We start from the raw sequence: 57,671 nt of genomic DNA on the forward strand, positions 1-57,671 counted from the left end.
TCGACACTCTTTATCCGCCCCCGGTCTTCACTTTTAAATGGTTCAGGTCAGGCGACAACTATTCTGACACCGGGGGCTCCCTCGACCCTTATATAGTACCGCTCTCGGTGCTGGTGCTGACCCTGCTGTTCGCCATCCAGAAGCACGGCACCGCCACCGTGGGCAAGCTGTTCGCCCCCATCATGCTCACCTGGTTCATCACCCTGGCGGTGCTGGGTCTGAACAGCATCTTCCAGCATCCCGAGGTGCTGGGGGCGCTCAACCCCGTCTGGGCGCTGCGCTTTTTTGCCAAGTACCAGACCGCCTCCTTCTTTGCCCTCGGCGCCGTGGTGCTGGCCATCACAGGGGTAGAGGCGCTCTACGCCGACATGGGCCATTTTGGCAAGAGCCCGATCCGACGCGCCTGGTTTATGGTGGTGTTGCCCTCTCTGGTGCTCAACTACTTCGGCCAGGGGGCGCTGCTGCTGGCCCATCCCGAGGCCATCACCAACCCCTTCTTCCTGCTCGCACCGAAATGGGCGCTGCTGCCGCTGCTGCTGCTGGCGACCCTGGCCACGGTGATCGCCTCGCAGGCCGTGATCTCCGGGGTCTTCTCGCTCACTCGGCAGGCGGTGCGCCTCGGTTATCTCTCACCCATCCGCATCGTGCACACCTCCGAACAGGAGTCCGGCCAGATCTATATTCCGGTCATCAACTGGATGCTCTATATCTCGGTGGTGATCGTCATCATGAGCTTCGAGCACTCCAGCAACCTGGCGGCGGCCTACGGCATCGCCGTCACCGGCACCATGGTGCTCACCTCCATCCTCTCCTGCTCAGTGGCCCGCCACAGCTGGCACTGGAACAAGTACCTCGTGGCCGCCCTGTTTGTCGCGCTGCTGGCCATCGACGTGCCGCTGTTTGCCGCCAACCTCGCCAAGATCTTCTCCGGCGGCTGGCTGCCGCTCACCCTGGGCGCGGTGATGTTCACCGTGATGACCAGCTGGAAGAGCGAGCGCTTTCAGCTTATTCGCCGCCTCAACGAGCACGGCAACTCGCTGGAGCCGATGATCGCCTCGCTGGAAAAATCCCCGCCGACCCGGGTGGCCGGCACGGCTGTCTATATGTCGCGGGTGGTCAACGTGATCCCCCATGCGCTCTTGCACAACCTCAAGCACAACAAGGTACTGCACGAGCGGATCATCCTGCTCACCCTGCGGGTGGAAGAGGTGCCCTACGTCCACAACGTGCGCCGGGTCTGCATCGAGCAGCTCTCCCCCACCTTCTGGCGGGTGGTGGCGAGCTATGGCTGGCGCGAGACCCCCAACGTGGAGGAGATCTTCCACCGCTGCAACGCCGAGGGGCTGAGCTGCCGGATGATGGAGACCTCCTTCTTCATGGCCCACGAGTCGCTGATCATGAAGGAGCGCCCCTGGTATCTCTATCTGCGCGGCAAGCTCTTTATGCTGCTGCAGCGCAACGCCCTGCGCGCACCGGATCAGTTCGAGATCCCGCCCAACCGGGTCATCGAGCTGGGATCCCAGGTGGATATCTGATGGCGTGAGTTGCGCTAAAGAGAGAGGGAGGCATTGGCCTCCCTCTTTTTTTGACATTAACCCCGATGGCCGCCCCCTCATCCCCAGCCCTTCTCCCACAAGGGGAGAAGGGAGCAAAACCACGGCGACCCCCACAGACATCCCACCGTAGGGTGCAACAAGCGCAGCGCCGTGCACCGCGAACATATTTGATAGCGGTGCAATTCACTTCGTTCTTTGCACCCTACTCATGCTGCGTTTTCCAAGGTGACGAACCCTCCCAGCGGCTTCGTCACAAGTGACGAACGTCACAGTTCGACAGCCATACCAGCCCTTTCATCCAACCATATCAAGATTTTTATTCATTTAAAAACAGCTACTTAAAACCAATTTCGCTGCAAAAACCAATCTGGCCCGTATCTTGCCAACCTGCCCCTACTTTCTCCGTTCGCGACACGACAAGGTAGGCTATGAACCGCTTCGTTATCGCTGACCCCAAGCTTTGTATCGGCTGTGGCACCTGTATGGCGGCCTGCAGCGAGGTACACAAGGCGCAAGGTTTGCAGCAAGCCCCCCGTTTAACCGTTATGCGACACGAGCAGGCGACCATGCCGGTTCAGTGCCGTCACTGTGACGATGCCCCCTGCAGCAAGGTGTGCCCGGTCGAGGCAATTCGCCAGACCGGCGATTGCGTGCAACTCAACGAGTCGCTCTGCATCGGCTGCAACCTCTGCGCCGTGGCCTGTCCCTTTGGCGCCATCCAGAGCGGCGGCAGCCGTCCGGTGGCCATGGCCACCAGTTACGACACCTATATTCCCAGCTCCATCCGCTCCAGCAACCCCTCCACCTCCGCCGGCCTGCGCTGCTTTGGCGAGGATCTGCTGAGCTGGGAGCCGGGCGTGCGCAGCATCGCGGTCAAATGCGACCTGTGCGAGTTTCGTGCCGAAGGGCCGGCCTGTGTCGATGCCTGCCCCTCCCAGGCATTGAAACTGGTCAATGACGGCGACACCGAACGCGCTGCGCGTATCCGTCGCCAGCAAGCTGCCGACACCAACCCGCAGGGGGCCTCTGCCTTCTCGGCGCCTGCCACGGCGCTCCCTGCATCCGATTTATCCACCACAGAGGGAGTTCGCTGATGTTGTCCCCCCTTGTTATGGCCACGCCCTTGCTCTTTTTGCTGGGCGCTGCCGCCGGTTTGCTGCTGCAAAAGCTGCCCGCACTGGCCAACCGCCTCAATAGCGGCTTTGCCCTGCTGGGCTCGCTCGCGGGTCTGGTCGCCGCCATCCAGATCTTTGCCCAGGGCGCCCCCGTCGACGGCCAGCTCTGGCTGCTGGGCTCGGTGCACCTCGATATGCTGGCCGCACTGATGCTGCTGGTGATTAGCACCGTCGGGGTTGCCGTCGCCCTCTACTCCTTTGCCTATATCCGCGAATATCAGGGCAAGGGCGATGTGGCCATCGGTGCGCTGATGAACCTCTTCCTGTTCGCCATGGTGGGCATGGTACTGGCCGACAACGCACTCGGTTTCTTGCTCTGCTACGAGCTGGTGACCCTCACCACCTACTGGCTGGTCAAGACCAACCCGGAGGCCGCCAAACAGAGCCGTCTCTACTTGGTGATGAACCATATCGGCATGGCGCTGGTGCTGATCGCCTTCTGGCTGCTCTGCCGCGAAAGCGGCTCGCTGGAGTTCGCCGTATTGCGCGAGCACCATCTGGCGGGCACATTGGCATCCCTGGTGTTTCTGCTCAGTTTCTGCGGTTTTGGCCTGCGCGCCGGTTTCGTGCCGCTGCACGGCTGGCTGCCGGTGGCCGAGCCAGTTGCGCCGTCCCATATCTCGGCGCTGATGTCCGGCGTCATGGTGAAGCTGGGTCTCTTTGGCATCTTGCGGGTCAGCATCGATTTTCTCGGCGCCAGCCAGCTCTGGTGGGGCTATATGGTGCTGATCTTTGGTGCCTGCTCGGCAGTGCTCGGGGTGCTGTTTGCGCTGGCCGAGCACGATCTCAAGCGGCTGCTCGCCTACCACACGGTGGAGAACATCGGCATCATCCTGATGGGGATGGGCATCGGCATGATCGGCATCGCCAACCAGCAACCGGCGCTGGTGGTGCTGGGGCTGCTCGGCGCCCTCTATCACCTGCTCAACCACGCCATCTTCAAGAGCCTGCTCTTTATGGGTACCGGCTCTGTGATGTTCCGCCTGCACACTCGTGACATGGACAAGATGGGGGGCCTGGCCAAGCTGATGCCCTGGACCGCGCTGGCGTTCCTCATCGGCGCCATGGCCATCTCGGCGCTACCGCCGCTCAACGGCTTTGTCAGCGAGTGGTTTATCTACCAGTCGCTGCTCTCCATGACCAAACTCGGCACATCTGTCGTTGCGCCGCTCGCGGTTGTGATGCTGGCGGTGACCGGTGCCATGGCGGTGATGTGTTTCGTCAAGGTGTACGGCATCTGCTTCTGCGGCGCACCGCGCAGCGAGAAAGCGAGCCACGCCCGCGAAGTGCCGGGCGCCATGGTGGCAGGCACCCTGCTGCTGGCCGCCGTCTGTCTGGTGCTGGGCCTGGGCGCCCCCTGGATTGCCCCCCATATCGCCAGCTATGGTCAGGCACTCGTTGCCAGCCAGATGAGTGTCGCCACCGGCGCCACCCTGCTGCCACTCGATAGCAGCCAGGCGATCCTCTCCCCGCCCGTTATCGCCATCACCTTGCTGGGGCTGTTCCTCATCCCGTTGCTGGTACTGGCCATCTTCAAGGGCCCCAAGCTGGGTCGTCGTCACGCCGGCACCCCGTGGGCTTGTGGTTACGCCTATGAGGAGCGCATGAGCCTCACCTCTGGCGGTGTCACCCACACCTTGCGCCAACTCTGCGCGCCGCTCTATCGCAAGCAGCCGCAGCTCGATCTGGCCAGTGCCCTGCACGGGGTGAGCGATACCAGCGGGACGACCGGCTGGCCGCTGCTCTCTTTAATAAATGGCCTTGTGCTGGCGCTCTTTATCCTGATGGCTGTAGGAGTCTGATATGCCTGTTCTTGAAATGCCGAGCTGGGGCATGGTTGCCCTCGCCCTGACCCAGGCCATCGCCATGCTGGCGCTGGCGCCGCTCGCCACCGGTTTCAACCGGGTGCTGCGGGCCAAGATGCACTCCCGTCAGGGGCCGGGTCTGCTGCAGGATTACCGTGATATCGCCAAGCTCCTGCGCCGTCAGGAGGTAACCCCCGAGCCTGCCGGCATCATCTTCAACCTGATGCCTGCGCTGCTCATCGCCGCCCTCTTGCTGGTGGGGATGGCGCTGCCGACCCTGACTCACGAGTCCCCCTTCCCCATCGCCGGGGATCTCATCACCGATATCTATCTGTTCGCCATCTTCCGCTTCTTCTTCTCCCTCTCGGGGCTCGACAGCGGCAGCATGTTTGCAGGGATCGGTGCCCGCCGCGAGCTGACCCTCGGCATTCTGGTGGAGCCCATTCTGGTGCTCGCCTGCTTCATCATGGCGATGATGGTGGGCAGCTCGGATCTGGGCAACATCAGCAGCTATGTGGCGACCCAGCCGCTGGCCGCGCCGGTTGCCACCCTGCTGGCCGGCGCCGCCTGCGCCTTCGCGGTGTTTGTCGAGATGGGCAAGCTGCCCTTTGACTGCGCCGAAGCCGAACAGGAGCTGCAGGAGGGGCCGCTTACCGAGTATTCCGGTGCGGGCCTGGCCCTGCTCAAGCTCTCCATCGGCCTCAAGCAACTGGTAGTGGTGCAGCTCTTTCTGGTCATTTTCCTGCCCTTCGGCAAGGCGGCCAACTGGAGTCTGCCTGCGCTCATCGGCGCGGCGCTGATCCTCGCCTGCAAGCTGCTGGTGGCCTTTTTGCTGGCCGGCATCATCGAAAACGCCATGGCCCGCACCCAGTTCGTGCGCACCCACAAGCTCACCCGCTACGGGTTGGGGCTGGTCCTGCTGGCGCTGCTCGCCTATCTGGTCGGGGTCTGAACCATGCCCGCCAGCACAGCAACTTTTTCCGATTTCATCATTTGTGAATGCTCATTCCCGAACATTAAAGTGAGAACTGCATGACCATCGCCATTTCGGATCGCATCGGCTGCGACTACATCCAGCAGGTGCGAGCACAACTGCCCCACGCCATCGTCGACGAGGAGTGGCAAACCGCCGATCAGGCCACCATCACCGTCAAACCCACCAGTCTGGTCGAGACCGCCAGCCTGATCTTCCATCAGCTGGGGGGCTGGCTTCCGCTCTCCTTTGCCAATGACGAGCGCAGCCTCAACGGCCACTTCGCCGTCTACCACGTCTTCTCCATGGAGGGCGACACCAAGTGCTGGATCACCGTCAAGGTGCTGGTGGATGCCGATACCCAGGAGTACCCCTCCATCACCCCGACCATTCCGGCGGCGGTGTGGGGCGAGCGGGAGATCCGCGACATGTACGGCCTGCACGCCATCGGTCTGCCGGACGAACGCCGTCTGGTGTTGCCGGACGACTGGCCGGAGGATATCCACCCCCTGCGCAAGGACGCCATGGATTATCGCCAGCGCCCGATGCCCACTACCGACACCGAGACCTACCCCTTCGTCAACGAGCTCGGCAGTGATGCCAACCGCATCGTGCCGGTCGGCCCGCTGCACATCACCTCGGACGAGCCGGGCCACTTTCGTCTGTTCGTCGATGGCGAAGACATCATCGATGCCGACTACCGCCTCTTTTATGTCCATCGCGGCATGGAGAAGCTGGCGGAAACCCGCATGGGCTACAACGAAGTTGCGTTTCTGACCGACCGGGTCTGCGGCATCTGCGGCTTTACCCACAGCGTCGCCTACACCACCTCGGTAGAGAACGCCATGGGTATTCCGGTGCCGGAGCGGGCCAAGATGATCCGCGCCGTGCTGCTGGAGGTGGAGCGCCTGCACAGCCATATCCTCAACATCGGCCTGTCGAGCCACTTCACCGGTTTCGACACCGGCTTTATGCAGTTCTTCCGGGTGCGGGAGAAATCCATGACCCTGGCCGAGCTGCTGACCGGCGCCCGCAAGACCTACGGCCTCAACCTGATTGGCGGGGTACGCCGCGACATCTTCAAGGAAGATCGCATCAAGGGTGCCCAACTGGTGCGGGAACTGCGTGATGAGCTCAAACCCCTGGTAGCTATGCTGCTGGATACCGCCAACATCTCCTCCCGCCTGATCGGTATCGGCAAGCTCGACCCGCAAATTGCCCGCGATTTCAGCTGCGTCGGCCCCATGGTGCGGGCGAGCGGCTTCAAGCGTGACGTGCGCCGGGTCCACGACTTTGCCGGCTACCGCGAGCTGCCGATGGAGATCCAGACCAAGGCGGGTTGCGATGTGCAATCCCGGGTGCTGGTACGGATCCACGAGCTCTACGACTCCCTCGACATGATTGAGTTCGGCCTTGAGCACCTGCCGGAGGGGCCGCTGTTGACCGAAGGCTTCACCTATCAACCGGGCAAGTTTGCGCTGGGCTTTACCGAAGCGCCCCGCGGCGAGAACGTCCACTGGAGCATGACCGGAGATAACCAGAAGCTGTTCCGCTGGCGCTGCCGCGCCGCCACCTACGCCAACTGGCCTGCTCTGCGCTACATGCTACGCGGCAATACCGTGGCGGATGCGCCGCTCATCATCGGCAGTCTGGATCCCTGCTACTCCTGTACCGACCGGGTCACCCTAGTCGACCCCAGGAAGGGCAAATCCACCGTGGTCTCCTACAAGGAGATCGAGCGCTACGGCATCGATCGCAAAAACTCTCCGCTGAAATAAGGGGTCATCATGATCAAGCTGTTCAAGACCATCCTCAAGGCTGGCACCCCGACCGCCAAGTACCCCTTCGCCCCTTACGAGGTGAACCGGGATTTTCGCGGCAAACCGAAATATCAGGCGGATCAGTGCATCGCCTGCGCCGCCTGCGCCAAGGCCTGCCCGGCCAACGCGCTGGTGATGGAAGTGGACATGGAGACCGGCGAACGGCGCTGGGAGATCTCCATGGCGCGCTGCATCTTCTGCGGCCGCTGCGAGGAGGTCTGCCCGACCCGCGCCATCGCCCTCTCCCCCGAGTTCGAACTGGCGGTGACCAACAAGGCCGACCTTTATGAGGAGGCCCGCTTCGCGCTGGCCCCCTGCACCCTGTGCGGCACCTACTTTGCCCCGAGCAAACTGGTGGCGCTGGTGGAGGACACCCTCAAGCAGGCGGGCACACCACTCGCGACCCCGGAGCGGCTGCACCACTGCCCCGACTGCAAACGAAAACAGAGCATGCTGAGCCAGCCTGACTCGGCCCTGATCACACCGATAGCCACACCGATGGCCGCACAAAAGGAGTGGATGTGATGAGCAAGATCAAAGGCATAGAACCGGTTGTCGGCCATGCCCATACCCGCGCCGTGCCGCTGGCACAGGATCCCGAGATCACCAAACTCAAGAAGACCCTGCTCAAGGACATTCGCCGCTCGGCCTATGTCTACCGGGTCGATTGCGGCGGCTGCAACGCCTGCGAGATCGAGATCTTCGCCACCATCACCCCGCTGTTCGATGCCGAGCGTTTCGGCATCAAGGTAGTCGCCTCCCCCCGCCACGCCGACATCCTGCTCTTTACCGGCGCGGTGACCCGGGCAATGCGGGTACCGGCCCTGCGCGCCTACGAGGCGGCGCCCGATCCCAAGATCTGCATCGCCTACGGCGCCTGCGGCTGTGACGGCGGCATCTTCCACGACCTCTACTGCGTCTGGGGCGGCACCGACAAGATCGTGCCGGTGGATGTCTATATCCCGGGCTGCCCTCCGACACCGGCGGCTACCATTTATGGCTTTGCCGTGGCGCTCGGCCTGCTTGAGCAGAAACTCAAAGCCACCAGCCACGAGGTGCAACCGGGTGAGCGGGTCGAGCTGCGCCACACTGGCATCCCCAACGAAATTCGGGTGATGATCGAGCGCGAAGCGCGCCGCATGGCCGGTTATCGTCAGGGGCGGATCATCGCCGACGAGTTTATGGCCCTGCTCGAAGGGGCGACCCAGCAGGATGTGGATCTGCGTATCCAGAGCTACCTCGATCAGCACGACGATCCCCGTCTGGCGGAGATCGTCAACAACCTCGCAAACGCCTGCCTCAACCGGGCGGCCGGCAAGGGAGAGGCGGTACATGGCTGACGAGGTTTTCTTCTATCGCCTCTCGCGCAAGTTCGTCGACGAGCAGTTCGACGTCCCCGAGGAAGCCAAAGAGGTGATGTACTACAGCCTCGCCATCGGCCACCACCTCGGCATCGTCGATTGCCTGCGAGCAGACCTGGTCTGCTCGCTGACCGGTTATCGCGACTGGGTAGCCAAGCTGCCAGAGGGGAGCGAGGCGCGCCACAAGATGGAGGGATTTCTCACCTTTGGCGAGATCACCATCTATCGCGAGCACTGCCATATGCTGGCCTGCGCCTTCGACCGGCTGCTCAAAGCCGACAATCTGCTCGATGAGCAGGAGCTGGGCTGGACCAATACCTTTATGGATCAGCTCACCGCCCTCTTTAACGACCCCCATATGTACCTGATGGTAAGGAGCCGCTGATGGGCTGCAATCTCGTGTTGACCGTGGGCAATGCCATGATGGGGGACGACGGTGCCGGCCCCTATATCGCCGACAAGCTGCAGGCAGCCCCCCTGCCCGGCTGGATCCATATCGACGGCGGCATCGCGCCGGAAAATGTGGTCTACAAGGTGCGGGAGCTGCAACCGAAGCGGGTGGTGCTGGTGGATGCCGCCGAGATCGGCGAGAAGGCGGGGACCCTGCAGGTGATCCCCCCCGAGAGCATCGCCGAGATGTTTATCTTCTCGACCCACAATATGCCGCTCAATTTCCTCATCGATGAACTCAAGACCTTTGTCCCAGAGGTGATCTTTGTAGGGGTACAACCGGCCATAGTGGCGTTCTCCTTCCCGATGACCGAGATGGTGAGCGAGGCGATGGATTATCTTTATCAGCATCTTGATGCCGCCAGTGACACCAGTCTGTTAATAGATAAACTGGATCAGTGGAATATTGCCAACGCCAACCGGTGATTATTTATCGAGTTGTTAACGACCGTTATTGACCAACGGTTCCGGCAATGTGATCGAGGCCCGATGTTAAATTAAAAACATCGGGCTAATTGTGCTGAACTTGATATAAAACAAGGTTCTTTGATTTTTTCAAAAATTCGCTAACTCTCGCTTTTTTATGACAAAAAAAGCGTTGCCAGTCACAGAATTTTGCCACAAAATGGCGACCGTTACGGAAGTTGATGGGGTCTGGTGGCCTCCTCGGTCTTCAAAACCGATGTGAGCCGAGAAGGCTTTGGTAGGTTCGATTCCTGCCTCTTCCGCCAAATTTATCTATTGAACAAATACTCTCCCGCTGATTTTTTTCAGCCTGAATGTTATTTCCATTGTTTGTTCAATACGTTTGAAGTAATACCTTAAAAAAGGTGCTTGCCGCTTGCCAATATAATCCGAACTCAGGTTATCTCGCTGGCCAAAAATTAATTTATCAGCATCGATGCAGCATTAATTTATACCCGCATCATTGATGCACCCAGTTTGCAGTCATCCGCAAATCGCCAGTAGTGCCATAACCCGTCAGCTCGGCCTCTCTATCGGCAAACCGGTGCGCATCCCGAACCCACGCACTGCACTGGTAATCCCATGCCGAACTCGTCTCACGCGTCAGCTATCCCCCACCGCCAGCCCGCATCAGGTACGGCTGCCGACGATTCACAGCCAGATTCACGGCAGCAGCCCAGCCCGCAACAAACGCGCCGTCTGCCACAAGTGGAACAGCTGCTGCAGCAACCCTTTCTCGCCGGGTTTATCGAGGCGCTGAGCCGCCCGCTGGTGACTCAGGCGGTGCGCGATACCCTGAGCGAGCTGCGCCAGAGCGAAGATTTTCGCCAGCATGGCGTTGCCCCCGAGCAGATCGAGGTGCTGATTGCCAAACGCTGTCGGCAGCAGTTGCGCCAGCGCCAGACCCGGGTGATCAACGCCACCGGCACCCTGGTGCATACCAATCTGGGGCGTTCGCCGCTCTGTAGCGAACTGTGGGACGAGGTGCGTGACCTCAACATCGGCTACAACAATCTGGAGCTGGATCTCGCCACCGGCAAACGCGGCGGGCGCAAGGGGCTGATCGCTCCCCTGCTCCGTTGCCTCACCCAGGCTGAGGATTCGCTGGTGGTCAACAACAACGCCGCTTCGCTCTTTTTGCTGCTGCAGGAGGTGGCCAAGGGGCGCGAGGTGATCGTCTCCCGCGGTGAGCAGATCCAGATTGGCGGCGGCTTTCGCATCCCCGATATTCTGGCCCTCTCCGGCGCCAAACTGGTGGAGGTGGGCACCACCAATATCACTACCGCCAAAGATTACCTCGATGCCATCACCGATCAGACCGCGCTGGTGCTGATGGTGCACAGATCCAATTTCGCCATTCGCGGCTTTACCGAATCCCCCGATATCGGCGAGGTGGCCCGCGCCCTGCCCGAACACGTGGTGCTGGCGGTGGATCAGGGCTCCGGCTTGACCACCGAAGAGTTTGCAGCGGATGAAACCTCGGTGCGCCAATACATCAAGGCGGGGGCGGATCTGGTCTGCTACTCCGGCGACAAGCTCTTGGGCGGCCCGCAATCGGGCATCATCAGTGGCCGCAGCGACCTTATCAAGCGGCTGGAAAAACACCCCATGATGCGCACCTTCCGCCCGAGCCGCATCGTCTACTCCCTGCTCGAACGGCTGCTCATCCACAAGCTCAACAAATCCCCCATCGGCGAGGGTATCGCCCAACGGACTTTGAGCAACCCGGCCGCCATGCAGGCTAGAGCCTCCCAGCTGATGGCCGCCCTGCCCGGCTGTTTTGTGCCCGTCCCCGCCCAGCTGGTGGTAGGTGGCGGCACCTTGCCGGACGAGTTCTATCCGGCGCCCGCGCTCGAATGCACCGACCCGCGTCCGGCCCAGCAGTTGCTCGATGCGCTGCGCGAACTGCCGGTGCCGGTCATCGCCACCGTGCGCCAGCAGAAGGTGCTGCTCAATATGGCCACCCTGCTGCCGGCGGAGATGGATCTGCTCATCGCCCAACTCAGGAAATTGCTGCTGCCCGCCCCGTTCAATGCAACAAATACGACCGAGGAGCCCTGATCCCATGACCCCCTATCGCGCCGTTATCGGCCTTGCCGGCCACGTGGATCACGGCAAGACCCTGCTGATCAAGGCCCTCACCGGCATCACCACAGCCCGCGCCCACGAGCAGGCCATCGGCATGACCCAGGATCTCGGCTTTGCCCACTTCGACGACGGTCAGGGCAACACCATTGGCGTCATCGACGTGCCCGGCCACGAGCGCTATATCCGCAACATGGTGGCAGGGCTCTGGAGTCTGGATCTGGTGCTGCTGGTGATTGCCGCCGACGAGGGGTGGATGCCGATGACCGGCGATCACCTGCGCCTGCTCAAGGCGATGGGGGTGCCGCGCCTCTTGGTCTGTATCAACAAGTGCGATCTGGTCTCCCCTGACGAGCTTTTGCTGTTGGAGGAGAGTCTGCTGGAGCGAATGATGGACGAGAGCGGCATGGTGCCCGATATCGTCAGCGTCAGCGCCAAAACCGGCGAGAATATGACTGCCCTGCACACCGCCATCGTGCGCCAGCTTGCCGATCTGCCGGCCTCACAAGCTGCCCGCGAGCAGAACGCCCCGCGACTGTATGTAGACAGGGTCTTTACCGCCAATGGCACCGGCACCGTGCTTACCGGCACCCTGCAACAGGGCAGCCTCAAAGTGGGGGACAAGCTGCGCCTCTACCCTGCCGATCGGGAGGTGCAGGTGCGCTCCCTGCAGGCCTATCACCAGAGCGTCGACGAGATCGGCGCCGTCTGCCGGGTAGCGGTGGGCCTTAAAAAAGTGCCCCACAAGGAGGTGGCCCGCGGTCACTGCCTTACCAGCGCCGCTGGCCAGTGCGAGGCGGCAACCCACCTTATCGTGCGACTCAACGCCGAGAGCCTGAGTAACAAGATACTGCGCACGCAGGAGGTGGAGGTGGCCCTTGGCAGCTGGCATAGCCGGGCCCGTTTCGTGCCCATCAAGGATACCCGGCTGGCGCGGCTGATCTTTGCCAGCCCCATCCCCTGCTTCTTTGGCCAGCCGCTCGCCATCATTCGCCACGGCAGCAGCGAACTGCTGCACGGCGCCCGCATCGTCTGGTGCGGCGACATCCACCCCGCCAGACGCAAGGCGCTGCACGCCCTGCTGGGCGAGCTGCCAGATGAGCTCGAACACTACAACCCGGCCACCCTGCAACTGGGGCTCAACGGCTATGTGCTGGCCAGCCGCTTTGACCAGCGGCCAGAGCAGGTCACCCCCCTCGGTGAGTGGCTGCTGGATAACTGCTGGCTGGCCCAGAGCCGCGACCAGCTGCTGGCCACGCTGGCCAGCGAACCGCTGAGTGCCGCCGAGCTGGCAACCCGCTTTGGCATCGCCCTGCCGGTCACTCAGGCCTTGCTCCAGCAGCTCAAGAGCGAGCAGCTTGTTCGTCTGCACCATGACAAGTGGCAGCAGGGCAGCGGCGAGTCGGAAGATGATCTGGGGGAAGAGGCGCAGCTGGTGCTCAAGGTGGTGCGAGATCAAGGCAAGGAGGGTTACGAGCCAGGTAAACTGGGCCCCGGCGGCGTGGTGCTGGATCCCTTTATCACCCGCCAGCTGCCCGCGGCCCTGCAGCAGGGCCTGCTACAAAAAGGCGCGTTGCAAAAGCAGCTGCGCAATCTGGCGCGACTCAAGTATCTGGTGCAGCTCGATGGCCCCATCTACTACGACGCCGAGCTTTACAACCAGATGGTCGCCGCCGTGCTGGCGGGCCAGCAGGTGGGAGATCTGATCGACATGGCATCCCTCAAGGAGATCACCGGCTTGTCGCGCAAATACGCCATTCCGTTCTGCCTGCGCATGGAGATGGATGGCTGGGTGCGGCGCGAGGAGAACGAGCGCCGGGTGCTGCGTCTGCCAACCACTCAAGATGAGATGGAGCTGGCATGAGCGCCACCATCGCCCCCTCTGGCTCTTCCAATCCTGTGGCCAACCGGCTGCGCCGTGAATTTCATATCGACGGCATCGTACAGGGGGTCGGCTTTCGCCCCTTCGTCTATGGGCTGGCGCTGCGCCACGGCCTTGCCGGTTATGTGTTGAACGATGCCAACGGCGTCACCATAGGCGCCGAAGGATCCCCTGAGCAGCTGGCCAGCTTTGCCCGCGAACTGCGGGAACTGGCGCCGCCCTTAAGCCGAATCGATCATTTTAACGAGCGGGAACTGCCCCTCGCTCATGATCCCGACTTCGATGGCCAATTTCATGGCCAGTTTCGAATTAAAGCGAGCCAGCAGCAGAGTGCGGCCACGGTCGCCATCTCGCCGGATCAGGGGATGTGCGAGGCGTGCGCCAACGATGTGGCCAACCCCAACGATCGCCACCACCACTACCCCTTTACCAACTGCACCCACTGCGGCCCGCGCTACACCATCATCCGCAGCCTCCCCTACGACCGCCCCCACACTGCCATGGCCGGTTTTGCCATGTGCCGGCGTTGTGCGGCGGCCTATGAAAACCCGCTGGACAGACGCTACCACGCCCAGCCGGTGAGCTGCCCCGAGTGCGGGCCCCATCTCAGCTGGCGAAATGGCCGTGGCGATGCCTTGGCCGAGCGCGAGGATGCCCTGCAGGCCGCAGCAAGCGCCCTGCAAGCGGGCAAGCTTATCGCGGTCAAGGGGATGGGGGGGTATCACCTGATATGTGATGCTCGCAATGAACAGAGTGTGGCTAGATTGCGAACACTAAAGCGGCGCGCACGCAAGCCGCTGGCAGTGATGATAGGCTCCCTTGCTGAGGCCAAATTGCATGTCACCGGCAGCGAAGACGAGTGGCAACTGCTCACCTCTCAGGCCAGACCCATCACCTTGCTGCGCAAGCGCAAAAATGATGATCGGCTCTCAGAATCCCGACAGTCGGCCATACCGCTGGCCGAGGGGATCGCCCCCGGCATTCCCTACCTCGGCATCATGCTCCCCTATACCCCGCTCCATCAATTGCTGCTGGATGCCTGCGCCATCCCGCTGGTGGCCACCAGCGCCAATGGTCGCGGCAGCCCAATCCTTATCGAGTGCGAGGCGGTGGTCAGGGAGCTCGGCAGCGAGATTGACGGCATCCTGGATCACAACCGCCCCATACTGCACCCCTGCGACGACAGTCTGGTGCAGTGGGCAGGCAGGCGACGCCAGACGTTGCGCCTCGCCCGGGGCTATGCCCCCAGCACCCCCAGCCTGCAAGAGGCGGTCAGGGTGCCGCTGCTGGCGGTCGGGGCGCAACAGAAGAACCAGCTGGCGCTCGCCTTCGGCCGCCAGCGCATCTACAGCCCCTATATCGGCGATCTGCACAGCCTGCCGATGCAGGAGCACTTCGAGCAGACCCTGGCCACCTTTCGCGATCTCTACGATCTCAAACCCGAAGTTCTGGTCTCGGATCGCCACCCGGGCTACCTCAGCCACCAGTGGGCCAAAAGCTATTGCCAGGATCAGGGTGCCACCCACCTCGAGGTGCAACACCATCACGCCCACCTGCTGGGGGTGATGGCCGAGCGCAACATCACAGGCCCGGTGCTGGGTGTTGCCTTCGATGGCACCGGCCTTGGCGATGACGGCACCCTCTGGGGCGGCGAGCTACTGCTCGCAGACGTTAAGGGATTTGAGCGGGTTGCCCACCTTGCCCCCTTCAAGCTGATCGGCGGCGAGGCGGCCATTCGCGAGCCGGTACGTCAGCTGCTGGGGCTGCTGTTTGAATCACACACTCCTGAGCAGATCAGTGCCCTCGATATTCCGTTGATCAAGCAACTGCCCATTAAGCGGATCAGCAACCTGCACCAGCTCTGGCATCTCGGTCGCAACGCCCCCTACACCAGCTCCATCGGTCGACTGTTCGATGCGGTGGCAGCGATCTTGGGAGTGATCGACACCCCCGATTACGAGGGCGAAGCGGGGCTATTGCTGGAGGCAGCTGCCTTGCAGCTGGCCCCCGATGAACAGCCCTTACCCCTTGCCTTTGATCTCAGCCAATCAGCGGAAGGGCCGCTGCAGATCGAGTGGGCCGAGCTCATCAATACCCTTGTCAGCGAGCGGCGCCAAGGCACCTCCACCGCCAGCCTGGCCGCCGGTTTTATCCGCGCCATCAGCAATCTGGTCATCGCCCTTGCCGGGCGCTTCCTCGGCTATCCGGTGGCGCTGGGGGGCGGCGTCTTTCAAAACCGGGTGCTGATGGATCAGCTGGTGCCCGCACTCGAAGGCGCCGGCCGGCAGGTATTGACCAGCGAAACCCTGCCGCTCAATGACGGTGGCATCGCCGCCGGTCAGCTCTGGTTTGCCATCCACCATCTTGCCACGCATCAGCCTGTCACCACCGGCTGTGCCACCTTGTCGGAGTCCTGAAATTCATGTGTCTATCCATCCCCTCTCAGGTGGTGCAGCTGCACCCCGAAGACAACTGCGTCACCGTCGACACCCTTGGGGTGCAGCGGCGCGTCAGCTGCATGCTGCTCGAAGAGCCTCTCAACATTGGCGACTATGTGCTGCTCCATATCGGCTTTGTGATGAGCAAGATTGACGAAGAGGAGGCGCAGGCCAGCCTCGAGAGCTTCCGCCAGATGGTGGCCCTGATGCCCAAACAGGATATCTTGCCATGCTGACCTTGAATGACCTGTTCCAGGGCTTTCGCCAGCCCGAGGTGATCCGCGCCCTCGCCGCCCAAATTAATGAACTGGCCAAAGATCTGCCCGAACCGCTGCGGGTGATGGAGGTGTGTGGCGGCCATACCCACACCATCATGAAGTACGGCCTGCACCAACTGCTGCCCGCCAGCATCGAGTTTGTCCACGGCCCCGGCTGCCCGGTCTGCATCATGCCGAAAGAGCGCATCGATCAGGCCATCGAGCTGGCGAGTCAACCGAATGTCATTCTGGTCACCCTGGGGGATATGATCCGGGTACCGGGCTCCAAAGGCACGCTGGCCCAGCAGCGGGCCAAGGGGAGCGATATCCGCCCGGTCTATGACCCCCTCGACGCCCTGCGTATCGCCAAAGAGAATCCGGAGAAAACCGTGGTCTTCTTCGCCATCGGTTTCGAGACCTCCACCCCCATGACCGCCGCCTTGCTGGCAGCGGCTGAAGCTGAGGGGATTGAGAACCTCTTGTTTCATATCAACCATGTGCTGGTGCCGCCCGCCATTCATGCGGTGATGGCCGACGGGGTGGCCAAGGTGAACGCCTTTATCGGCCCCTCTCACGTCAGCGTCATCACCGGCGCCGATATCTACCTGCCTATCGTCGATCGCTATCAGGTGCCTGTGGTGGTGAGCGGCTTCGAGCCGGTGGATGTGATGGAGGCGCTCTTGATGATGGTGCGCCAGAAGGTGGAGGGTCGCTATGCGCTGGAGGTGCAGTACAGCCGCGCCGTCACCGCCAGCGGCAATAAAGCCGCCCAGCGGCTGGTCGAGCGCTTTTTCGAGACCCGCGAGCACTTTCGCTGGCGAGGTCTGGGGGATATCAACGCCTCCGCCCTGCGCCTGCGCGATGCCTTTGCCAAGCGCGATGCGGAGCGCCACTTCGCGCTCAATCAGACTCCCATCGATGACCATAAGGCGTGCCAGTGCGCCGATATCCTGCGCGGCCTGGCCAAACCGAACCAGTGCAAAGTCTTTGGCCGGGGCTGCACCCCGACCCAGCCCATGGGCAGCTGCATGGTCAGCTCCGAAGGGGCCTGCAATGCCTACTACCGATATATGGGGATCCAATGAGAGAAATTCAGTTAAGCCACGGCGGCGGCGGCGTCGAGATGAACCAGCTGATCAACCAGCTCTTCTTTCGCCACTTTGGCAACGAGATCCTGCTGCGCGGTGAAGATGCCGCCCTGCTGCCGGTAAACGGCCCCGTTGCCTTCACCACCGACAGCTTTACCGTCTCGCCGCTCTTCTTCGAGGGGGGCGATATCGGCAAACTGGCTATCGCCGGCACGGTCAACGATCTCGCCATGATGGGGGCCAAACCCGAGTATCTGAGCTGCAGCTTTATCATCGAAGAGGGATTCCCCTACGCCGATCTCGCCCGCATCGTCGAGTCGATGGCGGCTGAACTTGCCAAAAGCGGCGCCCGTATCGTCTGCGGCGACACCAAGGTGGTGCCCAAGGGGGCTGCCGACAAGATCTTTATCAACACCAGCGGGGTCGGCACCTTCCCGCTGCCTGAGCAAAGCCGGGGCATCTCGGTGCGGAGCCTCAAGGCCGGTGACGCCATCCTGGTGTCGCGGGATATCGGCAGCCACGGCGCCTGTATCCTGATGGCCCGTGACGCCCTGCAACTGGGATCTGATCTGAAAAGCGACTGCACCACCCTCTGGCCGCAGGTAGAAGCGCTGCTGCAGGCGGGCATTACCCCTCACGCCCTGCGCGATGCCACCCGCGGTGGCCTTGCCGCCGTGCTCAACGAGTGGAGCAGCGCCTCCGGTGTTGCCATCGAGCTGGAGGAGTCCGCCATTCCGGTGTGCGATCCGGTGCGCGGCCTGTGCGAGCTCTACGGTTTCGAGCCCCATGATCTCGCCAACGAGGGAACCATGGTGCTGGCCCTGCCTGCCGAGCAGGCGCAGGACGCACTGGGCATCTTGCGGCAATTCAACCCCGCGGCAAGCCAGATCGGCGTGGTGCAGGCGAGCGAGCGACACAAGGTGATCCTCAACAACCCCTGGGGCAGCCGCCGTTATCTGGAGCTGCCGCAAGGGGAGCTGCTGCCGCGGATCTGTTGAGCGGCCATGCCGTTCCGTCAATTACAGGGAGGAGTCACTGCTCCTCCCCATATCGGTTAAGGAGCCACCATGCACGAAATGTCTCTGGCCATGGCCGCCATCGATCTGGCAGCCGAGCAGGCCACCCAGCGGGGCTTTACCAAGGTGACCGCCCTCTGGCTCGAGGTCGGCAGCTTCTCCTGCGTCGACCCGGACACCATTGCCTTCTGTTTCGAGGCGGCCGCCAAGGGCACCGCCGTCGAGGGGGCCCAACTTCACTTTCAGCACCAGGCGGCAGAGGCCTGGTGTTACGACTGTAACAAGACAGTCACCCTCACCGAGCGCGGGCAGGCCTGTCCCGAGTGTGGCGGATACAAATTACGAGTCGCGCAGGGCGATAGCCTGCGCATCACCGACATCGAGGTAAGTTGATATGTGTAGCGTATGCGGATGCGGCCAGGCGCGGATCGCCGGCCATGAGCACGATCATGAGCACGATCATGAGCATCATCACGAACATGCTCATGAACATCACCATGAACATGGTCATGAGCACGACCATCATCATGCTCATGACGCCCATCACCATCATGACCACGAGCAGAGCGCACCGCGTACTCTGATCATTCACCACCACTACCACCATCAGGGGGATGTCCATCACCACTACCACGGGGTGCGGGCTCCCATAAGCCATGAGGGGCATGATCACCCACACGATCACCACCATGATCACCCCCACGACCATCATCATGAACATGCCCACTATCATGACCACGGCCATTCCCACGCTCATCCCCATGACCACAGCCATGAGCATGACCATGACCATGACCATGACCATCAGCAGGGTGATCTGCACTACGGCAAAGGGGAAGCGGGATTGTCGGTCCCCGGCATGGGGCAGCGCCAGCTGATCGCCATCGAGATGGATGTGCTGGCCAAGAACAATGCGCTGGCCGCCCACAACCGCGAGCACTTCACAACCGCCGACCAGCTGGTGCTCAATCTGGTCTCTAGCCCTGGTTCAGGCAAAACCACCTTGCTGTGCGAAACCCTGCGCCAGCTGGCCGACAAGCGCCCATGCGCCGTGATCGAAGGGGATCAGCAGACCAGCGCCGATGCGGATCGCATCCGTGCCACCGGTGTCCCTGCCGTGCAAATCAACACCGGCAAGGGCTGCCATCTGGATGCCAAAATGGTTCACGACGCCTGCCACCAGCTGCCCGCCAATCAAGGGGGCATCCTCTTTATCGAGAACGTGGGCAATCTGGTCTGCCCCGCCAGCTTCGATCTCGGCGAGAAGTACAAGGTGGCGATCCTCTCCGTCACCGAGGGGGAAGAGAAGCCGCTGAAATACCCGGACATGTTTGCCGCCGCCCAGCTGATGGTGATCAACAAGATCGATCTGCTGCCCTACGTCAGCTTTGACGTGGCCCGCTGCATCGAGAACGCCAAACGGGTCAACCCCTATATTCAGGTGATCCAGGTCAGCGCCACTACCGGTGAAGGGATGGATGCCTGGCTCAACTGGCTGGCCAGTGCTTGAAATCAACCGGTTAAACGCCGCTGATAGCAATAGGTAAAAAGAGAGGGAGGCTGATGCCTCCCTCTCTTTTATCTGCTATCCGCGAACCTTGTCAGCCGTGCTATCTGTCTCGAATGGCCAGCGCCTCACACTCGCGTCCCCTCACCCTGGCCCTCTCCCCAGGGAGAGGGAACCGGTTCGTGGATGCCGACAGCATGCTGCAACAATACAACTCCCTAAACCCCCTCAGGGGGAGCTCCGAGCATAACAACCAGCCATATTTTCAAACCCCGAGATTCTCCAAACCCTAAACCCTGAGCGTGGTGAGATGACACCTTCCGCTCCCTTCTCCCCTTGCGGGAGAAGGGCTGGGGATGAGGGGGGAACTAACCGTCAAGCCGTGCTTTCGGTCAGCTCCCCAGATTCGGGCTGCATCTCGCCAAAGCGCAGCACCCGATGACAGATCTGGCGCAGCAGCGCCTGCTGGTGACTGAAGATCACCATGCCCAGTCCACGCTGCTCGCACTCAACCATCAACTCCCGCCAGAGCTGGCGCTGAATTTGCGGATCCAGCTGGGCAGTCACCTCATCGGCAATCAGCAGACGAGTGCGGGGATCGAGGGCGCGCAGCAGCGCGATGCGGGCCAGCTCACCGCCGGAGAGTTGGCCGGGTTTACGACTGAGCCACGCAGGCTTGACCATAAAACGGGCCAGCATGGCGTCATCGGGACGCCATACATCCCAGATCGCCTGCCCTGTGGTGCGATAGGGATTGAAGGTGAGTTCCGGGTGCTGGGGCACCAGCTGGATAGGGTTATAACCTTTTACCTGTTCAGGCACAGGCTGCCCATCCAGCAGGATCTGCCCGCCAGGTCCAACAGGCTGCCAACCGGCCAATACCCGCCCCAGGGTGGTTTTGCCATAACCGCTAGGCGCGGAGATGCCAAGCCGCTCGCCCGCTTTCACCGTCAGTGACAACCCCTGCCAGAGGGAGCGTTCCCCCTGGGCAATGGTGAGATTTCGTAGTTCCAGCATCAGGAAACCTCCGGCGCAGAGAAGAGCGCGTTGAACTCCGGCAGCGCCTGCCAGTGGGCACGGAGCATCTCGCTCCCCTGCCCCTGACGCAGATGGTGGCAGCTCAAGGTGTCGCTCACCTGCCCCTGATGCAGCGCCACAATGCGATCGGCAAAACGGGCCGCCAGCGCCAGATCGTGGGTCACCCAGAGGATACCGCTGCCCTGATTGGCCAATTCACGCAACTGGCTGAGCAGCTGGCAGGCAAGCCCTTCGTCGAGCCAGGCGGTGATCTCGTCCGCCAGAATGTAGCGAGCGCCGCCAAGGGCCGCGGTGCAGGCCAGAATGCGCTTGGCCATGCCGCCGGAAAGCTGGCGCGGATAGCTGTCCAGGGTGGCGGCGGGCAGCTGGTAGCGCAGCAGTTGCTGGCCGAGCCGCTCGCGGGAACCGCTCTGACCGCAGAGACGCGCCGCACGGCCCAGCTGACGCTCCACCGTCAGCAACGGATTGAGGGCGTTCACCCCCTGCGGCACATAGCAGAGGGTGTGGCCGCGCAGACGGGCCCTACTGGCATCGCACAGAGGCGTGCCATCAAGAGAGATAGCGCCGCGCATGCGCAGGTTGTCCGGCAGCAGGGTCAGGGCGCTTTGCAGCAGCAGGCTCTTGCCCTCGCCGCTCCCCCCCACCAGCGCCACTATCTCCCCCGGCGCCAGTTGCAGGCTGATATCGGTCAACAGCGGCCGCCAGCTGCGCCGCCCCAGCCAGGAGTAGTGGGCCGCCTCTATGGTCACTTGGTCGAAGCTCAGCATGTATCTCCCCCAAACCCAAACCAGAGTTGTTGCAGTGCTCGGGTAGCCTGATCAAACAGTAAAACCAATGTCAGCAGCATCAACCCAGGGAAGAGGGCCAGCCACCAGCCGCCACCGGCCAGATAACGCAGGGCATCGGCCAGCAGCAGGCCCAGCGAGGCCTCGTGGGCCGCCAGGCCAAAGCCGAGAAAGCTCAAGGCCGCGCTGTGCAGCACCGCATGGGGAAACATCAGCAAGGTGCCAATAAACCACTGGGGCAACAGCCCCGGCAGCAGGTGGATGCGCCAGCGACGCAGCGCCCCCATCCCCTGACAGCGGGCCAGCACCACATAGTCGCTGCAGGCGATCCGCCGCGCCTCGGCGCAGAGAATGAGCGCCAGCTTGGGCCAGTGGGTCAGTGCCACCGCCAGGATCACCCCGCGCATACCGCCACCCACGGTAAAGCAGATGAGGATCAGCAGCAGCATATGGGGCAGCGCCAGCATGGCGTCGATAACCAGCCGCACCGCCGTATCGCACCTGGGATGAATAAGCGAGAGGCTGGCCGCCACCATGGCCAGCAGGCCGCTGCACAGGGCCGTGCTGATCCCCAGTTCGAGACTGGTGAGGGTGCCCTGAAAGGCCCGCAGCCAGAGGTCCCGCCCCATCTGATCGGTCCCGAACCAGTGAACCAGCGAGGGTGGCTGCTGGCGAGCCAGCAGATCCATCGGCACATCCTGATGAGAGAGGCTCCAACCATAGCTGGCCAGAAGCAGCAGGCAGATCAGCGCAAAGCCAAGACGCAGCAAGGAGGGGAGCGGATTAAACAGCATGTACACCCTCCCAGCCCCGATTGATGCGGGCCAGCAGCATCCGCGCCGCCGTATTGCCCAAAAAGACCAGCAGGGTGCAGAAGAGCACGATTCCCATCAGCAGGGGAATGTCCCCCCTGAGTCCCGCATCCACGGTGGCCTGCCCGAGCCCCGGATAGGAGAAGACCTTCTCTGCCAAGAGCGATCCGCCAATCAGCTCACCGAGGGAGGCAAACTGCAGGCAGAGCGCCGGCGTCAGAGCGTGGCGCAGCACGTGAAAGCGCAGCATGGGCCAGCCGCCATCACCCTGGGCGCGGGCATAGCGAATAAAATCGCTCGCCAGCACCTCGGCCACCCGCTCCCGGGTGTGCAGCGCGATATTGCCAAGCCCCAGCAGGGCCAGGGTTGTGACCGGCAGCAACAGATGACGCAACCGCATGGCCCAATCCGCCTCATCGGCAGCGAGCCCCGGCGTCCAGGCGCAGCAGACCGGCAGCAGCGGCCAGTGCACCGCAAACAGCGCCAGCAGCAAGAGACCGACCCAGAAGGTGGGCAGGGAGGCGAGCAGGTAGGCAAAACGGCAAATCAGGCGATCGGGCCAGCGATTGAGATAGCGACCGGCGCAGAGGCCCAGCAAAATCCCGAAAAAACCGGAGAGCAGCCAGGCGCCCGCCAGCAGCAGGAAGGAGGCGGCAAAGCGCTGGCCTATGACTTCATCCACCGGTGCGTTGTAGAGCATGGAGTAACCGAGATCCCCCCGCAGCACCTGGCTGAACCAGTGCCAGTAGCGCAGCCAGAGCGGCTGATCCAGCCCCCAGCGGGCGGCGATGCGGGCGTACTGCTCCGGCGGCACATGGAGCAGATCGTTGCCGATATAGGCCTTGATGGGGTCGATGGGGGAGTAACTCAGCAGCACAAAGGTGGCGACCGAGACCAGACATAACAGCCCTGCCAGACGCAGCAGGGCTTTTAGCAACAGATAACCTGAATGACTCAAGGGCGAACTTAGCGGCACGTCCACCGCCAATCCTGCAGGTTGTTGAGCAGTGACCAGCTACCGTGGATTTCCGGCGCCCCCTTGCCAAGGTCGATGCAGCGGTTGGCGAGATAAGTGTGCTGCACATTGAGCAGCCAGGCCCAGGCGGCATCACCCTGCACCCCGGCGCCGCTCTTGCCATCCCACTCCACCTGCTGCCAGAACGGCACGGCCGCCTGCCAGTTCGGGGCATCCAGCGCCTGCTTGAGGTGGCCATCCACCACAGGGTTGCTGTAGTAGCCCGGATTGTAGAACTCCACCCCACCGGAGCCGCTCTGGTAGTGGTGATAGAGCTCCATGGGATCCAGACTCCCCCACCCCATCAGCACCGGATTGGCGTGCATCTCCCGCTCCACCTGCTCCCAGCTGCCGGACTTGAGGCTCACCTCGAGGCCGATGGGTTTGAGCATGGCGCGCACCGCTTCCGCCAGATCCCGGCGGGTGCTGTCGCCACTGGTGTACCAGAGGGTAAAGGCGGCGCGCAGGCCGCCCTTGTGGCGAACGCCGTCGCTGCCCATCTGCCAGCCCGCTTCGTCGAGCAGGGCGTTGGCATGGGCCGCATCCCCATCCTTGAAAGCGGTGGCCTTGTTTAGCCAGGGCAAGCCCTCTACCGCGCTGTAAGCGGGGATGGCGTGCCCTTCCAGCAGCTGGTCAGCCAGCAGCTGGCGGTCGATGGCATAGTTGATGGCGCGGCGCACCGCCACGTCCGACGTCACGTCGTTGCCGATGGGATAACCCTTGGCATCTTTGCCGCCCGCCGGCGGAATGGGGAAGACGATGCCGCGGTTTTCCACACTTGGCCGCACCCACAGCTTGAGGGAGGCAGGCACGGTAGGCGCCAGCGAGGGGGCGATGCGCACCAGGTCGAGCTGGCTGCTCTGGGCGGCGGCATAGGCGCTCTCTTCATCGATAAAGACAAACACCAGCCGCTTGAAGTCATTGCTGCCGCCGGCGTAATAGGGGTTCGCCTCCACCACCAGCTGCTGGCCGGGCAGGAAGCTCACCAGCCGGTAAGGGCCGGCGCCGACCGGATGGCGGGCATAGCGCTTGGGATCGTAATCCCGCTTCGACACTATCCCAAGCGATCCCAACACGTTGACGAAGGTACTCTGGGGGGCGCTTAAAGAGATGGCAACCTCGGTAGGCGAGAGCACCTTGGCCGAGACAAAGTTGCCCATGTCGATCTTGCCGCCGCCCTTGGCTGCGCTGTTGTAGGTAAAGGCCACGTCTTCGGCGGTGAGCGGCGCGCCGTTGGAGAATGTCAGATCCGGCTTGAGGCGGATAAGCCACCCCTTGCCATCCTGGTTCGGAGTCACCGCTTGGGTGAGCACGTTCTGCCAGCTAAGGTCGGCGTTTTGCTTGAGCAGCGGGCTGTGCAGCAGCAGGTAGCTGCCGTGGCTCCAGCCAAGCAGCGGGTCGAACCCTTCGGTGGGCTCACTGCCGATGGCGAGCTTGAGTTCGGCGGGGACGGGCTGGGCAGCCAGCGCGGCGAAAGAGAAACCGCCCGAGAGCAGGGCCAGCAAGGCGGCCGCCGTGGCAGAGAGGCCTTTGCGGCGGGTGGTGTTGCTGCCTGAATGGCAGCCAAAGCATTGAATGGTCATAAGATCCCTTGTTCGTTTTACCACTCACTACCCAAAAAACAGGGGCACGACAGAAGCGAGTGAGGGGCCAAAACGGCCCCTATTCTAAACCTGATTGCAGATGAGACCTAGCGCTGGGTGTCGCCCACAGGGTCGCCGCGCCGGCCGCTGAACAGGCGGCGCCGGCTCAAGTTCACGCCGCCCTCCCCCTGCTGCACCGGAAGCGAAAGCAGCATCTTGAGGGTGCTGCTCACCAGCGCGCGCCCCTCGTTGGCCCCCAGATGCGGGTCGATGGGGGACATGAGCGAGCAGGCCAGCAACTGCCCCGTCTCGGGCAATGCCCCTACCATAAAGGTCAGGTTGCCGCAGGGGAGCTGCAGGGCGAGCCGATCGCTGCTGCTGCGCACTGGCCAGAGCTGATCCGGCCCCGGCAGCACCACCACGCTCAACATCCAGGGGGTGAGCACGCAGCCGAGCCACTGTCCTTCAAACAGGGTGCACTCTGCGACTATGGGCATGGCCGGGTGATAGAAGGGCAACGCCTGCATCTCTTCGCGAGCGATCCGCTCGTACTGGGCAACCAGCAGCGGCGCGGGATTGGTGGCAAAACCGCTAAACTCCTGCGCCGGCTCTTTTGCGGCTTCGTTCACTGCCTCATTCACAATGGATTGCGCCATACGCCCTCCCGCGCTCGCTCGGCCTTCTCCTGCTCAGAGAGCGGGATGGCGGGTGCTCCCAGACTGGCCAGCAGGGTCAGGATCCGATCCGTCGCCTCCCCCAGCGCCGCCGCCACCACGGGGGTGAGGCCGATGCGGGGCTCGAGGGATCCGGGCTCGACACCGATCAGGGTGAGCCGCTTGGGGGATTCCCCCGTCATGTGCAGCGCCGAGAGCACGTCCGCCAGCCCCAGCTGATGGGGGGAGATCTTGCGGCCGAACAGGGTCGGGATCTCCTCATCTTTCAGGGTCACCACGGTACCCGGCGGATTGCCGCTGCGCACCGCGTCCGCCAAGATGATGTGGTCACGACTGGCCATCGCTTCGAGCAGCTCCATGCCGGCGGTGCCGCCGTCGAGCAGCTCGATGCCGGGGGCGAAGCGGTAGTCGCGCTCCAGCCCCTCGACGATGCGCACGCCGACGGCCTCGTCACTCAACAGCAGGTTGCCCACGCCCAGGATCAGGGTGTTCATCACAGCACCTTCACCTGAGTCACGTCGCCGCTCTGGGTATCCACCACATGGACTGCGCAGGACATGCAGGGGTCGAACGAGTGGATGGTGCGCACCACCTCCAGCGGCTTGGCGGGGTCGGCCACCGGGGTGCCCACCAGGGATTGTTCGTAGGGACCGGGTTCGTCGTTGAAGTTGCGCGGGCCCGAGTTCCAGGTCGATGGCACCACCGCCTGATAGTTCTCGATCTTGCCGCCCTTGATGACGATCCAGTGGGAGAGCATGCCACGCGGCGCCTCTTCAAAGCCCACCCCGCGAAACTCTTTATCCGCCGGGATCTCGGTCTTGATGTAGGCGCTGAAATCCCCCTTGCCGATGTTGTCCACCAGCGCCTTCCACTGATGGGACAGGGTGTCTTTGAGCACGCAGCAGCGCACCGCCCGGCCGATGATGCGGCCCAGGGTGGAGTGCAGCTGTTCGGTCTTGATGGCTGAACCGGTGAGCGTTTTGTAGAGGCCGTTGAGCTGATCGAAGTGCGCCACCGTCTCCAGGTGCTTGGCGGCGAGCTTGACCAAGAGGTCTGCGAGCGGCCCCACCTCCACCACCTTGCCGTAGAAGGTGGGGGATTTGACCCAGGAGTACTTGCCATCATCCTGCCAGCCGGTGTAGTTGGGCTCGGTCTTGCCCTCCCAGGGTTTGAGGGGAGCGTCATCCTTGTACCAGGCGTGCTTGTTGCTCTCGGCGATGCCATCCATCAGCCAGGCATCCTGATGGCTCTCGATGGGACGATAGCCGGCCAGATCGCCGTTTTCGATGTAGCCACCCGGCATCAGGAAGCTGCCGCCGTCACCGTCGGTGGGCAGCTCCGGCACGCTCAGGTAGTGCTTGGCCCCCTGCCCCAGGTTCAGCCACTCGGGGTAGTGCGCGGCTATGATGGCGGCATCCACCTTGTAGACCTGCTCGATAAACTCGCCGAGCCGGTCGATAAAGCTCTTCACGTAGAGCAGCCGCTCCAGGTTGAGTACGCTCGGGGCGTCCAGGTTGATGGGGTTGGCCACCCCGCCCACCGCCAGGTTCTGGATGTGGGGAGTCTTGCCGCCGAGGATGGCGACGATGCGGTTGGCATCGCGCTGACACTCCAGTGCCTGCAGGTAGTGGGCCACGGCGATGAGGTTTACCTCCGGGCTCAGCTTCATCGCCTTGTGGCCCCAGTAGCCGTTGGCGAAGATGCCGAGCTGGCCGCTCGTCACCAGGGCGCGGATCTTGTCCTGCACCTTGGTCAGCTCGTCGGCACTGTTGAGGGACCAGGTCGATATCCCCTTGAGCAGGTCGGCCGCTTTTTGCGGATTGGCCTCAAGGGCCGCGGTGATGTCCACCCAGTCCAGCGCAGAGAGCTGATAGAAGTGGACGATGTGATCGTGAATGTTGTGGGCCGCAATGATCAGGTTGCGGATGTACTGGGCGTTGACCGGCACCTTGGCGCCGATGGCGTTCTCCACCGCCCGCACCGAGGCGATGGCGTGAATGGAGGTGCACACCCCGCAGATGCGCTGCACTATCATCCAGGCATCGCGCGGGTCGTTGCCCTTGACGATCTCCTCCATCCCGCGCCACATGGTGCCGGATGACCAGGCCTTGGTGACGACGCCGCCTTCGATTTCACAGTCGATACGCAGGTGACCCTCGATGCGGGTGATGGGGTCTATGGTGATACGTTGGCTCATACGTTGGCTTTCCCTCGGGCCTGATAATCTTGGTGAACACGTTCAAGTGATGGCAGTACCGGCAAGAGCCGGATCAGCAGCAAATAGGCACACACCTCGATGGCGACGAAGCCCAAGGAGATCAGCACTTCCGCCGCGGAGGGGAAGTAGTGGTAGCCATTGCCGGGGTTGAAGGCGAGCAGGGAGTAATCCAGTCGCCAGAGGGCGGCGCCCAGCAGCATGCTGAGGGCCCCCAGGAACAACATGCGCGAATCGCGGCGGCTCTTGTCCCAGTGGAACACCAGCAGCGGGAAGATCATCAGCGCGATCTCGCTCCAGAACATCAAGGCGTAGCGATCCCACTGGGAGAGGTACTCCGACTTGTCGTTGATGACGATCTCGGCAAAGCGCAGCGCCACGAACAGGATCAGGAAGATGTCGATCACCTGGGTCAGCTTGTAAAAGAGCGGCTTCTCGTTAGGGCCGCGCCCCGCCAGCCCGGCCTGCACCAGGGAGCCTTCAAACACCACGATGGAGAAGCCCATGATGAAGGCGGTGAGCAAGGAGAAGACCGGCAGCAGCTCGTAGCTTTGCCAGAGCGGATGGATCTTCTCTCCCGCCACTATCATCAGGGATCCCATGGAGGATTGGTGCATGGTGGGCAGCAGGGCCCCCAGCGCCAGGATGAAGAACATGACCTTGTTGATCCGCGCAAGGGAGACCTTCCAGCCGAACTTCTCCATCAGCACGGGGGCAAACTCCAGCGCCATCACCCCGATGTAGATGGTCATGCAGACCGCCGTCTCGAACAGCACCGAGGAGGTGTTGAAGAAACCCGGAATGTAGAAGTAAGGCAGGTTCCAGTAACGGCCGACGTCGATGGTGATGGAGAGGCCGCCCAGGGAATAGCCGAACAGGCTCGCCAGCAGGGCCGGCCGCACCAGCGGGTGATACTCGCCCCGATTGAAGACGTAGACCGCCCAGGCCAGCGCCCAGCCGCCGCAGGCGAAACCGGTGCCGATCAGCAGATCGAACGAGATCCAGAGCCCCCAGGGGTAGCCGCCGTTGAGATCGGTGACCGAGCCCAGCCCGAAGATGAGGCGTTTGAGGATCAGCATGCCGCACAGGATGACGAACGGCGCCAGCACCATGACCGGCCAGCTGACCAGCCTGCCCCCCAGCGGATGTGCCTTGTGATTAGTCATGATCCTTGCCTCCCGATTGCTTGTCATGGCCCGCGTGCGAGTCATGATCGTCGCCATCCTGATGGTCCTTGGTGTTGCGGCGAATGAGCACCGACAGCCCGGTCAGCACCACCAGCGGCAGCACCATCCCCTTGTAGAGGGTGTGCTGGATGTGCTCGGAGCGCGCCCCGGAGGAGAGCTCCGGCAAGTCAGGCATATCGAGCTTGGTGTAGGGCACCCCGGCCAGCACCAGCACCTGGGTGCCGCCCCCCTCCTTCTCGCCATAGACGTAAGGCTGGTAGTTGGGCACTTCATGCAGGTAGGGATCGTTGGCGCTGAAGGTCTGGCGCGGATAGGCATATTCGCTGCCCGGCGTTGCCAGCAGCCGGCGCTTGGCCTCGGCCATCAGCGCCTCGCGGGTGCCGAAGATGACGGCGCCGGTGGGGCACACCTCCACGCAGCCGGGCAACTTGCCCTGATCGATGCGCTCAAGCCCTTTCTGGTTGCAGAGCTCGCACTTGTGGATCGCCCCGAACGGGTTGTCGTAGTCATATTTGGGCACGTCGAACGGGCAGCCCACCATGCAGTAGCGGCAGCCGGTGCAGACGTCCGGGTCGTAGTGGACGATGCCGGTCTTGGGATCCTTGGTCAGCGCCTGCACCGGGCAGACGGAGACGCAGTTGGGATCGACACAGTGCATGCACTGCTTCTTGATGTAGGCATAGCCATCCACCAGCTGATCCTTGTGCTCACCCGTGCCGCTCTTCCACACCTGAATGATGTTGTTGGTGTAGGGGCTCAGCTTGTCGTTGTTGGACCAGGTCGCTTCCCCGGCCGGATTGGCCGGGTTGCCGTTGAGGCGCTGACACTCCGCCACGCAGGCCTGACAGCCGATGCAGAGGGTGGAGTCGTAGAGCATGCCGAGTGCGCCGGGAATGGGCGGCTTGTTCTCGGCCGCCGCCAGGGCAGTGCCGGAGACGGTGGTGCCCGCCGCCAGCGCACCGACGGAGGCGAATTTGAGGAAATTGCGTCTGTTCACGGTCACTCCTCCCGTGAGGTGTGCTGCCCGGCTTCATGGCGCTTCTGCTGGCGACCGAGCTCGCGCACCGTCATCAGACTCACCCCGACCAGCACCCCGAGCGCCCCACCGATAAGGCCGGTGGCGGTGGGCGACATGTGTCCTCCCTCCTGGATGGCCACGTCGGGCTTGTTCACCCGCGGGGTGGGATTCTCCACCTTGGCGAGCTGAAAGATCCCCTTGCTGAAACCCACTCCCTGCTCGTTGCAGCCGTAGCAGGGGTGGCCGATGCCCACCGGCCAGATGCCGCCACCCACGTCGCAGAACTCCAGGGTCGAGCAGTTGCCGTAGGTCTCCGGCCCCTTGCAGCCAAGATGGTAGAGACACCAGCCCTGACGGTGGCCCTCGTCGCCAAACTCCTTGGCGAAACGGCCGGCATCGAAGTGCGGGCGGCGCTCGCAGTTTTCGTGGATCAGCCGCTCATAGGCAAACAGCGGCCGCTTCTTGGCATCGAGCGCCGGCAGCTTGCCGTAGGTGGTGTAGTAGGCGACCGTGGTGAGGAAGTTGTGGGGATTGGGCGGGCAGCCCGGGATATTGATAATCGGCGTGCCGAGGTTGCCGAGGGCCTCTTCCAGGCTGACGGCACCGGTCGGGTTGCCGCCGCTGGCGGGCACCCCGCCCCAGGCGGCGCAGGAGCCGATGGCGATGACGGCAGCCGCATCGGCAGCCGCGCGGCGAATATGGTCGACGATGGGTTCACCGGCCACCATGCAGTAGATGCCGCCATCTTTAAGCGGGATGGAACCATCCACCACCAGCACATACTTGCCCTTGTAGCGTTCGATGGCATTGTGCTTGTTCTCTTCGGCCTGATGGCCGAAGGCCGCCGAGAGCACCTCGTGATACTCCAGCGAAATGGTATTGAGGATCAGGTTCTCGATGGTGGGGTGGGTGGCGCGCAGCAGCGACTCGGTGCAACCGGTACACTCCTGCGCCCCTATCCAGATCACCGGTGGCCGCTCGGGGCTGGTGAGCGCGGTGGCCATCTTGGCCACGGCATGCTGGCTTAATCCAAGGGTTGCGGCCATCCCGGCGCACAATTTCATAAAGTCACGGCGATTAATTCCATGAGCCGATAAAAAAGTATCCTCGACCATTCTTTTTATTCCCGTAGTGAGCACTTGTTTGATAAATGCTTAATAGCGGAAATGCTAAGTACTCCCCCCCTGCCCCGCGTTGATCTCCATCAAGTGACGGAACATTATTCAAATAGAAAACTCATCAGCATGGATTTAAAAATTTCATATGTAGCATAGACTTAGAAAGCATAGCGCCAACCGCAAAATACCCACTAGGGGGTAACTTTGCGTGTTAATGAATTTAATTCATTTAAATTACCCGTTAATTCGTGATGTTAAATAATCAGAATGAAAGCGTTGTCACACTATTTGACCAGGTCTTTATGTTACCAGTCATAGGCTATTTTACCTTGCCGAAAGTGGCTGATAATATATACCTTTATATTTGTATTATTATATGTAAACAAGTGGAATGGACGCGCGAACGATATTTATTATCAGCTTCTAGAATAGGCTCCTCTGCCTATTTCAAGAAATATCTCCCTTGCTTGATTAATTAACTGTCATCAACAGGGTATCTGCATTCCCCCCCTATTCCCCCTCTTGCAACATGTGGCCCGCCCCCTCCTTCCCGGCCCGGCTGCGCCACCTGGCCCGTACAACTGGCGCCATTTGTCTCTATTAGTCAGTGATGACATAAAAATCTCTCCAACATCAAGCTGTTGAACAACAATTATCACTGAGCCCTGTGCGAGCTCTGCCCTTGGCGCTAAGGGCAAGGAACCCATGAAGTCGATGAGGATGACCGATGAGCAAAACCATACTGGTGGTGGATGATTCCGTGGGGATCAGGGCGGCCATCACCATGACGCTCAGCAGCGCCGGTTTTGAGGTGATTGAGGCCGGTGACGGCGAAGCCGCCCTCATCGAACTGGATCAGCGGCGAGTACACCTCATCATCTCCGATCTCAACATGCCCGGCATGGATGGCATGACCCTGCTAAGACGGGTCAAGGCCCAGCAGACTACCCGCTACCTCCCCTTCATCATGCTGACCACCGAAGACTCCGAGCAGATCAAGCGGGAAGGATTCGAGGCCGGCGCCCGGATCTGGCTCACCAAGCCGTTCGAACCGCTCAAGCTGCTGGACGATGTCTGCAAGGTGGTGCAGCCATGAGCCTGGCGATCGACACCCGACAAACGCCGGTGACCGCCACCCTGAGCGGCGAGCTCAGCGTCATCACGCTGGGTGATCTGCAGGATGATCTGTTCGGTCTGCTCAATTTCTCGGTGTTGACACTGGATCTCACCCCGCTGGAGATGCTCGATGGCTGCGGTGCCCAGCTCATCGCCATCCTGCAGCAAGAGGCCGGTCAGCAGGGCAAGCAGCTGCGACTCGAGGCCGCTGAAGGCAGCCAGGCCCGCCATGTCTTGAGCCTGATGGGATTGTGGCCAGCCGACCATGGGGAGGGCCGCGCGGATGGACATCAATAAGGCCCGCGCCCTCTTCTTCGAGGAGGCCTATGAGCAGTGCGACAATCTGGAACACGCCCTGCTGGATCGCGACACCTATCCGGCCAACTCCGACACCTACAACCTGATGTTTCGCACCGCCCACACCATCAAGGGCTCGGCCGGCATGCTGGGGCTGGCCATGCTGGTGCGCTTCGCCCACGCCATGGAGAACATGCTGGAGCGGCTGCGCAGCGGCGAGATCGCGCTGGACGAACACCTCATCAACCTGCTGCTGGCCTGCAACGATCAACTGCGCGACCTGCTGCAGGGGGCCGAACACAACCCCGAGCTGCAACAGACCGAGACCCAGCAGATCCTGGCCCTGCTCTCCCAGCTGCAAGGGCACCAGACCCTGCCCAGCCAGCCGCTGATCATGCCGGCTCCCGCACCGGTCAATCAGACGGATCGGCGCGCCTGGCACCTCTCCCTGCGCTTTTATCCCGCCCTCTATCAGGACGGCTTCGATCTGCTGGCCTTCATTCGCTACCTCGGCAACCTGGGGGAGATCCGCGTCATCCAGCCGGTCTGGCAGGAGTGGCCCCCGCTGCAACTGCTCGATGCCACCGAGTGTTTCCTCGGCTACGAGATTGGCCTGCTCAGCGCCGAACCGGCCGAGCGGATCCGGAGCACCTTTGATTTCGTTGCCCACGCCAGTCTCATCTGCCTGCTCAGCCCCCATCAGGATCTGGCGCAGTTTTCAGAACAGGGGCAAAAACTGGCGGCCTGGCGCAATGAACCGCTCGCGGCCCAGCTGCAACGCTGGGTGCAGGCCGGCGCGCTGAGCGAAGAGGAAGCGACCTGCATCGCGCGGGGCGAACTGACGCCCGGCGCGGCAAACGCAGAACCGGCCCTGGCGCCACCCATCCAGTCAGCCCCCCCGCCGCAGGAGGCCCCCCCACAGCAGACCAGACCCGCACCGCTGCGGGCGGAGGGGCACTACATCCGCATCGAGGCGGCCAAGCTCGATCGGCTGATCAATCGGGTCGGCGAGCTGGTGATCGCCACCTCAGCCACCACCCTGCAGGCGAGGATGAGGGGCGATGCGGAGCTCATCGAATCAGTCGCCATCGTCAACACCCTGGTGGAAGGGATCCGCGACGACGCGCTCACCCTGCGCATGGTGCCCATCAACGAGATCTTCAACCGCTTCCCGCGACTGGTGCACGAACTGTCCCAGCAGACCGGCAAGGAGATCCAGCTGCAGATCCGCAACGCCGATACCGACATCGACAAGTCGATGGTCGAGAAGCTGACCGACCCCCTGATGCACCTGGTGCGCAACGCCGCCGATCATGGCCTCGAAGAGCAACAGGTTCGGCTTGCAGCCGGCAAGCCGGCGCAAGGCACCATCACCCTCAACGCCTATCACGATGCCGGCGCCGTGGTGGTGGAGGTCAGCGATGACGGCCGCGGCATCGACCGCGACAAGATCCTCGCCAAGGCACATGGCCAGGGGCTGCTGCCGGAAGGCAAGGTATTGAGCGAACAGGAGATCTTTCAACTGCTATTTCTGCCCGGTTTCTCGACGGCCAGCGATGTCAGCGATCTCTCCGGGCGGGGGGTCGGGCTTGACGTGGTCAAGCGCAACCTGGAGTTCCTGCGCGGCGAAACCACTATCGACAGCCGGCTGGGGCTGGGCACCACCTTCAGGCTGAGACTGCCGCTCACCCTGGCCATCATCGACGGTTTTCGCATCGAGGTGGATCACGCCTCCCTGGTGATCCCCCTCGACATGATGGTCGAGTGCATCGATCTGCCGCCGGATGCCCTGCGCACCCCGGCCCGCCAGATCAACGTGCGCGGCGAATGGGTGCCCTTCATCGTCCTGCGCGAGCTGTTTGCCCTGCCCCCTGCCGACGAACCCGAGTTCGTGGTGATGGTGGACTATGCCGACCATCGTGCCGGCATCGTGGTGGATCGCCTGATTGGCGAGGTGCAGGCCGTCATCAAGCCGCTCGGCGAGCTGTTCAAGTCCCTGCGCTACGTGAGCGGCTCCACCATTCTGGGCAACGGTCAGCCGGCGCTCATCCTCGACGTCCCCCAGCTCATCCAGCTGGCCTGGCGGCGGGAACAACATGCGCTCCGGCAACAGGCCGATGCCCTTTACAGCCTCAGAGATTGACCACAAACCTTAAGCACATCAACGGAATTGACGGAGTCAGACCATGGACTGGTTTCACAACTTGCAAGTCAGAACAAAGCTGGTGTTCTCGTTCTCCATCCTCATGGTGCTGCTGGTGGTGCTGTCGCTCACCAGCTACTACTCCACCAGGACCATGGTGCAGCTGGTCAGCAACATGCACGCCAACCAGCTGTTGCCGATCAAGGACATCGCCAACGCCAACATCTATGCGGTCTACCAGAACCGGGCCCTCTATCGCTACATCGGCGAGGTCGACACGGATCTCAAGGCCCAGGCGTTGGTCAATGTCGACAAGTTCGAGAAGGGGATGTGGGATTTTCTGGCCAGTTACCGCAAGACCTATCTCACCCAGCGGGAGGTGGACCTGCTCACCCGCTTCGATCAGGCCTGGGCCACTTACAAGCAGTACGCCAGCGAGATCCTGAAGCTGGCTCAGACACCCGGCCAGGATGGGGTGCCCGAGCGCAACGCCTTTCGGCTGATGGGGGACAAGGGGCGCCCCACCTTCGACATCGCCGATTCCCTGTTGAGCGATCTGGTCAAGGTGAATGCCGAGCTCGCTACCCAATCCATGGATGAGAGCCAGAACATCTATCAGGACAACCTGCAGATCCTCATCGCCATCGCCAGCGCCGCCTTTCTCATCTGCTTCATCCTGGCCCTGCTGGTGACCCGCAGCATATTGCGCCAGCTGGGGGGCGACCCTTCCTACACGGTGCAGGTGGTGGCCCGGGTCGCCGAGGGGGATCTCTCCACCCCTGTGCAGCTCAAGGCCGACGACACCTCGAGCCTGCTCTATGCAATCAAGAGCATGGCCCACCGCCTCTCCGACACCCTCAACGAGGTGGGCGCCATGTCGGAAGCCATCGGCTCGGCCTCCGAGCAGGTGGCCGCCACCGCCAATGCCCTCTCCCAGACCTCCTCCGAGCTCGCCTCCAGCGTCGAGCAGACCAGTGCCTCGGTCGAGGAGATGACCGCCACCGTCAGCCAGAATGCCGACAATGCCAAGGTGACCGAGAACATCTCCACCCGGGCGGCCAGCAGCGCCACCGACAGCGGCAAGGCGGTCGGTGAGATGGTGCACGCCATGAAAGAGATAGCGTCGCGCATCACCGTCATCAACGACATCGCCAACAAGACTGACCTGCTGGCCATCAACGCCGCCATCGAGGCGGCCCGCGCCGGCGAGCACGGCAAGGGCTTTGCCACCGTCGCCGCCGAGGTACGCAAACTGGCCGAACGCTCCCAGACTGCCGCCAAGGAGATTGGCGAGCTGGCCGGGCGCTCGGTCAGCGTCGCCGAACAGGCGGGATCTTTGTTGCGTGAAATGCTGCCCGGCATCGATCAGACCGCCACCCTGGTGCAGGAGATCGCCTCCGCCTCCCGCGAGCAGCGGGCCAGCGTCTCCCAGATCAACATCGCCGTGACCCAGATAAGCGACGGCATGCAGGCCTCGGCCGCCTCGGCGGAAGAGCTCAGCTCCACCTCGGAAGAGCTGAGCTCCACCGCCCTGCAGTTGCAGGAGCTGATGCAGCAGTTCACCCTGCGCGGCGGCAACACCCGCCAGCCCTATACCCCGCACGGCGGCGCCCATATTGTCCGGCGCAGCAAGCCTAAGTCCGCATTCTCCCGCCCCTACCCCTTTCATGAAGAGGATCTGGAGCGAGAGATAGACGATGGCAAGTTCACCAACTACTAGGAGCCGGCGATGAGAGACAAGCTTGCCCCTGACACCAGCGCCCACTTTCACTGCGTCACCTTCATGCTGGGCGGCGAACTGTACGGCATCGACATCGGCTGCATTCGCGAGATCATAGAGTTCGAGGGGATGACCCCGGTACCCATGATGCCGCGCTTCGTGCGGGGCATCATCAACCTGCGTGGCGCCGTGGTGCCGGTGATCGACCTCTCCATTCGTTTCGGCCGGGGCCAGACCCTGCTGCAGCCCACCACCTGCGTCGCCATCCTCTCCCTGCCCAACAGCACCGGTGAGGAGCAGGAGATCGGCATGCTGCTGGATGCGGTCTGCGAGGTGCTGGAGATCCGCAGCGATGCCATCGAACCAGCCCCCACCTTCGGCACCCACATCCGCGGCGACTTCATTCAGGGGGTGGTCACCATCGATCAGCAGTTTGCCATCCTGCTCGACATGCACAGGGCTCTCTCCATCGCCGAGCTGAGCGCCATGGCCGAGGCGGCCACCGAGCAGCAGTTCTCCCCGGAACAGGGCGGCTGACCATGGTGGCGCCTCCCTTCACCGCCGAGCTCACCCCGACCCTCAGCCAGAGCGAGTTCGATCTGTTTCGCCGCTTCATCCTGAATTCGGCAGGCATCGATCTTGCCCCCTGCAAGCGGGCGCTGGTGCAATCCCGGCTCGCCAAGCGGCTGCGGGCACTGCACCTCACCAGCTATCACGCCTACTGGGAGCGGATCAACCAGTCCAGCGATCCCCACGAGCGGCAGCTCGCCATCAACCTGCTCTCCACCAACGAGACCTATTTCTTTCGCGAATCCCAGCACTTCAGCTGGCTCAAGCACCATGCCGAACAGCTGCTTGCTACTCGCCGCCAGCCGCTGCGGATCTGGTCCGCCGCCTGCTCCACCGGGGAAGAGGCCTACTCCGCCGCCATGGTGCTGGCCGAACAGCTCGGCATCAATGATCGCTGGAGCATCCACGGCACCGACATCAACACCCGGGTCATCCCCTTTGCCCGCCGCGCCGTCTACTCGGTCGAGCGGGCCCAGCACGTGCCACCCCATCTGTGGCTGCGCTATTTTCAGCGCGGCCATGACGAGTTCGCCGGCAAGATCCGGGTCAAGCCGGAGCTGGCCGGCAAGGTCACCTTTGCCAACCTCAACCTGCTGACCTGCGGCGACTATCCGGAGCGCAACTTCGACGTCATCTTCCTGCGCAACGTGCTCATCTACTTCAATGACGAGACCAAGGCCCGGGTGCTGACGCAGCTCTGCAACCTGTTGCGCCCGGACGGCTACCTGCTGGTCGGCCACTCCGAGATCATCCGCCAGCAGGATCTGCCGCTGGTGCAGGAGGCCCCCTCCCGCTACCGCTGCCTGCCCCTTCAGCCCAAGGAGCTGCCATGACCATACGGGTGCTTATCGTCGACGACTCGGCCCTGGTACGAGAGGTACTGACCCAGATGCTGAGCAAGGCGGAGGATATCGAGGTGATCGGCGCCGCTTTCGATCCCATCTTCGCCATGCAGCAGATGAAGAAGTGCTGGCCCGACGTCATCATCCTCGACATCGAGATGCCGCGCATGGACGGTCTCACCTTCCTCAAGAAGATCATGGCCGAGCACCCCACCCCGGTCATCATCTGCTCCTCCCTCACCGAAGAGGGGGCCATGATCACCCTGGAGGCGATGTCGGCGGGGGCCATCTCCATCGTCACCAAGCCCAGCGTCGGCATCAAGAGCTTCCTGCAACAGTCGGCCAACGACTTCATCCAGGAGATCCGGGGCGCCGTCGGCGCCAAGCTGCGCAATCTGCTGCCCGGTGCCGCCCCGCTCCCAGTCACCCCGAGGCGCAATGCCGACGAGGTGCTCTCCCCGCCGGCGGAGCGGATCTCCTTTCGCACCACCGAGAAGATCGTTGCGCTCGGCACCTCCACCGGTGGCACCCAGGCGCTGGAGTACCTGCTCTCCCGCCTGCCCGCCACCTGCCCGGGGATCGCCATTGTCCAGCACATGCCGGCCCGCTTCACCGCCTCCTTTGCCGAGCGGCTCAACGGCCTCTCCCAACTGGAGGTGAAAGAGGCCGAGACCGGCGATCGCCTGCTGCCCGGGGTCGCCATCATAGCGCCGGGGGGCAAGCACCTGCTGATCCAGCGCAGCGGCACCCAGTATCTGGCGGAAGTCAAAGAGGGGCCGCCGGTCTCCCGTCACTGCCCCTCGGTGGACGTGCTGTTTCGCTCGGTGGCGGTGAGTGCGGGGCGCAACGCCCTCGGCGTCATCATGACCGGTATGGGGGATGACGGTGCCCGCGGCATGCGGGAGCTGCACGACACGGGGGCTCGCACCATTGCCCAGGATGAAGCCAGTTGCGTGGTGTTCGGCATGCCCAAAGAGGCCATAGCCCACGGCGGAGTGGATGAAGTCATGTCCCTCACCCACATTACCCAGACGCTCAGCCGTCCGGATCTACGAGGCGTGTAATTATGTCATTGGAAAAATGGCAAGGCCGCAGTGCCATGGTGGTGGATGACTCCCGCACCCAGCAGTACGAAGTGACCTGCCTGCTGCAGGAGCTGGGGTTCGGCCAGATCCACGTTGCCCATGATGGTCAGGATGCCCTGAACAAGCTGCAGCAGCTCGAGCGCATCGATCTGCTGCTGACCGACCTCAACATGCCCGGCATGGACGGGGTCGAGCTCATCAGCAACCTGGAGAAGAACACCCACTACCGGATGTTCGTGGCCGTGATGAGCGGGGTGGAGCGGGACGTGCTGGACGTGATCCACGCCATCGCCGATGCCAGCACCCTGGAGGTGATCGGCGTGCTGTCAAAGCCGCTGCGACAAAGCGATCTGCGCAACATGCTGCAGCATTGCGATCCGCTGGCACACCGGGAAAACAAGAAGTGGATGCAGCTCACCTTCACCGCCGAGGATGTACAGCAGGCGCTGGACAACCGCCAGCTGATCCCCTTCCTGCAGCCCAAGGTGCTGATGGCGGACGCCAGTCTCTACGGCTTCGAGGCGCTGGTGCGCTGGATCCATCCCGAGCACGGGGTCATTCCCCCCATCTGTTTCGTTCATCATCTGGAAGAGGGGCAGCTGGCGCTCGATTTCTTCTACCAGTTTCTGCATGCCACCTGCGAGGCGCTTACCACCCTGGGCGCACTGTCCGAACACCCCACCTGCTCCATCAACATGCCGGTCAGCCTGCTGCTAACGGACAAGCTGGTCGAGAACATGATCGCCATCGTGCAGGCCCATCAACTGCCCTGCAGCGCCATCATCATCGAAGTCACCGAGACCACTTTCATGTCCAATCTCGCCATGTCGCTGGGCACTCTGGCACGATTGAGACTGCGTGGATTCGGCATTGCAATGGATGATTATGGCACCGGCTACTCCTCCATGAAGCAGCTATCTCGCTGTCCTTTCACCGAGATCAAGATTGACAAGGAATTCGTGCACGACGCCCATAGCAGCCCCAAGAAGCTGGCTATATTGACCTCAGCGATCGTCATGAGCCAGAAGCTCAACCTCAAGACGGTCGCCGAGGGAGTGGAGACCGAAGAGGACTGGAAACAGCTGGCACTGCTCGGCTGCGAGCTGGCGCAAGGCTATTACATCAGCCGACCGCTGCCGGTCGATCAGATTGAAAAATGGTTTGCCGAATGGCAGGCCAGAGCGACCTGAATCGTGTCCCTTTGCGCTATTGAGGAACCCCGCTCTGAGAGGGCGGGATAACAACAACACCGGCAGTATCGACATCGCTGCATGGACGCTTGAAACAAGCATGAGGCTACCATGAACAACCTACTTCGCCAGCTCTCCATCAAGACGCGGCTTATCGTCTCCTTCCTGTTGCTGAATCTCATCCTGATCGGGGTCGGACTCTACGGCAAGCAAAACACCAACACCATCAATGACATGCTCAACGACATGTACCTCAACATCCTGACCCCCATCACGGATGTCGCCAACGCCAACATGCAGGCCATCTATCACAACCGCTCGCTGTTCGATTACGTCATCGAGCCGACCCAAAGCGGCATGGACAAGATTGCCAGGGATATGGATCTGCACGAGCAGAAGATGGCCGCCTTGCTGGACAAGTACCGGGCAACCCAGCTGAGCGAACCGGAGAAACTGGCTCTGGCGGACTTTGACCGCGCCTGGCCGTTCTACAAGGAAGCGGCGCACAAGGCGATGGCAGCCAGTTACGCCAACGACAACGACAGCGCCATCAAGCTGATGAAGGGCGAGGCCGCCACCACGTTTCAGGTGGTGGACGATCTGCTCAGCAAGCTGGTCGACATCAATCAGGGGCTGGGCAAACAGGCCTTTGATGAGAGCGACGTGATTGCCAGCGACATCACCACCGCCACCTACACCATACTCGCCATCTCGGTGCTGCTCTCCTTGCTGCTGGGCTGGTTGCTCAGCAGCAGCATCAACCAGCCGCTGCTCGCCATCATGCAGGATCTGCAGCAACTGGCGCAGGGCCGGCTCACCGCTCCGGATCAGGCCGAGGGCAACGACGAGCTGACCCGCATGCAGCAGGCGATGATCAGCACCCGCCGCAGCCTGCGCGACATCGTCTCGACCATGCAGCATGCCGCCGAAAGCCTCACCGCCAGCGCCTCCCAACTGGGGGCGGCGGCCGAGCAGGTCAATACCAGCTCCCAGCAGCAGTCCCTCGCCACCGCCAACACGGCCGCCTCAGTCGAAGAGCTCACCACCTCCGTCTCCCAACTCTCCTCGTTTGCCAATCAGGCCAACAGCGTGGTGATGCAATCCGGGGAGATAGCCCAGGCCGGCGAGAAGCAGGTCAAGCACGCCTCCCAGGAGGTGCTCAAGGTCACCACGGCGGTCAACGACTCCGCCAAGCAGGTGCAAGGACTGTTTGACGACATCACCCGCATCAGCCAGATCTCGGTGATGATCCAGGGGGTCGCGGATCAGACCAACCTGCTGGCGCTCAACGCCGCCATCGAAGCGGCCCGGGCTGGCGACATGGGCCGCGGCTTCGCCGTGGTGGCCGACGAGGTGCGGACCCTGGCGGCGCGCACTACCCAGGCCACCCAGGAGATCAACGAGATGCTCACCTCCATCCAGCAAGGGGCCACCAGCGCGGTCAAGGGGATGAACGCCTGCTCCGACAGCATGAGCACGGTGCGGGAGACCACCGAGGGGTCCAGCGAAACCATGGCCCAGGTGGATCAGAGCTCCCGCAAGGTGGTGGAGCTGATCCAGGAGATAAGCTCCATGCTCCACGAGCAGGCCGCCGCCAGCCAGCTCATCGCCCAGTCGGTGGAAGAGATCACCCAGATGTCGCTGGAGAACGTCTCCGCTGCCGAGAGCGTCAATCACGACGCCTCCCAGCTGACCACCATCATCCAGCAGCTCAACCAGGGCATCGGGTTCTTCAAGGTATAACCACGACCTGCCCGGCCATGGGCCGGGCGGGTCCCTCCTTCTTATCCTGCCATCAAGCGCCCATCTTTACCCTGCCTCTTTGCCACGGGCTCACGACGGCCGGCGCTGGAATGCCGACATCAGCACGGCATTCACTCAACCATCCATCAAAAACAGCCCAAAACAGCCTCATTCCCCTCCCGTTTGGAGGGACAAAACCAGTGATAAATACTGGGTCATAGGGAGCCAGAGAAAGCGTTGGCAGGCAAATTTATACAGAGGAATATCCCGTATTTTGCGCATTTACACATTCCTATTCGCCACATAATTTACCAACCAAAAAACAACTGATAACATCTTTTTACATTTTAAAGCATATAAAACAACATGATTCAGTGACCCCCCGTTTGCTCGTCGCGGCAGCCAGGATCACCGGATCAGGATTGAAACCAGCAGCCAACTTCTCATCGAGCAGACACCCGACCCCATGATGAACACAGTTACGGCCAGCATCGATATCGATGCACTCCAGCACAATTTCGCCGTGGTGCGCCGCCATGCCCCCCACAGCAAAATCATCGCGGTACTCAAAGCCAATGCCTATGGCCACGGGCTGCTGCCGGTGGCCCATGCACTCGCCCAGGCCGATGCCTATGCGGTGGCCAGGGTCGAGGAAGCGCTGGTGCTGCGCGCCAACGCCATCACCAAGCCCATTCTGGTACTGGGAGGCTTCTTCAGTGCCGAGGCGCTGCCGCTGCTGGCGAAACACGAACTGCAAACCACCTTGCATACCAGGGAGCAGCTGGCACTGCTCGAGCAGGCCAGTCTGCCCGCCCCCATCAAGGTGTGGCTCAAGCTCGATACCGGGATGAACCGGCTCGGGCTGCGCGCCGAGGAGTTGCCTGCCTTCATCGAGCGGCTGAGCCATTGTCGCAACGTGGTGCAGCCGTTCCATCTGATGACGCACTTCAGCCAGTCCGATGAACAGGATACCCAGGCCACTCAGTTGCAGATCGAGGAGTTCAACCGCCTCTCTGCCCATCTGCCGGGCGAGCGGGCCATGGCCAACTCCGCCGGCATCCTCGCCTGGCCGGCATCGCGCAGCGACTGGATCCGGCCCGGCCTCATGCTCTACGGCGCCTCACCGTTTGCCGGTCAGCTCGCCGCCGACCATGACCTGCGCCCTGTCATGACCCTCAAGAGCCAGCTCATCGCCACCCGCGCCTGTGCGCAGGGCGAGGCGGTCGGCTATGGGGGACACTGGGTGGCGGATCGCAATACCATCCTCGGCGTGGTGGCGGCGGGCTACGGGGATGGCTATCCGCGCATGGCGCCCGAAGGAACCCCCATGCTGATCAATGGCCGCCGGGTGCCCATCGTGGGTCGGGTTTCCATGGACATGATCACCGTCGATCTGGGGCCGGCGGCCCGCGACAAGGTAGGAGACGAGGTGACGCTGTGGGGGGAAGGGCTGCCGGTGGAACTGGTGGCCGAAAAGATAGGCACCATCCCCTACGAGCTGATGACCCGCCTGACCAGCCGGGTCCATCTCAGGCACTGCGACAAGCGCGACCAGATGCCGATGTTGAAGCTGGCCTGAGCAAGCGGGTACGGGCCTGCGATGTGGGCCCTGTTATACCGTCATCAGGCAATAAGTTGGCCTCTCCTTATGACAGGAGCTGCAATACCGCGGCAGGAACGCCCTTCCTCTCAGCGTTGGGATAAAGGGCGCCACTGCTGCCGGGTTCAAGGAAGATCGAAGCCGACCAGGCTCTGCTCGATGCGGGCATCAGGCATCATGCACCGCAGCCCGTCCACCAGCCTGGCACCGGCCTCCTGCAACGCCGCCAGCGGCATCTCGGGCAGGCTCTCCAAAATGAACCACATCTGTCTGGCATCGCTATCCAGGCGCGTTCTCACCCCCTGACGCCAGTTCCAGCGCCGGCAGGTAACGCCCAGATCGTCGCGCCAGATCACCTCGCCCGCCTCCGGGCACTCCTGCGCAGGCGCCCCCTCTTTCATGGTGTCAAAGGCTTCGCTGCCATCGGCAATGACCAGCCGGGGCGTCCCGACATAGGCGGCCAGGTTTTCCCCGCCGACCGGGAGGGCATAGGCGAGGCTGATGGCGTTGTAGAGATCCACCACGGGATCGATGCTCGGCAGGGCGCCATCACGCAGCACCCGCTTGCGCAGGGCATCCGCCGAACAGGGAGTACGCTGGGGTTTGGCGCCAAACCCCTTGAATACCTCGGCCCAGGCGGCCAGATGCGCCTCGGTCCAGGGCGCGGGGTCGTATAGAACTCGCTGGCAGGCCTGCGCCAGCTCATCGGCGGCGATGGCTGGATTGGCAATCTCGTCGGTCTGCAGGGTGATGCTGATAGCCCGAAATCCCGGGGCCAGCGTCGCCAGCGCGGGATCGATTGACGGTTGTACCGATCTCATGGAATATCCTTATATCGACTATTTTATTTCATGATAATGACCGATGACCAAGAGAGTCAATATAACGACCGATGCCGGCGCCGACGTGGGGCATGTCACCGCCGCCGTCTCCCGCCGGCTCAAGGAGTACAGACAACAGGGCCGACTGTCGCTCGATGAGCTGTCACGCCGGGCCGGGGTGAGCAAGGGGATGCTGGTCGAAATCGAAAAGGGAGCGGCCAATCCCAGCATCGCCATCCTGTGCAAGCTGGCCGCCGCGCTCGGGGTATCGGTTGCCGATATCGTCGACGTGGCCAGCACCCCGACGCTGCACCTGATCGAGCCGCAAGCCATCCCGACCCTGTGGCAGGGCCCGCTCGGCGGCTCGGCCCGCCTGCTGGCCGGCACCCGGGGGCCGGACATGATAGAGCTGTGGCACTGGCAGCTGAACCCCGGCGAGCAGTTTGACTCTGACGGCCACCCGCCCGGCACGGTGGAGCTGTTTCATGTTGAGCAGGGTACCCTGCAACTGCAGCTGGGAGAGAGCGAGCTTGCCGTCACTCAGGGCTGCTCTGCCGTGGCCCGCACCGACCTGCCCCACGCCTATCGCAACACAGGCGACAGCGTGCTGCGCTTTACCATGACGGTAGTGGAACCGCACGGCTGAGGCTGGCCGCTGCGAGGTGACAAACCCTATCCTGGTAAACACGCCTTCTGATAAACAAAAAGGCCCCGTCTTGCGACGGGGCCTTTGCCAATTGGTGGCGAGCACGGATATGGCTGCGCCCAAAACAAAAAACCGACCATCAGGTCGGTTCTTCAATATGGGCGATGGGTCGGGATTGACTCACGCCATCCCTGGCGCTCGCACTGCGGGCGGCCTCTGGCCGTCCAGATGGGCTATCCTGCCCACCTGTCGAACCAGGGCTCGAACCAAGCCGCCCGTCACCGGATAAAGTAAAAGGGCCTGTCTTGCGACAGGCCCTTTTACTTTATTTGGCGGTGAGGGAGGGATTCGAACCCTCGATACGTTGCCGTATACACACTTTCCAGGCGTGCTCCTTCAGCCACTCGGACACCTCACCAAATTTTGGTCTGCTGTTTAACGTGCTCAGCCAGCACGATGTTCGCTGCGCTGTTGCGCTGGAACGGGGCGTAATGTACGGGATACGACGGCATGCGGTCAATGCAATTTTTCACTTTTTGCGTTCGTTTGCTCATTATCCGAACCAAGTGACTAAAAACATGCCGTTTCGTATCCCTTTCCATCAATTTCCGGTCGCTTCGTGCAAGTGCTCGCCTTTGAGCGCCTCTTCCAGCGAGCCGTAAAACTCAAGCTGACCGGGCACCGGACGCACCTTGGCACGCGCCAGAGTCTTGAGCGGCTGGAACTGCAGCTCGGCCACCCTCAGCTGCACCCCCGCCTTGGCCATCTGCTTTTCAAACTGCAGGAAGGCGGAGAGCCCGCCGGCGTCCAGGATGGAGACCGCCTCCATCTGCAACACCAGCAGCTTGTGGCCCTTGACCTGGGCTACCAGCTCGCCGAACACCCGCTCGGCAGCGGCAAAGAACAGCGGGCCGTTGATCTTGTAGAGCAGCGCCTGCTCCGGCACCTCATGGGCGTAGCGCTTGTGATCCGCCAGATCGTGCAGCTTGGTCATCTTGGCAATCTCGCGCATGAACAGCAGGGAGGCGAGGATCACCCCGAAGGTGATGGCGATGACCATGTCGAAGATGACGGTCAGCGACAGACAGACCAGCAGCACCAGCACGTCGGATTTGGGTGCACGACGGATCAGCTCCACCACCTTGTGCGCCTCGCTCATGTTCCAGGCGACGATGAGCAGCAGGGCCGCCATGGCCGAGAGCGGCAGCCAGGAGAGCCAGGGCGCCAGCACCAGGATGGCCGCCAGCACCACCAGCGCATGCACGATGCCGGAGATGGGAGAAGTTGCCCCGGCCCGCACGTTGGCGGCGGAGCGGGCAATGGCGGCGGTGGCGGTGATGCCGCCGAAGAAGGGGGCAACGATGTTGCCAAGCCCCTGCCCCACCAGCTCGGCGTTGGAGCTGTGCTTGCGACCTGTCATGCCGTCCAGCACCACGGCGCAGAGCAAGGATTCGATGGCTCCCAACATCGCCATGGAGAAGGCGGCGGGCAACAGGCGCTCGATGGCGGCCAGGTTCCACTCCACCGGCGAGCCATCCGGCCCCGGCAGAGCCCAGGGCATCACCAGGGTCGGCGCGATGGGCGGGATCCCCATGCCCTGGCTGCCGTCGGCCAGGGTATAGCTGAACTTGCTGCCGATGGTGGCCACATCCACTCCGAACTGATGCAGGCCAAAGCCAAGGCCCACCCCCACCAGCACGGCGGGCAGATGGCCGGGCACCGGCAGCCGCAGGCGCGGCCAGAGCAGCAGCACCGCCAGGGTCGCAACCCCGACCAGCGTATCCCCCCACTGCCAGCTGGGCAGGGCATGGGCCAGCGCCTCGACCTTGCCGATGTAGGTTTCCGGCATCTCGGGAACGTGCAGGCCGAAGAAATCCTTGATCTGCAGAGTTGCAATCACGATGGCAATACCACCGGTGAAGCCCAGGGTCACCGAAGGCGGAATGTACTCGATGAGGCGTCCGAGCCGGGCCACCCCCATGGCCACCAGGAAGAAGCCGGAGATCAGGGTCGCCATCAACAGGCCGCCCACGCCGAACTGCTGGGCTACCGGATAGAGAATCACCACAAAGGCGGCAGTCGGTCCCGAGATGGAGAAGCGGGAGCCACCGGTCACGGCGATCACGATGCCGGCGATGATGGCGGTATAGAGACCGTGCTGCGGCGGCACGCCACTGGCGATGGCCAGCGCCATGGCCAGCGGAATGGCTATGATGCCGACCGTGATGCCGGCGATCAGGTCGCGGCCGAAACGGGGAACGCTGTAGGGTTCGTCAATACAGGATTGGCGTAAAGCAATGGCCAGCTTCACGCTTTGCAAAGGTGCTTGGTTGTGCATGTATTCGTAATACCAGAAGAGGGAGATAAAGGCCGGATTGAACCGGCGCCCGATCATCATCAAGGGCCGGCAGAGCTGTCGACACGGCGATGGTATCCTGGCCAACCATACCCCAGCCGATGAAATATTTCGATGGGCGGGATCAATGAATGGCCGTTACCACGCAGAATTAGCGTTTATTGTCAGCATATCGACCACTTTTCTCACCATTACGCAGCACACTCACTTCGCCTGCTAACCAATTTATCCCGCCCTTATGCATGCCCTGTCTCTCCCCCCTTTATATCTGCCATTGCTCGGCCATAAGGCAGCTGCTCATCCCGCACCATGCCATCCCGAGCATCAGCATATCCTCATCCATCCCCTCCTTATGCCACTGAGCCGTCTCGATGAGCCCGAGAGGGCAGCGCCAAGCTGCTGATTGTGCTGAAAATAGTCCACAGCGGCCAAGTTTTGGGCAAACGGGCCAAAATCCCCTTTTTGCAGCGGATCGCGGGTTGACACCCGGCGGATGGGCCATTAATATCCGCAGCGTCTCGACGAGACAGGCAATTCCTCCTTAGTTCAGTCGGTAGAACGGCGGACTGTTAATCCGTATGTCACTGGTTCAAGTCCAGTAGGAGGAGCCAATTCCCTCGTAGTTCAGTCGGTAGAACGGCGGACTGTTAATCCGTATGTCACAGGTTCAAGTCCTGTCGAGGGAGCCACATTCGAAAGCCCAGCCTTATGGCTGGGCTTTTTTCGTTTCCCCTTTCTCTGCCGCCATCAGCCCTCTGTGCGCAAACAGGGATGCCCTCGATGGCGGATCCGCGCCATAATCAGCGCAACCTCACCCTCTTCAGGAGTTTTCATGCGCCGTTTCAACTTCATGCTCAATGGCAGCCGGTTGATGATGTTCCCCTTCTATGTCTGCATTCTGGTCTGCGTGGCTCTGCTGATGGTGAAATTCGCCATGCTGCTTTATGCCCTGTGCATCGACATCGTGGGCATTCACTACATGGACCTCATCACCGGCGTACTCACCCTGGTGGATTTCGTGCTGGTGGCACAGATGCTGATCCTGGTCTCCATCTGCGGCTATGTGCAGTTCATCCAGACCCAGGAGCAGCGCGAGGCGCTTGGCAACAACTGGCTCAGCAAGATCAACTTCGCCTCCCTCAAGCTCATCGTCATCAACTCCCTGGTCACCATTGCCGGGATTGAAGTGCTCAAGGCCTTCCTGGACGACGGGGTCGGCAACGAGGTGGAGATGAAGTGGTCGGTGATCGTGTTCCTCGCCTTCTCCACCGCGGCGCTCATCTACGCGGTCACCGAGCGGCTGGCGGACCACAAATAGCGCCGGTTTTCATTCAGCCTTTATTCATCAAGAGCGGAATTGATAACTCTTTTCATTACCTTTCCTGCATTGTAAACTTGCTCCCCCGGGCTGCACTGCCCGGGCGTTGGAGCACCTATGACAAGCCTTTCCCTCTCACCACGACACTGCTGGCAGTGGCTGGCCTATCACCATCAGGCCGCCGAGGGCTCCCTCTATCTGATGTTCTTCTCCGGCCTGCTGCTGTGGGAACCGCTGACCCCGCTCTGGTCGCTGGCACGCTGGAACCTGTTTCTGCACGTCGCCCTCTCGCTCACCCTGTTTCCCCTGCTGTTCGGCGCCTTCTGGCTCTCCCATCGCAGCCTGCTGCGCAAAAGCCGCAAGCCTTTCTTGCGCACCACCGGCCGCATCATCGAAGCCTTGCTGCTGGTATGTCTGGCCAGCGGGCTGCTGCTGGTGCTGCACGGCACCCCGGGCGATGGCATGGGCAACCTTGCCAGCTGGGCCCACTGGCTGAGCGCGCTCGCGTTGACTCCCCTGGTGCTGCGTCACGCCTGGCGCTGGACCATCTTGAAATGGCGCACCTGATCTTATGTTGAAGTTGTTGTTATCCCTGATGTTGGCCACCCTGCTGCTGGGGACCGCCTCGGCCCAGGAGATGGGCGCCGCCATGATTGCCTATGACGAGGGGAACGCCCCGCGCCTTGTTACCGCCAACCAGAGCGCCGGCTCGATCACCCTGCTTGAGCGTGATAGCGGCAAGCGACTCAAAGAGGTGCAGCTGGGTGGCGATCTGCGCCAGTTGGCCCGCGCCGATGACGGCACCTTGCTGGTGAGCGATTATCGCGGCGATCGCCTGCTGCTGCTGGATGATGATCTCACCCTGGACAAGGCGATCCCCACCGGCCATCGCCCCTACGGGGTCATTTTCGATGCCAAGCGGCAGTGGTTCTGGGTCACGCTGTTCGAATCCGCTCGCCTGCAGGCTTATGACACGGCGGGCAAGCTGCAGCTGGATATGGCCACGGCCGAGACCCCGCGCGGACTGGCCTTGACCGACAATGATCGCCTGCTGCTCACCCACGCCATGACCGGCCAGCTCGCCATCTATGATCTCGCCAAGCTTGAGAAGGACGCGAAGAGTGCTGCCCTGCCCAAGCCCAGACTCATCACCCTGGCCGAGACCCACAGCGACACCCCAAGCGACTCGCAGGGCTTGCCGCGCCTGCTCGATGGCATCGCCCTCTCCCCCGATGGTAGCGAAGCCTGGCTGCCCCACGTGCTGTGGAGTTTCGACCACCCCTTCCAGTTCCAGAGCACCGTCTTCCCGGCCGTCTCCATCATCGATTTGGATGAAGAGAAAGAGCGGGTGGACGAGCGCAAGCAGCTCTTTTTGCAGATCAACCTGCCCAGCGTCGGCAACCGCAGCCAAATCGTCTCCAACCCGTTTGCGGCGCGCTTCGCCGCCGATGGCAAGCGGGTCTATCTGACCCTGGCGGGCTCGGAAGATCTACTGGTGTTCGACCTGTCGCGCAGCGGCAAACAGAACAGCAACCGCCACCGCCGCAAGAAGTTCCAGGGGGGTGCCAAGGCGACCCAGCTCCTTCGCCACCTGCCGGGCCAGAATCCGCGCGATCTGCTGATCGATGGCGACCACATCCTGGTGCACAACGTCATGGGGCAGGATCTCACCCGCCTCAACACCGGTGGCAGCGGCCCGTTTGCCCGGGTCACCGTGGATCTGCCCCACTTCGCCAAACTGGTAGAGACGGATCCGCGCCCCGAGCCGCTTCAGCGCGGCGAGCGGCTGTTCAACCTGGGCAACACTGCCGCCAACAGCCGCTTCCCCATGGCGGGGGACAACTGGATGAGCTGCAACTCCTGCCATCTGGACGGGTTCAACTTCACCAACCGCTATCTGATGGCCGCCCACCGCCAGCCGAGCGGTGACAACGCCATCAACGGCCACGCCAACCTCGCCAACATGGTGGCGGGGGACTTTATCGGCGAATACCTGCGCATGACCCAGCAGACCCAGGGCGGCATGGGTCATGACACCCGCGATGGGGCCGAGCCGGTCGACCCCGCCAAGCCCCAACCCGAGGTGAAGGCGATGATGGAAGATCTGCACGCCTTCGTCACCGCCGATGGCAACCTCCCCTATCTTGCCAACTGGCTGCGGCTCGATGCCCCGCGCACGGATCCCGCCAAGGCACCGACCACTCATCCCAGGGAGTGGCTCAACTCCGCCTCCTGCCAGAACTGCCACCAACAGGCATTCCAGGACTGGAGCGAGAGCAACCACCGGCTGATGGGCAACTCCCACCCCTACTACAAGGTGGTGCAGGCGCTGGCTCGCGAAACCGAGGGCGAAGCCTTCGGCCAGTGGTGCCAGGGCTGCCACATGCCCCAGCAGGTGATGAACGGTCAGCAGGATCTGCCCAAGGGATCCCACATGTTCGAGCAGGGCGGCGCCTCGCTCATTGCCGCCCACAAAACAGGCGAGCCCGTGGTGGAAGAAGGCACCGGCTGCGTGCTCTGCCATCGCATCACCCGGCTCGAGGATGCCGGCGGCAACAGCGCCTTTACCGTGAATCTGAAAGACCGCGAGAGCTATGTGTTCGAGGATGCCGCCGGTGGCAGCCTCCAGCACTGGCTGGCCGAGCGGCAGATCAACGCCCGCCCCGCCATGCACAAGGCCTCCTACCAGAAGGATTTCTACCGCGACGCCGCACTGTGCAAGTCGTGCCACAACGAGTTTGCCCCCGGTACCGGCGCCAACATCGTCAACACCTGGGACGAGTGGGAGAACTCCAGCTTCGCCAAAGCCAAAGATCCTGCCAAGCGGCGCACCTGCATCGACTGCCACATGAACCCCGAACCGGGCAACGGCGGCGCGCCGGTGGCTGGCCAGTCCACCGAAAACGGCACCGTGAAAGAACGGCTCTACCGCCACAACTTCACCGGCGCCCAGCACCAGCTGGTGGGGCTGAGAAGTGCAACCCTCGAGCAGGAGAGCCTGGCCCTCTTGCGCTCAAGCGCCACCCTCTCGGCCCGTATCGAGCAGGGGGCCGCTAGCCCGCAGCTGGTGGTGCGGGTCGCCAATACCGGCGCCGGCCACGCCCTGCCCACCGGGGTCGCCGATTTCCGCGAACTCTGGTTGGAGCTGACCGTCACCGATGCCAGCGGCAAGCAGGTGCTTGTCAGCGGCCAGCCGGTGGATGGCGCCGTGCCCGACGATGCGCGGCTATTTAGAAAAGTGTTCGGCGATGCCGAGGGCAAGCCGGTGGGGCTCAAGTTCTGGCGCTACGCCAAGCTCTTGGAAGATACCCGCATCCCGGCAGATGGCTGGCGCGATGAAGCCTGGCCGCTGCCCGCAGATGCCCAAGGGCCCTTCAAGGCCGATATCAAACTCAATTTCCGCACCTACCCCAAGTGGGTCAATGATGCGGTGCGCGCCGCCGAGCCGAGCTTGCCGGAGCCACCCATAGTGCTACTCAATCGGCTGCAACTCACCTTGCCGCCTCTCCCCGTCACGCCCGCTACGGAGCCTCAATCCTGATGTTTGCAAGTTTTCTCATTACCCTGCGCGAGGGGCTGGAAGCCTTCCTGCTGGTCGGCATCTGCCTCTCCTACCTCGCCAAGCTGGGGGCGAGCCGCTACAACAAATTCGTCTATCTGGGGGTGGGGCTGGGTCTGCTTGCCTCCCTCGTCGTCGCCTTCCTGTTCCAGGTGGTGGTGAGCCAGTTCGAGAGCGAGCGCTACAACCATTTACTGATGGCGGGGATCCTGATTTTCGCCACCCTGGTGCTCACCTACATGGCGGTCTGGATGCAGAAGCAGGCCAAATCCCAGGTGGGGGCCATGACGGCGCGCATCGATGCCGCCATCGACGGCGGCAACCTGTTTGGTCTGGTGCTGCTCGCCTTCCTGGCGGTGATGCGCGAAGGCTTTGAAACCGTGCTGTTCTTCTCGGCCCTGGTCTACTCCGGACAAGGGGTGGATCTGCACGAGGGGCTGATGGGAGCGCTGGGCGGCCTGCTGCTGTCGGTGGTGCTGGTGTGGGGGCTGCTGCGCTCCACCCGCAAGGTGGCGCTGGCCCCCTTCTTCCGCTGGACCGGCCTGCTCATCATCATCATCGCCGCCGGGCTGCTGTCGTCCGCCGTCAACATGTTGCAAGCAGCCGGGCTCATCACCTTCTGGACGACGCCGGTCTTCAACATCAGTCACATTCTCGACGATCAGGGGGTATTTGGTACCTTCCTGCGCGCCCTGTTTGGCTACAATGCCTCACCAGCCGGCCTGCAGTTGCTGACCTGGGCCAGCTACCTGGTGATCTTCGTCACCGTCTGGCATCGCAACTATCGTCCCCAGCCCCAGCGCTGATCGCCCAGCGCGGCAGCGGATGACAAGGCGGCTCAGCGGGGCCGCCTTTTCAACGTCTTCTCTTTTGGTCAGCTTTTCGGATAACAGAGTCATGAGCGACAACAACACACAACACATTGCGGTACTGGGCGCCGGCCCTGCCGGTCTGATGGCCGCCTGGCGCCTGCGCCAGGCCGGTTTTGCAGTCACCCTGTTCGAGCAGGAGAGCGTGGTGGGCGGCATGTGCGCCACCCAGACTTTCAAGGGGCGCGACGGCGAGTATCGCTTCGACTACGGCGGCCACCGCTTCATCACCAAGAACCCCGAGCTGCTGGCCTTTATCGACGAGCTGATGGGGGACGATCTGCTCCACGCCGAGCGCAAGAGCGTGATCCGCTTTGGCGGGCGCACCTATGACTACCCCTTGAACCTGCCCAACCTGCTCAAGACGGCGCCACTGGCCCTGATGGCCGGTGCGCTGAAAGACTTGCTGCTGTTGCCCTTTGCCAAGAAGCCCACCGATTTTGCCAAGGCGAGCTTTGCCGAGTGGATCCAGAGCCACTTCGGCCGCACCCTCTACCGCCAGTTCTTCGAGGGCTACACCGGCAAGCTCTGGGGCATCAACCCGGACCAGCTCTCCGCCGACTGGGCCGGCCAGCGCATCAGCCTGATCGATCTCAAAGACGTGGCGCGCCGCCTGCTGCCAAGGCGCAACGGCAGCATTTCGGTGCGCACCTATGCCCGCAAGTACCGCTATCCCAAGTACGGCTTCGGCCAGATCTTCACCACCCTGGGGGAGCGGCTGATGGCAGAGGGAGTCGAACTCAAGACCAACGCCACCATCACCCGCCTCGAGCAGGCTGATGGCCGCATCGAACGGGTCTATTGGTCACAAAATAATGTGGAGCAGAGCGAGCGCTTTGATCAGGTGATCTCCACCCTGCCGCTGCCGCTCACCTGCCAGCACCTGGGCTTGCCGTGCGATCTGCACTACCGGTCGCTTCGCTTCGTCAATATGCCGCTCAAACAGGAGAACCTGTCGGACAACACCTGGCAGTACCTCTCCGACCCCCATATCCTGGCGACCCGCCTGCAGGAGCCGCGCCGCCGCAGCCCCTTTATGGCGCCCCAAGGCCAGACCTCCGTGATGCTGGAGATCCCCTGCAACCCGGGAGATGCCACCTGGCAGGCACCGCTCGCTGATCTGCGCGGCCGGGTCACTGCCGATCTCGCCGGCCTCGGTGTCGACACCCAGAAGCTTGGCGACGAGACCTTCGAGGCCCGCAGTGAGTACGCCTATCCGCTGATGGATCTGGGCTATCAGGCCCGTCGCAACGAAGCCATCAAGGCGCTGATGCCGATCACCAACCTCATCATGACCGGCCGTCAGGGGACATTCCGCTACATCTTCACCGACACCGCCATGGAGATGGGGATGATGGCCGCCGACATGGTGATCGACGGGGTGGACAGACGTCACGCCATCTTCAATCATCGCAACGAAAATACCGTGATTGAAACCCAGAGCGTGGCCTGATGGCCCCTGAATGTGGTGAACGAGGGAGGTGGACAGACGCCGCAACACCTTCAATCATCGCAACGAAAATACCGTGATCGAGACCCAGAGCGTGGCCTGAGTGCCGCGCCATAAGCAAACAAGGAGAACAGGATGACCATCCGCCCGGGTTTACTCGCCCTCGCTTTGCTGACGGGGCCCCTGCTGACCAACATGGGGCAGGTTGAGGCTTACTCCTACGCCGCCGCCGGCAAGGAGCCGCTGATCGATGCCCGCGAAGCATTGCTGGGCGCCGCCACTGACGGCAAGGATGCCAGCGCCACCTTGAGCGACATCGCCGAGGAGCTGACCTATCTGGAACAGCACCACAAGGTCGAGCTGCAAGCGCCGCTGGCGGCCGCCATCAAGGCCAAAGACGCCGCGGCTACCGCGGCCCTGCTCAACCGGGCCTACAAGGCTGAGATCGAGCGCCGCCTCGAGGGGGCCAGCCAGAACCTTGGCGACTATCAGACCGCCAAGGTGCTGGTTGTCAAGAGCAAGCGCTTCCTCGACTTGATCCTCCCATCGCTCAATGAAGGGGATCGCAAGGCCGCCGAACAGGCACTGGCCAGAGTGCTGGATGCCATCGGCAATCCGGGGGTGTTCGGGGTGGGCGCCAAGCCTGCCGATGCCACCGCCTTCGCCGAAGCCGAAAAGTCGCTGATGGCCGTGCTGGCGCCACTTTGATAGCCACCAGCCAATCATTGCGCCACCTCGCTGTGACAAACGGTGGGTTTCGCTGCGCGCTACCCACCCTACGCACGGCCGGCCGATAGATGCACCCGGACGCCGGTTTGCCCCCTTCTTCCCTTGCGGGAGAAGGGAGGGATCACCACGGCCGATTACGCGTCGCCAATCGACCCTACTTGCTTGCCCTGCTGCAACTGGCCTGGCTCGGCTGGCTGCTGACCTTCCCGGTGGCGCTCGATTCCGACGATGCCCTCAACTTTGCCCACGGGGTAGTGCGCTTCAGCGTGCTGGAGTTCTCCCCCCACTTTCCGGGCTACCCCGCCTTTATCTGGCTGGCGCGGCTGATCAATCTGGCGGTGGACGAACCGGCCCGTGCGGTGCAGTGGGCCAGCCTCTTGGGTAGCAGTTTGCTGGCGCCGCTCGCCGCCTCCCTCGCGGTCAGATTGTGGCAACGGCCAAGCCTGCTGGCGCCGGTCTGGCTACTGGTGCTGGCCCTGCCGCTCACCCCGACCCTGGCGCTCTCCGGCCTCTCGGACGGGCCGGCGCTGGCCGCCTGGCTGGGCGCGCTCCTGGCCTTGCAACAGCGCAAGATAGCGCTGGCGGGTCTGCTGTTGGGCCTCATGCTGGCGCTGCGTCCCTCCTACTTCGTGTTGGCCCTGCTGCCCCTTTGGCTTGGGATGGCACAGAAGGGCGCGCGCGTCAGATTTGTGCTCCCCATCGCGCTGGTGGGGCTAGCCTGCCTGCTGTTTGTCTGGCAGGCCGATGGCTGGGCCTATTTCAGCGAGGGGCGCCGCTTTACCGACGGTCACTTTACCCTGTGGGGCAATACGGCGGCGGCCCACGGCGATCGACTGCTGAGCTGGGCGAATACCTTCAACGATCAGCTCACCCCGCTCTGGCCCCTGTTGATGGGGGCCTTGCTGGTACTGCCGCTCTGGCAACGCTCAAAGGATCACAATCCAGCCCTCTCCCCCTGCTGGCCCCTCTACTGGCTCGTTCTGCTGCTCTGGACCCTGTTTGGCCAGAACCCGGACAATCCCCGCCATCTGGCGCCCATCACCCTGCTCGGCCTGGTGCTGCTGGCAGGCATGCTGCCGCGCCGGAGCGAGCTGCCAGCCATGCTGGGAGCCCTGTTGCTGCTGCTCTGCACCCTCACCCCGCCGGCGGCGCCAGCCATGACCCGGGCCGCCAGGCTGGCCGAGCAGAAGTGCCCGGCGCTGGTGACCCAGTGGGGGGTGAGGCTGCTGCGCGAAACCACGGCCCTGCCCGTCACCGACGGCTGGTATCAGGGGGATGCCCGCCTTGCATTGGCGCAAGGGGCCTGCCGGCTCAGCCGGCGTCCCCTCGGCCCGGAGGAGCTGCACGCCGGCAGCCAACGGGTCTGGTTTGCCCCCCGCTTTCACGCCGAGCCCGGCCTGTGGCTCGGCATACAGGATCACCCCCGTCACCAAAACTGGTAGACTGGATGTTTGTCACTCCCTGACTTCGCACTCATCAAGACTGGATAGCCTATGCCCCACGCCCCCCTCTCCCCCCGTTTCCTGTTCATCCTGCTCGGCGCGCTGGCGGGCCTGACGCCGCTCGCGGTCGACATGTACCTGCCCGCCATTCCGGCCATCGCCCGGGATCTGGCCACCAGCATCGACGGCGCCCAGCTCACCATCAGCGCCTTTCTGGGTGGCTTCGCCATCGGCCAGCTGTTCTACGGCCCGCTCGCCGACAGCTATGGCCGCAAGCCGGTGATCCTGGCGGGGCTGGTGATGTTTGCCATCGCCTCGGTGGGCTGCGCCATGGCGGACTCCCTGCCCGAGCTGCTGGCATATCGGATGTTGCAGGCAGCAGGCGGGGCGGCCGGCTCGGTGGTGGTCAATGCCCTGCTGCGCGACCTGTTCGAGAAGGAGGCCTTCTCCCGCGCCATGTCGTTCGTCATTCTGGTGATGACGCTCGCCCCTCTTGTCGCACCGGTGGTGGGCGGCTACATCAGCGCCCACAGCGACTGGCGGGTGATCTTCTGGCTGCTGGTGGGGATCAGCCTGCTCATCTGCCTGATGATGCAGTGGAAAATTCAGGAGACCCTGAAGCCCGAGCACAAGCAGCCCCTCAACCTCGGCCAGATCCTGAAGAACTACTGGGGCGTGCTCTCCCATCGCGGCGCCATGGGCTACGTGCTGTGCGGCTCGCTCTCAAGCTCGGGCATGTTCGCCTTCCTGAGCGCCTCCCCTTACGTCTACATCGAATACTTCAAGGTACCGACCGAGCACTATGGCTGGCTGTTTGGCCTCAACATCCTGCTGATGATGGTGGTCACCTTC

50 protein-coding genes and 4 tRNA genes (1 of these 54 running past the window's edge) are annotated in these 57,671 nt (G+C 62.6%); 39 read left to right on the forward strand and 15 right to left on the reverse strand.

What is annotated here, in order from left to right:
- The 17 genes from kup to hypA form a co-directional block, all read left to right on the forward strand.
- A partial coding sequence (gene kup, locus OKC29_RS18325; RefSeq protein ID WP_270669484.1) for a low affinity potassium transporter Kup occupies positions 1-1,535 on the forward strand: 1,535 nt, incomplete at its 5' end.
- Between the two features lie 449 nt (positions 1,536-1,984).
- Positions 1,985-2,650 (forward strand): 4Fe-4S dicluster domain-containing protein, encoded by a 666-nt coding sequence (locus OKC29_RS18330; RefSeq protein WP_073350580.1) that lies wholly within the window; start codon positions 1,985-1,987, stop codon positions 2,648-2,650.
- On the forward strand, positions 2,650-4,533 hold the full coding sequence (hyfB, locus tag OKC29_RS18335; protein ID WP_073350581.1) for a hydrogenase 4 subunit B: 1,884 nt from the start codon (positions 2,650-2,652) through the stop codon (positions 4,531-4,533). The genes OKC29_RS18330 and hyfB overlap by 1 nt, the downstream gene beginning before the upstream one ends.
- Position 4,534: 1 nt before the next feature.
- Positions 4,535-5,488: a respiratory chain complex I subunit 1 family protein gene (locus OKC29_RS18340; RefSeq protein ID WP_073350582.1), complete on the forward strand. Its 954-nt coding sequence runs from the start codon at positions 4,535-4,537 to the stop codon at positions 5,486-5,488.
- An 80-nt stretch (positions 5,489-5,568) separates the two neighbouring features.
- Positions 5,569-7,287 carry a hydrogenase large subunit gene (locus tag OKC29_RS18345; RefSeq protein WP_073350583.1) on the forward strand — a complete coding sequence of 573 codons (1,719 nt, stop codon included), beginning with the start codon at positions 5,569-5,571 and terminating at the stop codon, positions 7,285-7,287.
- Between the two features lie 9 nt (positions 7,288-7,296).
- Positions 7,297-7,854, forward strand: a complete 558-nt coding sequence (locus tag OKC29_RS18350) for a formate hydrogenlyase complex iron-sulfur subunit (RefSeq protein ID WP_073350584.1) — start codon at positions 7,297-7,299, stop codon at positions 7,852-7,854.
- A complete protein-coding gene (locus OKC29_RS18355; protein WP_005301886.1) occupies positions 7,854-8,669 on the forward strand; it encodes an NADH-quinone oxidoreductase subunit B family protein in 816 nt (271 codons plus the stop codon). Before OKC29_RS18350 ends, OKC29_RS18355 begins: the two co-directional genes overlap by 1 nt.
- Positions 8,662-9,075: a formate hydrogenlyase maturation HycH family protein gene (locus tag OKC29_RS18360; RefSeq protein ID WP_073350585.1), complete on the forward strand. Its 414-nt coding sequence runs from the start codon at positions 8,662-8,664 to the stop codon at positions 9,073-9,075. The genes OKC29_RS18355 and OKC29_RS18360 overlap by 8 nt, the downstream gene beginning before the upstream one ends.
- On the forward strand, positions 9,075-9,566 hold the full coding sequence (gene hycI / locus OKC29_RS18365; RefSeq protein ID WP_123785025.1) for a hydrogenase maturation peptidase HycI: 492 nt from the start codon (positions 9,075-9,077) through the stop codon (positions 9,564-9,566). Before OKC29_RS18360 ends, hycI begins: the two co-directional genes overlap by 1 nt.
- 213 nt (positions 9,567-9,779) lie before the next feature.
- Positions 9,780-9,871: transfer RNA gene (locus tag OKC29_RS18370), tRNA-Sec, on the forward strand.
- Positions 9,872-10,187: 316 nt separating this feature from the next.
- Positions 10,188-11,666, forward strand: a complete 1,479-nt coding sequence (selA, locus tag OKC29_RS18375) for an L-seryl-tRNA(Sec) selenium transferase (RefSeq protein ID WP_073350586.1) — start codon at positions 10,188-10,190, stop codon at positions 11,664-11,666.
- A gap of 4 nt (positions 11,667-11,670) precedes the next feature.
- Positions 11,671-13,554 (forward strand): selenocysteine-specific translation elongation factor, encoded by a 1,884-nt coding sequence (selB, locus tag OKC29_RS18380; RefSeq protein ID WP_073350587.1) that lies wholly within the window; start codon positions 11,671-11,673, stop codon positions 13,552-13,554.
- Positions 13,551-15,989: a carbamoyltransferase HypF gene (gene hypF / locus OKC29_RS18385; protein WP_073350588.1), complete on the forward strand. Its 2,439-nt coding sequence runs from the start codon at positions 13,551-13,553 to the stop codon at positions 15,987-15,989. Before selB ends, hypF begins: the two co-directional genes overlap by 4 nt.
- 5 nt (positions 15,990-15,994) lie before the next feature.
- Positions 15,995-16,246, forward strand: coding sequence for a HypC/HybG/HupF family hydrogenase formation chaperone (locus tag OKC29_RS18390; protein ID WP_043819819.1), 252 nt, complete (start codon positions 15,995-15,997; stop codon positions 16,244-16,246).
- Complete coding sequence (gene hypD, locus OKC29_RS18395; protein ID WP_073350589.1) at positions 16,240-17,352, forward strand: hydrogenase formation protein HypD; 1,113 nt, start codon at positions 16,240-16,242, stop codon at positions 17,350-17,352. The genes OKC29_RS18390 and hypD overlap by 7 nt, the downstream gene beginning before the upstream one ends.
- Positions 17,349-18,353: a hydrogenase expression/formation protein HypE gene (gene hypE, locus OKC29_RS18400; RefSeq protein ID WP_073350590.1), complete on the forward strand. Its 1,005-nt coding sequence runs from the start codon at positions 17,349-17,351 to the stop codon at positions 18,351-18,353. Before hypD ends, hypE begins: the two co-directional genes overlap by 4 nt.
- A 69-nt stretch (positions 18,354-18,422) precedes the next feature.
- On the forward strand, positions 18,423-18,764 hold the full coding sequence (gene hypA / locus OKC29_RS18405) for a hydrogenase maturation nickel metallochaperone HypA (RefSeq protein WP_005333346.1): 342 nt from the start codon (positions 18,423-18,425) through the stop codon (positions 18,762-18,764).
- On the opposite strand, the gene OKC29_RS18410 is transcribed toward hypA, so the two are convergent.
- On the reverse strand, positions 18,742-19,134 hold the full coding sequence (locus OKC29_RS18410) for a hypothetical protein (RefSeq protein ID WP_242897940.1): 393 nt from the start codon (positions 19,132-19,134) through the stop codon (positions 18,742-18,744). The genes hypA and OKC29_RS18410 overlap by 23 nt on opposite strands.
- On the opposite strand from OKC29_RS18410, the gene hypB reads away from it, so the two are divergent.
- Positions 19,021-19,881, forward strand: a complete 861-nt coding sequence (gene hypB, locus OKC29_RS18415; protein ID WP_196780194.1) for a hydrogenase nickel incorporation protein HypB — start codon at positions 19,021-19,023, stop codon at positions 19,879-19,881. The two genes, OKC29_RS18410 and hypB, sit on opposite strands and share 114 nt — an antisense overlap.
- Before the next feature lie 372 nt (positions 19,882-20,253).
- On the opposite strand, the gene OKC29_RS18420 is transcribed toward hypB, so the two are convergent.
- From OKC29_RS18420 to hybO, 11 genes are all read right to left on the reverse strand, one after another.
- Positions 20,254-20,895 (reverse strand): ATP-binding cassette domain-containing protein, encoded by a 642-nt coding sequence (locus OKC29_RS18420; protein WP_073350592.1) that lies wholly within the window; start codon positions 20,893-20,895, stop codon positions 20,254-20,256.
- The gene (locus OKC29_RS18425; protein ID WP_073350593.1) at positions 20,895-21,683 is read right to left on the reverse strand and encodes an ATP-binding cassette domain-containing protein; all 789 of its coding nucleotides are present in this window, start codon (positions 21,681-21,683) and stop codon (positions 20,895-20,897) included. Before OKC29_RS18425 ends, OKC29_RS18420 begins: the two co-directional genes overlap by 1 nt.
- Positions 21,677-22,495, reverse strand: coding sequence for an ABC transporter permease (locus OKC29_RS18430; RefSeq protein ID WP_073350594.1), 819 nt, complete (start codon positions 22,493-22,495; stop codon positions 21,677-21,679). The genes OKC29_RS18425 and OKC29_RS18430 overlap by 7 nt, the downstream gene beginning before the upstream one ends.
- Entirely contained in the window at positions 22,485-23,495 is a 1,011-nt protein-coding gene (locus OKC29_RS18435) for an ABC transporter permease (protein WP_073350595.1), read from the reverse strand. The genes OKC29_RS18430 and OKC29_RS18435 overlap by 11 nt, the downstream gene beginning before the upstream one ends.
- Positions 23,480-25,111, reverse strand: a complete 1,632-nt coding sequence (locus tag OKC29_RS18440) for an ABC transporter substrate-binding protein (RefSeq protein WP_073350596.1) — start codon at positions 25,109-25,111, stop codon at positions 23,480-23,482. The genes OKC29_RS18435 and OKC29_RS18440 overlap by 16 nt, the downstream gene beginning before the upstream one ends.
- A 107-nt stretch (positions 25,112-25,218) precedes the next feature.
- The gene (hybE, locus tag OKC29_RS18445) at positions 25,219-25,767 is read right to left on the reverse strand and encodes a hydrogenase-2 assembly chaperone (RefSeq protein WP_073350597.1); all 549 of its coding nucleotides are present in this window, start codon (positions 25,765-25,767) and stop codon (positions 25,219-25,221) included.
- A complete protein-coding gene (locus tag OKC29_RS18450) occupies positions 25,749-26,279 on the reverse strand; it encodes a HyaD/HybD family hydrogenase maturation endopeptidase (RefSeq protein ID WP_073350598.1) in 531 nt (176 codons plus the stop codon). The genes hybE and OKC29_RS18450 overlap by 19 nt, the downstream gene beginning before the upstream one ends.
- The gene (gene hybC / locus OKC29_RS18455) at positions 26,279-27,982 is read right to left on the reverse strand and encodes a hydrogenase 2 large subunit (RefSeq protein WP_073350599.1); all 1,704 of its coding nucleotides are present in this window, start codon (positions 27,980-27,982) and stop codon (positions 26,279-26,281) included. Before hybC ends, OKC29_RS18450 begins: the two co-directional genes overlap by 1 nt.
- Complete coding sequence (gene hybB, locus OKC29_RS18460) at positions 27,979-29,166, reverse strand: Ni/Fe-hydrogenase cytochrome b subunit (protein WP_073350600.1); 1,188 nt, start codon at positions 29,164-29,166, stop codon at positions 27,979-27,981. The genes hybC and hybB overlap by 4 nt, the downstream gene beginning before the upstream one ends.
- Positions 29,159-30,184, reverse strand: a complete 1,026-nt coding sequence (gene hybA, locus OKC29_RS18465) for a hydrogenase 2 operon protein HybA (protein WP_073350601.1) — start codon at positions 30,182-30,184, stop codon at positions 29,159-29,161. The genes hybB and hybA overlap by 8 nt, the downstream gene beginning before the upstream one ends.
- 2 nt (positions 30,185-30,186) lie before the next feature.
- Positions 30,187-31,320 carry a hydrogenase 2 small subunit gene (gene hybO, locus OKC29_RS18470; protein WP_073350602.1) on the reverse strand — a complete coding sequence of 378 codons (1,134 nt, stop codon included), beginning with the start codon at positions 31,318-31,320 and terminating at the stop codon, positions 30,187-30,189.
- A gap of 730 nt (positions 31,321-32,050) precedes the next feature.
- Between hybO and OKC29_RS18475 the strand changes: the two genes are divergently transcribed.
- From OKC29_RS18475 to alr, 10 genes are all read left to right on the forward strand, one after another.
- Positions 32,051-32,419 carry a response regulator gene (locus tag OKC29_RS18475; protein ID WP_043123505.1) on the forward strand — a complete coding sequence of 123 codons (369 nt, stop codon included), beginning with the start codon at positions 32,051-32,053 and terminating at the stop codon, positions 32,417-32,419.
- A complete protein-coding gene (locus OKC29_RS18480; protein WP_060389138.1) occupies positions 32,416-32,736 on the forward strand; it encodes an STAS domain-containing protein in 321 nt (106 codons plus the stop codon). The genes OKC29_RS18475 and OKC29_RS18480 overlap by 4 nt, the downstream gene beginning before the upstream one ends.
- Positions 32,723-34,879 carry a chemotaxis protein CheA gene (locus OKC29_RS18485; protein WP_073350603.1) on the forward strand — a complete coding sequence of 719 codons (2,157 nt, stop codon included), beginning with the start codon at positions 32,723-32,725 and terminating at the stop codon, positions 34,877-34,879. Before OKC29_RS18480 ends, OKC29_RS18485 begins: the two co-directional genes overlap by 14 nt.
- A gap of 43 nt (positions 34,880-34,922) precedes the next feature.
- Positions 34,923-36,599, forward strand: a complete 1,677-nt coding sequence (locus tag OKC29_RS18490) for a methyl-accepting chemotaxis protein (protein WP_073350604.1) — start codon at positions 34,923-34,925, stop codon at positions 36,597-36,599.
- A gap of 9 nt (positions 36,600-36,608) precedes the next feature.
- Positions 36,609-37,136: a chemotaxis protein CheW gene (locus tag OKC29_RS18495; RefSeq protein ID WP_011706355.1), complete on the forward strand. Its 528-nt coding sequence runs from the start codon at positions 36,609-36,611 to the stop codon at positions 37,134-37,136.
- 2 nt (positions 37,137-37,138) lie between these two features.
- Positions 37,139-38,002, forward strand: a complete 864-nt coding sequence (locus OKC29_RS18500) for a CheR family methyltransferase (RefSeq protein WP_073350605.1) — start codon at positions 37,139-37,141, stop codon at positions 38,000-38,002.
- Positions 37,999-39,075, forward strand: coding sequence for a protein-glutamate methylesterase/protein-glutamine glutaminase (locus tag OKC29_RS18505; protein ID WP_029300494.1), 1,077 nt, complete (start codon positions 37,999-38,001; stop codon positions 39,073-39,075). Before OKC29_RS18500 ends, OKC29_RS18505 begins: the two co-directional genes overlap by 4 nt.
- 2 nt (positions 39,076-39,077) lie before the next feature.
- Positions 39,078-40,286 carry an EAL domain-containing response regulator gene (locus OKC29_RS18510; protein WP_011706358.1) on the forward strand — a complete coding sequence of 403 codons (1,209 nt, stop codon included), beginning with the start codon at positions 39,078-39,080 and terminating at the stop codon, positions 40,284-40,286.
- A gap of 111 nt (positions 40,287-40,397) precedes the next feature.
- Positions 40,398-42,029: a methyl-accepting chemotaxis protein gene (locus OKC29_RS18515; protein WP_073350606.1), complete on the forward strand. Its 1,632-nt coding sequence runs from the start codon at positions 40,398-40,400 to the stop codon at positions 42,027-42,029.
- Between the two features lie 466 nt (positions 42,030-42,495).
- Complete coding sequence (alr, locus tag OKC29_RS18520) at positions 42,496-43,608, forward strand: alanine racemase (protein ID WP_174892444.1); 1,113 nt, start codon at positions 42,496-42,498, stop codon at positions 43,606-43,608.
- Between the two features lie 146 nt (positions 43,609-43,754).
- On the opposite strand, the gene OKC29_RS18525 is transcribed toward alr, so the two are convergent.
- Positions 43,755-44,450 carry a B3/B4 domain-containing protein gene (locus OKC29_RS18525; protein WP_073350607.1) on the reverse strand — a complete coding sequence of 232 codons (696 nt, stop codon included), beginning with the start codon at positions 44,448-44,450 and terminating at the stop codon, positions 43,755-43,757.
- 43 nt (positions 44,451-44,493) lie between these two features.
- Between OKC29_RS18525 and OKC29_RS18530 the strand changes: the two genes are divergently transcribed.
- Positions 44,494-45,096: a helix-turn-helix domain-containing protein gene (locus OKC29_RS18530; RefSeq protein WP_073350608.1), complete on the forward strand. Its 603-nt coding sequence runs from the start codon at positions 44,494-44,496 to the stop codon at positions 45,094-45,096.
- Between the two features lie 330 nt (positions 45,097-45,426).
- Here OKC29_RS18530 and OKC29_RS18535 read toward each other — a convergent pair.
- Positions 45,427-45,514, reverse strand: a tRNA-Ser gene (locus OKC29_RS18535).
- A gap of 183 nt (positions 45,515-45,697) precedes the next feature.
- Positions 45,698-47,494, reverse strand: a complete 1,797-nt coding sequence (gene dauA, locus OKC29_RS18540; RefSeq protein ID WP_174892445.1) for a C4-dicarboxylic acid transporter DauA — start codon at positions 47,492-47,494, stop codon at positions 45,698-45,700.
- A 493-nt stretch (positions 47,495-47,987) separates the two neighbouring features.
- On the opposite strand from dauA, the gene OKC29_RS18545 reads away from it, so the two are divergent.
- The 10 genes from OKC29_RS18545 to OKC29_RS18590 form a co-directional block, all read left to right on the forward strand.
- Positions 47,988-48,063: transfer RNA gene (locus OKC29_RS18545), tRNA-Asn, on the forward strand.
- A 2-nt stretch (positions 48,064-48,065) separates the two neighbouring features.
- Positions 48,066-48,141, forward strand: a tRNA-Asn gene (locus tag OKC29_RS18550).
- A gap of 143 nt (positions 48,142-48,284) precedes the next feature.
- The gene (locus OKC29_RS18555; RefSeq protein ID WP_011706364.1) at positions 48,285-48,770 is read left to right on the forward strand and encodes a YqhA family protein; all 486 of its coding nucleotides are present in this window, start codon (positions 48,285-48,287) and stop codon (positions 48,768-48,770) included.
- 117 nt (positions 48,771-48,887) lie between these two features.
- Positions 48,888-49,337 (forward strand): hypothetical protein, encoded by a 450-nt coding sequence (locus OKC29_RS18560; protein WP_011706365.1) that lies wholly within the window; start codon positions 48,888-48,890, stop codon positions 49,335-49,337.
- A 4-nt stretch (positions 49,338-49,341) separates the two neighbouring features.
- Complete coding sequence (locus OKC29_RS18565) at positions 49,342-52,311, forward strand: YncE family protein (RefSeq protein WP_162275708.1); 2,970 nt, start codon at positions 49,342-49,344, stop codon at positions 52,309-52,311.
- On the forward strand, positions 52,311-53,135 hold the full coding sequence (locus OKC29_RS18570) for an FTR1 family iron permease (RefSeq protein ID WP_039213490.1): 825 nt from the start codon (positions 52,311-52,313) through the stop codon (positions 53,133-53,135). Before OKC29_RS18565 ends, OKC29_RS18570 begins: the two co-directional genes overlap by 1 nt.
- A 91-nt stretch (positions 53,136-53,226) precedes the next feature.
- Complete coding sequence (locus OKC29_RS18575; RefSeq protein WP_162275709.1) at positions 53,227-54,651, forward strand: FAD-dependent oxidoreductase; 1,425 nt, start codon at positions 53,227-53,229, stop codon at positions 54,649-54,651.
- Between the two features lie 132 nt (positions 54,652-54,783).
- Positions 54,784-55,356, forward strand: coding sequence for a hypothetical protein (locus tag OKC29_RS18580; RefSeq protein WP_073350611.1), 573 nt, complete (start codon positions 54,784-54,786; stop codon positions 55,354-55,356).
- 179 nt (positions 55,357-55,535) lie between these two features.
- Positions 55,536-56,819 carry a hypothetical protein gene (locus OKC29_RS18585; protein ID WP_073350612.1) on the forward strand — a complete coding sequence of 428 codons (1,284 nt, stop codon included), beginning with the start codon at positions 55,536-55,538 and terminating at the stop codon, positions 56,817-56,819.
- A gap of 51 nt (positions 56,820-56,870) precedes the next feature.
- A protein-coding gene (locus OKC29_RS18590) for a Bcr/CflA family multidrug efflux MFS transporter (RefSeq protein WP_016351032.1) crosses the window boundary here: on the forward strand, positions 56,871-57,671 show its 5' portion. 387 nt of this gene lie beyond the right edge of the window; only the first 801 of its 1,188 coding nucleotides appear in the window; its start codon is at positions 56,871-56,873; its stop codon lies beyond the right edge, outside the window.

It is taken from the genome of Aeromonas sp. QDB34 (assembly GCF_027705405.1).
Lineage (GTDB): Bacteria > Pseudomonadota > Gammaproteobacteria > Enterobacterales > Aeromonadaceae > Aeromonas > Aeromonas hydrophila.

Excerpts from the sequence above, each read along its gene's own strand:
- OKC29_RS18330 (WP_073350580.1), top strand. The coding sequence starts at position 1,985 with ATGAACCGCTTCGTTATCGCTGACCCCAAGCTTTGTATCGGCTGTGGC.
- hyfB (WP_073350581.1), top strand. The coding sequence starts at position 2,650 with ATGTTGTCCCCCCTTGTTATGGCCACGCCCTTGCTCTTTTTGCTGGGC.
- OKC29_RS18340 (WP_073350582.1), top strand. The coding sequence starts at position 4,535 with ATGCCTGTTCTTGAAATGCCGAGCTGGGGCATGGTTGCCCTCGCCCTG.
- OKC29_RS18345 (WP_073350583.1), top strand. The coding sequence starts at position 5,569 with ATGACCATCGCCATTTCGGATCGCATCGGCTGCGACTACATCCAGCAG.
- OKC29_RS18350 (WP_073350584.1), top strand. The coding sequence starts at position 7,297 with ATGATCAAGCTGTTCAAGACCATCCTCAAGGCTGGCACCCCGACCGCC.
- OKC29_RS18355 (WP_005301886.1), top strand. The coding sequence starts at position 7,854 with ATGAGCAAGATCAAAGGCATAGAACCGGTTGTCGGCCATGCCCATACC.
- OKC29_RS18360 (WP_073350585.1), top strand. The coding sequence starts at position 8,662 with ATGGCTGACGAGGTTTTCTTCTATCGCCTCTCGCGCAAGTTCGTCGAC.
- hycI (WP_123785025.1), top strand. The coding sequence starts at position 9,075 with ATGGGCTGCAATCTCGTGTTGACCGTGGGCAATGCCATGATGGGGGAC.
- selA (WP_073350586.1), top strand. The coding sequence starts at position 10,188 with ATGCCGAACTCGTCTCACGCGTCAGCTATCCCCCACCGCCAGCCCGCA.
- selB (WP_073350587.1), top strand. The coding sequence starts at position 11,671 with ATGACCCCCTATCGCGCCGTTATCGGCCTTGCCGGCCACGTGGATCAC.
- hypF (WP_073350588.1), top strand. The coding sequence starts at position 13,551 with ATGAGCGCCACCATCGCCCCCTCTGGCTCTTCCAATCCTGTGGCCAAC.
- OKC29_RS18390 (WP_043819819.1), top strand. The coding sequence starts at position 15,995 with ATGTGTCTATCCATCCCCTCTCAGGTGGTGCAGCTGCACCCCGAAGAC.
- hypD (WP_073350589.1), top strand. The coding sequence starts at position 16,240 with ATGCTGACCTTGAATGACCTGTTCCAGGGCTTTCGCCAGCCCGAGGTG.
- hypE (WP_073350590.1), top strand. The coding sequence starts at position 17,349 with ATGAGAGAAATTCAGTTAAGCCACGGCGGCGGCGGCGTCGAGATGAAC.
- hypA (WP_005333346.1), top strand. The coding sequence starts at position 18,423 with ATGCACGAAATGTCTCTGGCCATGGCCGCCATCGATCTGGCAGCCGAG.
- OKC29_RS18410 (WP_242897940.1), bottom strand. The coding sequence starts at position 19,134 with ATGGGGATGAGCGTGGGAATGGCCGTGGTCATGATAGTGGGCATGTTC.
- OKC29_RS18420 (WP_073350592.1), bottom strand. The coding sequence starts at position 20,895 with ATGCTGGAACTACGAAATCTCACCATTGCCCAGGGGGAACGCTCCCTC.
- OKC29_RS18425 (WP_073350593.1), bottom strand. The coding sequence starts at position 21,683 with ATGCTGAGCTTCGACCAAGTGACCATAGAGGCGGCCCACTACTCCTGG.
- OKC29_RS18430 (WP_073350594.1), bottom strand. The coding sequence starts at position 22,495 with ATGCTGTTTAATCCGCTCCCCTCCTTGCTGCGTCTTGGCTTTGCGCTG.
- OKC29_RS18440 (WP_073350596.1), bottom strand. The coding sequence starts at position 25,111 with ATGACCATTCAATGCTTTGGCTGCCATTCAGGCAGCAACACCACCCGC.
- hybE (WP_073350597.1), bottom strand. The coding sequence starts at position 25,767 with ATGGCGCAATCCATTGTGAATGAGGCAGTGAACGAAGCCGCAAAAGAG.
- OKC29_RS18450 (WP_073350598.1), bottom strand. The coding sequence starts at position 26,279 with ATGAACACCCTGATCCTGGGCGTGGGCAACCTGCTGTTGAGTGACGAG.
- hybC (WP_073350599.1), bottom strand. The coding sequence starts at position 27,982 with ATGAGCCAACGTATCACCATAGACCCCATCACCCGCATCGAGGGTCAC.
- hybB (WP_073350600.1), bottom strand. The coding sequence starts at position 29,166 with ATGACTAATCACAAGGCACATCCGCTGGGGGGCAGGCTGGTCAGCTGG.
- hybO (WP_073350602.1), bottom strand. The coding sequence starts at position 31,320 with ATGGTCGAGGATACTTTTTTATCGGCTCATGGAATTAATCGCCGTGAC.
- OKC29_RS18475 (WP_043123505.1), top strand. The coding sequence starts at position 32,051 with ATGAGCAAAACCATACTGGTGGTGGATGATTCCGTGGGGATCAGGGCG.
- OKC29_RS18480 (WP_060389138.1), top strand. The coding sequence starts at position 32,416 with ATGAGCCTGGCGATCGACACCCGACAAACGCCGGTGACCGCCACCCTG.
- OKC29_RS18485 (WP_073350603.1), top strand. The coding sequence starts at position 32,723 with ATGGACATCAATAAGGCCCGCGCCCTCTTCTTCGAGGAGGCCTATGAG.
- OKC29_RS18490 (WP_073350604.1), top strand. The coding sequence starts at position 34,923 with ATGGACTGGTTTCACAACTTGCAAGTCAGAACAAAGCTGGTGTTCTCG.
- OKC29_RS18495 (WP_011706355.1), top strand. The coding sequence starts at position 36,609 with ATGAGAGACAAGCTTGCCCCTGACACCAGCGCCCACTTTCACTGCGTC.
- OKC29_RS18500 (WP_073350605.1), top strand. The coding sequence starts at position 37,139 with ATGGTGGCGCCTCCCTTCACCGCCGAGCTCACCCCGACCCTCAGCCAG.
- OKC29_RS18505 (WP_029300494.1), top strand. The coding sequence starts at position 37,999 with ATGACCATACGGGTGCTTATCGTCGACGACTCGGCCCTGGTACGAGAG.
- OKC29_RS18510 (WP_011706358.1), top strand. The coding sequence starts at position 39,078 with ATGTCATTGGAAAAATGGCAAGGCCGCAGTGCCATGGTGGTGGATGAC.
- OKC29_RS18515 (WP_073350606.1), top strand. The coding sequence starts at position 40,398 with ATGAACAACCTACTTCGCCAGCTCTCCATCAAGACGCGGCTTATCGTC.
- alr (WP_174892444.1), top strand. The coding sequence starts at position 42,496 with ATGATGAACACAGTTACGGCCAGCATCGATATCGATGCACTCCAGCAC.
- OKC29_RS18525 (WP_073350607.1), bottom strand. The coding sequence starts at position 44,450 with ATGAGATCGGTACAACCGTCAATCGATCCCGCGCTGGCGACGCTGGCC.
- OKC29_RS18530 (WP_073350608.1), top strand. The coding sequence starts at position 44,494 with ATGACCAAGAGAGTCAATATAACGACCGATGCCGGCGCCGACGTGGGG.
- dauA (WP_174892445.1), bottom strand. The coding sequence starts at position 47,494 with ATGATGATCGGGCGCCGGTTCAATCCGGCCTTTATCTCCCTCTTCTGG.
- OKC29_RS18555 (WP_011706364.1), top strand. The coding sequence starts at position 48,285 with ATGCGCCGTTTCAACTTCATGCTCAATGGCAGCCGGTTGATGATGTTC.
- OKC29_RS18560 (WP_011706365.1), top strand. The coding sequence starts at position 48,888 with ATGACAAGCCTTTCCCTCTCACCACGACACTGCTGGCAGTGGCTGGCC.
- OKC29_RS18565 (WP_162275708.1), top strand. The coding sequence starts at position 49,342 with ATGTTGAAGTTGTTGTTATCCCTGATGTTGGCCACCCTGCTGCTGGGG.
- OKC29_RS18570 (WP_039213490.1), top strand. The coding sequence starts at position 52,311 with ATGTTTGCAAGTTTTCTCATTACCCTGCGCGAGGGGCTGGAAGCCTTC.
- OKC29_RS18575 (WP_162275709.1), top strand. The coding sequence starts at position 53,227 with ATGAGCGACAACAACACACAACACATTGCGGTACTGGGCGCCGGCCCT.
- OKC29_RS18580 (WP_073350611.1), top strand. The coding sequence starts at position 54,784 with ATGACCATCCGCCCGGGTTTACTCGCCCTCGCTTTGCTGACGGGGCCC.